The 54918-nt window shown below is 68.8% G+C and carries 54 protein-coding genes, 2 pseudogenes and 1 riboswitch; of the genes and pseudogenes, 31 read left to right on the forward strand and 25 right to left on the reverse strand.

The features are described from left to right. The 5 genes and pseudogenes from Q7J39_RS17030 to xth all read right to left on the reverse strand — a co-directional run. Positions 1 to 580: pseudogene (locus Q7J39_RS17030) on the reverse strand (hypothetical protein); the annotation flags it as partial. Positions 581 to 623: 43 nt separating this feature from the next. After that, entirely contained in the window at positions 624 to 1433 is an 810-nt protein-coding gene (locus Q7J39_RS17035) for a DUF2145 domain-containing protein (RefSeq protein WP_304827919.1), read from the reverse strand. Continuing rightward, positions 1430 to 1795: a hypothetical protein gene (locus tag Q7J39_RS17040; protein ID WP_304827922.1), complete on the reverse strand. Its 366-nt coding sequence runs from the start codon at positions 1793 to 1795 to the stop codon at positions 1430 to 1432. Before Q7J39_RS17040 ends, Q7J39_RS17035 begins: the two co-directional genes overlap by 4 nt. Before the next feature lie 95 nt (positions 1796 to 1890). Continuing rightward, the gene (locus Q7J39_RS17045; RefSeq protein WP_304827925.1) at positions 1891 to 2877 is read right to left on the reverse strand and encodes an NAD-dependent epimerase/dehydratase family protein; all 987 of its coding nucleotides are present in this window, start codon (positions 2875 to 2877) and stop codon (positions 1891 to 1893) included. A 3-nt stretch (positions 2878 to 2880) separates the two neighbouring features. Next, positions 2881 to 3660 carry an exodeoxyribonuclease III gene (gene xth / locus Q7J39_RS17050; protein WP_304827928.1) on the reverse strand — a complete coding sequence of 260 codons (780 nt, stop codon included), beginning with the start codon at positions 3658 to 3660 and terminating at the stop codon, positions 2881 to 2883. Positions 3661 to 3805: 145 nt separating this feature from the next. On the opposite strand from xth, the gene Q7J39_RS17055 reads away from it, so the two are divergent. The 3 genes from Q7J39_RS17055 to Q7J39_RS17065 all read left to right on the forward strand — a co-directional run bounded on the left by Q7J39_RS17055 (position 3806) and on the right by Q7J39_RS17065 (position 7434). Continuing rightward, positions 3806 to 4144 (forward strand): hypothetical protein, encoded by a 339-nt coding sequence (locus tag Q7J39_RS17055; RefSeq protein ID WP_304827932.1) that lies wholly within the window; start codon positions 3806 to 3808, stop codon positions 4142 to 4144. Between the two features lie 114 nt (positions 4145 to 4258). Further along, positions 4259 to 6388 (forward strand): TonB-dependent receptor, encoded by a 2130-nt coding sequence (locus Q7J39_RS17060; RefSeq protein ID WP_304827935.1) that lies wholly within the window; start codon positions 4259 to 4261, stop codon positions 6386 to 6388. After that, on the forward strand, positions 6388 to 7434 hold the full coding sequence (locus Q7J39_RS17065; RefSeq protein ID WP_304827937.1) for a PepSY domain-containing protein: 1047 nt from the start codon (positions 6388 to 6390) through the stop codon (positions 7432 to 7434). Before Q7J39_RS17060 ends, Q7J39_RS17065 begins: the two co-directional genes overlap by 1 nt. Before the next feature lie 170 nt (positions 7435 to 7604). On the opposite strand, the gene erpA is transcribed toward Q7J39_RS17065, so the two are convergent. After that, a complete protein-coding gene (gene erpA / locus Q7J39_RS17070; RefSeq protein ID WP_215339752.1) occupies positions 7605 to 7937 on the reverse strand; it encodes an iron-sulfur cluster insertion protein ErpA in 333 nt (110 codons plus the stop codon). Between the two features lie 80 nt (positions 7938 to 8017). Here erpA and Q7J39_RS17075 point away from each other — a divergent pair, with 80 nt between their 5' ends. The 12 genes from Q7J39_RS17075 to Q7J39_RS17130 all read left to right on the forward strand — a co-directional run bounded on the left by Q7J39_RS17075 (position 8018) and on the right by Q7J39_RS17130 (position 19118). Beyond that, positions 8018 to 9196, forward strand: a complete 1179-nt coding sequence (locus Q7J39_RS17075) for a deoxyguanosinetriphosphate triphosphohydrolase (RefSeq protein WP_304827941.1) — start codon at positions 8018 to 8020, stop codon at positions 9194 to 9196. Positions 9197 to 9295: 99 nt separating this feature from the next. Then, complete coding sequence (locus Q7J39_RS17080) at positions 9296 to 10078, forward strand: SPOR domain-containing protein (protein ID WP_304827944.1); 783 nt, start codon at positions 9296 to 9298, stop codon at positions 10076 to 10078. Then, on the forward strand, positions 10075 to 11097 hold the full coding sequence (gene nagZ, locus Q7J39_RS17085; protein ID WP_304827947.1) for a beta-N-acetylhexosaminidase: 1023 nt from the start codon (positions 10075 to 10077) through the stop codon (positions 11095 to 11097). Before Q7J39_RS17080 ends, nagZ begins: the two co-directional genes overlap by 4 nt. Continuing rightward, positions 11094 to 11903, forward strand: a complete 810-nt coding sequence (locus Q7J39_RS17090; protein ID WP_304827950.1) for a ScpA family protein — start codon at positions 11094 to 11096, stop codon at positions 11901 to 11903. The genes nagZ and Q7J39_RS17090 overlap by 4 nt, the downstream gene beginning before the upstream one ends. Then, positions 11900 to 12544, forward strand: a complete 645-nt coding sequence (gene scpB / locus Q7J39_RS17095) for an SMC-Scp complex subunit ScpB (RefSeq protein ID WP_304827953.1) — start codon at positions 11900 to 11902, stop codon at positions 12542 to 12544. The genes Q7J39_RS17090 and scpB overlap by 4 nt, the downstream gene beginning before the upstream one ends. A 119-nt stretch (positions 12545 to 12663) precedes the next feature. Beyond that, on the forward strand, positions 12664 to 12873 hold the full coding sequence (gene tatA / locus Q7J39_RS17100) for a twin-arginine translocase TatA/TatE family subunit (RefSeq protein WP_293495106.1): 210 nt from the start codon (positions 12664 to 12666) through the stop codon (positions 12871 to 12873). 73 nt (positions 12874 to 12946) lie between these two features. Then, complete coding sequence (gene tatB / locus Q7J39_RS20910) at positions 12947 to 13489, forward strand: Sec-independent protein translocase protein TatB (protein WP_370690097.1); 543 nt, start codon at positions 12947 to 12949, stop codon at positions 13487 to 13489. Beyond that, on the forward strand, positions 13486 to 14376 hold the full coding sequence (gene tatC, locus Q7J39_RS17110; protein ID WP_304827958.1) for a twin-arginine translocase subunit TatC: 891 nt from the start codon (positions 13486 to 13488) through the stop codon (positions 14374 to 14376). Before tatB ends, tatC begins: the two co-directional genes overlap by 4 nt. A gap of 58 nt (positions 14377 to 14434) precedes the next feature. After that, on the forward strand, positions 14435 to 15715 hold the full coding sequence (gene serS / locus Q7J39_RS17115) for a serine--tRNA ligase (RefSeq protein ID WP_304827961.1): 1281 nt from the start codon (positions 14435 to 14437) through the stop codon (positions 15713 to 15715). After that, positions 15712 to 16488 carry a 5'/3'-nucleotidase SurE gene (surE, locus tag Q7J39_RS17120; protein ID WP_304827964.1) on the forward strand — a complete coding sequence of 259 codons (777 nt, stop codon included), beginning with the start codon at positions 15712 to 15714 and terminating at the stop codon, positions 16486 to 16488. The genes serS and surE overlap by 4 nt, the downstream gene beginning before the upstream one ends. A 12-nt stretch (positions 16489 to 16500) precedes the next feature. Next, positions 16501 to 17160 carry a protein-L-isoaspartate(D-aspartate) O-methyltransferase gene (locus Q7J39_RS17125; protein ID WP_304827967.1) on the forward strand — a complete coding sequence of 220 codons (660 nt, stop codon included), beginning with the start codon at positions 16501 to 16503 and terminating at the stop codon, positions 17158 to 17160. Positions 17161 to 17264: 104 nt separating this feature from the next. Further along, the gene (locus tag Q7J39_RS17130) at positions 17265 to 19118 is read left to right on the forward strand and encodes a LysM peptidoglycan-binding domain-containing protein (RefSeq protein WP_304827970.1); all 1854 of its coding nucleotides are present in this window, start codon (positions 17265 to 17267) and stop codon (positions 19116 to 19118) included. Between the two features lie 41 nt (positions 19119 to 19159). Here Q7J39_RS17130 and Q7J39_RS17135 read toward each other — a convergent pair whose 3' ends face one another. Further along, on the reverse strand, positions 19160 to 19999 hold the full coding sequence (locus Q7J39_RS17135; protein ID WP_304827973.1) for an ATP-binding protein: 840 nt from the start codon (positions 19997 to 19999) through the stop codon (positions 19160 to 19162). A gap of 117 nt (positions 20000 to 20116) precedes the next feature. On the opposite strand from Q7J39_RS17135, the gene yajC reads away from it, so the two are divergent. The 6 genes from yajC (at position 20117) to Q7J39_RS17165 (ending at position 24914) form a co-directional block, all read left to right on the forward strand. Continuing rightward, positions 20117 to 20467, forward strand: a complete 351-nt coding sequence (gene yajC, locus Q7J39_RS17140; protein WP_304827976.1) for a preprotein translocase subunit YajC — start codon at positions 20117 to 20119, stop codon at positions 20465 to 20467. Positions 20468 to 20478: 11 nt separating this feature from the next. Then, positions 20479 to 22077, forward strand: coding sequence for a protein translocase subunit SecD (gene secD / locus Q7J39_RS17145; RefSeq protein WP_304827984.1), 1599 nt, complete (start codon positions 20479 to 20481; stop codon positions 22075 to 22077). Positions 22078 to 22089: 12 nt separating this feature from the next. Next, a complete protein-coding gene (secF, locus tag Q7J39_RS17150; protein WP_304827987.1) occupies positions 22090 to 23061 on the forward strand; it encodes a protein translocase subunit SecF in 972 nt (323 codons plus the stop codon). Between the two features lie 2 nt (positions 23062 to 23063). Continuing rightward, the gene (locus Q7J39_RS17155) at positions 23064 to 23423 is read left to right on the forward strand and encodes an Mth938-like domain-containing protein (RefSeq protein ID WP_304827991.1); all 360 of its coding nucleotides are present in this window, start codon (positions 23064 to 23066) and stop codon (positions 23421 to 23423) included. Between the two features lie 119 nt (positions 23424 to 23542). Beyond that, on the forward strand, positions 23543 to 24148 hold the full coding sequence (locus tag Q7J39_RS17160) for a urate hydroxylase PuuD (RefSeq protein ID WP_304827994.1): 606 nt from the start codon (positions 23543 to 23545) through the stop codon (positions 24146 to 24148). A 67-nt stretch (positions 24149 to 24215) separates the two neighbouring features. After that, on the forward strand, positions 24216 to 24914 hold the full coding sequence (locus Q7J39_RS17165) for a squalene/phytoene synthase family protein (RefSeq protein ID WP_304827997.1): 699 nt from the start codon (positions 24216 to 24218) through the stop codon (positions 24912 to 24914). A 3-nt stretch (positions 24915 to 24917) separates the two neighbouring features. On the opposite strand, the gene trmFO is transcribed toward Q7J39_RS17165, so the two are convergent. After that, positions 24918 to 26327, reverse strand: a complete 1410-nt coding sequence (trmFO, locus tag Q7J39_RS17170) for a methylenetetrahydrofolate--tRNA-(uracil(54)-C(5))-methyltransferase (FADH(2)-oxidizing) TrmFO (protein ID WP_304828000.1) — start codon at positions 26325 to 26327, stop codon at positions 24918 to 24920. Positions 26328 to 26460: 133 nt separating this feature from the next. On the opposite strand from trmFO, the gene Q7J39_RS17175 reads away from it, so the two are divergent. Further along, positions 26461 to 27303 carry a hypothetical protein gene (locus Q7J39_RS17175; protein WP_304828003.1) on the forward strand — a complete coding sequence of 281 codons (843 nt, stop codon included), beginning with the start codon at positions 26461 to 26463 and terminating at the stop codon, positions 27301 to 27303. Positions 27304 to 27322: 19 nt separating this feature from the next. On the opposite strand, the gene Q7J39_RS17180 is transcribed toward Q7J39_RS17175, so the two are convergent. The 6 genes from Q7J39_RS17180 to Q7J39_RS17205 form a co-directional block, all read right to left on the reverse strand. Then, positions 27323 to 27934, reverse strand: a complete 612-nt coding sequence (locus tag Q7J39_RS17180; RefSeq protein ID WP_304828006.1) for a glutathione S-transferase family protein — start codon at positions 27932 to 27934, stop codon at positions 27323 to 27325. A 104-nt stretch (positions 27935 to 28038) separates the two neighbouring features. After that, on the reverse strand, positions 28039 to 30939 hold the full coding sequence (gene uvrA, locus Q7J39_RS17185) for an excinuclease ABC subunit UvrA (RefSeq protein ID WP_304828009.1): 2901 nt from the start codon (positions 30937 to 30939) through the stop codon (positions 28039 to 28041). 186 nt (positions 30940 to 31125) lie between these two features. Further along, positions 31126 to 31935: an enoyl-CoA hydratase/isomerase family protein gene (locus Q7J39_RS17190; protein ID WP_304828013.1), complete on the reverse strand. Its 810-nt coding sequence runs from the start codon at positions 31933 to 31935 to the stop codon at positions 31126 to 31128. Further along, on the reverse strand, positions 31932 to 32705 hold the full coding sequence (locus Q7J39_RS17195; protein WP_304828016.1) for an SDR family NAD(P)-dependent oxidoreductase: 774 nt from the start codon (positions 32703 to 32705) through the stop codon (positions 31932 to 31934). The genes Q7J39_RS17190 and Q7J39_RS17195 overlap by 4 nt, the downstream gene beginning before the upstream one ends. Before the next feature lie 81 nt (positions 32706 to 32786). Further along, positions 32787 to 34001: a dipeptidase gene (locus Q7J39_RS17200; protein WP_304828021.1), complete on the reverse strand. Its 1215-nt coding sequence runs from the start codon at positions 33999 to 34001 to the stop codon at positions 32787 to 32789. Between the two features lie 58 nt (positions 34002 to 34059). After that, positions 34060 to 34734, reverse strand: coding sequence for a 2OG-Fe(II) oxygenase (locus Q7J39_RS17205; protein WP_304828024.1), 675 nt, complete (start codon positions 34732 to 34734; stop codon positions 34060 to 34062). Between the two features lie 176 nt (positions 34735 to 34910). Between Q7J39_RS17205 and Q7J39_RS17210 the strand changes: the two genes are divergently transcribed. Continuing rightward, positions 34911 to 36539 (forward strand): ABC-F family ATP-binding cassette domain-containing protein, encoded by a 1629-nt coding sequence (locus Q7J39_RS17210; protein ID WP_304828027.1) that lies wholly within the window; start codon positions 34911 to 34913, stop codon positions 36537 to 36539. Positions 36540 to 36592: 53 nt separating this feature from the next. Here the strand turns inward: Q7J39_RS17210 and Q7J39_RS17215 are convergent, their stop codons facing one another. Next, positions 36593 to 37741, reverse strand: coding sequence for an MFS transporter (locus Q7J39_RS17215; protein ID WP_304828030.1), 1149 nt, complete (start codon positions 37739 to 37741; stop codon positions 36593 to 36595). Between the two features lie 372 nt (positions 37742 to 38113). On the opposite strand from Q7J39_RS17215, the gene Q7J39_RS17220 reads away from it, so the two are divergent. Together Q7J39_RS17220 and Q7J39_RS17225 are read left to right on the forward strand one after the other, a co-directional pair. Beyond that, positions 38114 to 38443: a helix-turn-helix domain-containing protein gene (locus tag Q7J39_RS17220; protein WP_304828033.1), complete on the forward strand. Its 330-nt coding sequence runs from the start codon at positions 38114 to 38116 to the stop codon at positions 38441 to 38443. An 8-nt stretch (positions 38444 to 38451) separates the two neighbouring features. Beyond that, on the forward strand, positions 38452 to 38709 hold the full coding sequence (locus Q7J39_RS17225) for a hypothetical protein (protein ID WP_304828036.1): 258 nt from the start codon (positions 38452 to 38454) through the stop codon (positions 38707 to 38709). Between the two features lie 93 nt (positions 38710 to 38802). Here the strand turns inward: Q7J39_RS17225 and nhaA are convergent, their stop codons facing one another. The 3 genes and pseudogenes from nhaA to Q7J39_RS17240 form a co-directional block, all read right to left on the reverse strand. Further along, complete coding sequence (gene nhaA, locus Q7J39_RS17230; RefSeq protein ID WP_304828039.1) at positions 38803 to 39987, reverse strand: Na+/H+ antiporter NhaA; 1185 nt, start codon at positions 39985 to 39987, stop codon at positions 38803 to 38805. Between the two features lie 113 nt (positions 39988 to 40100). Then, positions 40101 to 40937 (reverse strand): hypothetical protein, encoded by an 837-nt coding sequence (locus Q7J39_RS17235; RefSeq protein WP_370690099.1) that lies wholly within the window; start codon positions 40935 to 40937, stop codon positions 40101 to 40103. A 10-nt stretch (positions 40938 to 40947) separates the two neighbouring features. Next, positions 40948 to 43512 (reverse strand): annotated as a pseudogene (locus Q7J39_RS17240) (TonB-dependent receptor); the annotation flags it as partial. Between the two features lie 241 nt (positions 43513 to 43753). Between Q7J39_RS17240 and yghU the strand changes: the two are divergent. Next, positions 43754 to 44629 (forward strand): glutathione-dependent disulfide-bond oxidoreductase, encoded by an 876-nt coding sequence (gene yghU, locus Q7J39_RS17245; RefSeq protein WP_304828042.1) that lies wholly within the window; start codon positions 43754 to 43756, stop codon positions 44627 to 44629. Between the two features lie 174 nt (positions 44630 to 44803). Here yghU and Q7J39_RS17250 read toward each other — a convergent pair whose 3' ends face one another. The 3 genes from Q7J39_RS17250 to Q7J39_RS17260 form a co-directional block, all read right to left on the reverse strand. Further along, positions 44804 to 45127, reverse strand: a complete 324-nt coding sequence (locus Q7J39_RS17250; RefSeq protein ID WP_304828045.1) for a GIY-YIG nuclease family protein — start codon at positions 45125 to 45127, stop codon at positions 44804 to 44806. 210 nt (positions 45128 to 45337) lie between these two features. Then, positions 45338 to 45748 carry a PaaI family thioesterase gene (locus tag Q7J39_RS17255; protein ID WP_304828048.1) on the reverse strand — a complete coding sequence of 137 codons (411 nt, stop codon included), beginning with the start codon at positions 45746 to 45748 and terminating at the stop codon, positions 45338 to 45340. Next, positions 45748 to 46245 (reverse strand): 6,7-dimethyl-8-ribityllumazine synthase, encoded by a 498-nt coding sequence (locus tag Q7J39_RS17260; RefSeq protein ID WP_304828053.1) that lies wholly within the window; start codon positions 46243 to 46245, stop codon positions 45748 to 45750. The genes Q7J39_RS17255 and Q7J39_RS17260 overlap by 1 nt, the downstream gene beginning before the upstream one ends. A 91-nt stretch (positions 46246 to 46336) precedes the next feature. After that, a riboswitch (FMN riboswitch) is annotated at positions 46337 to 46508 on the reverse strand. Positions 46509 to 46635: 127 nt separating this feature from the next. Here Q7J39_RS17260 and Q7J39_RS17265 point away from each other — a divergent pair. Continuing rightward, the gene (locus Q7J39_RS17265; protein WP_304828056.1) at positions 46636 to 47022 is read left to right on the forward strand and encodes a hypothetical protein; all 387 of its coding nucleotides are present in this window, start codon (positions 46636 to 46638) and stop codon (positions 47020 to 47022) included. Here Q7J39_RS17265 and Q7J39_RS17270 read toward each other — a convergent pair. From Q7J39_RS17270 to Q7J39_RS17280, 3 genes are read right to left on the reverse strand one after another with little or no spacing between them, the layout of a single operon-like run. Next, positions 47019 to 47462: a flagellar basal body protein gene (locus Q7J39_RS17270; RefSeq protein WP_304828059.1), complete on the reverse strand. Its 444-nt coding sequence runs from the start codon at positions 47460 to 47462 to the stop codon at positions 47019 to 47021. The genes Q7J39_RS17265 and Q7J39_RS17270 overlap by 4 nt on opposite strands. Positions 47463 to 47471: 9 nt before the next feature. Continuing rightward, entirely contained in the window at positions 47472 to 47780 is a 309-nt protein-coding gene (locus tag Q7J39_RS17275; RefSeq protein WP_304828062.1) for a rod-binding protein, read from the reverse strand. Further along, positions 47780 to 48886: a flagellar basal body P-ring protein FlgI gene (locus tag Q7J39_RS17280; RefSeq protein ID WP_304828065.1), complete on the reverse strand. Its 1107-nt coding sequence runs from the start codon at positions 48884 to 48886 to the stop codon at positions 47780 to 47782. Before Q7J39_RS17280 ends, Q7J39_RS17275 begins: the two co-directional genes overlap by 1 nt. Positions 48887 to 49105: 219 nt before the next feature. Here Q7J39_RS17280 and Q7J39_RS17285 point away from each other — a divergent pair, with 219 nt between their 5' ends. From Q7J39_RS17285 to Q7J39_RS17295, 3 genes are all read left to right on the forward strand, one after another. Beyond that, positions 49106 to 49537: a flagellar assembly protein FliX gene (locus tag Q7J39_RS17285; protein WP_304828068.1), complete on the forward strand. Its 432-nt coding sequence runs from the start codon at positions 49106 to 49108 to the stop codon at positions 49535 to 49537. 98 nt (positions 49538 to 49635) lie between these two features. Continuing rightward, complete coding sequence (gene dksA, locus Q7J39_RS17290; RefSeq protein ID WP_304828071.1) at positions 49636 to 50064, forward strand: RNA polymerase-binding protein DksA; 429 nt, start codon at positions 49636 to 49638, stop codon at positions 50062 to 50064. Between the two features lie 198 nt (positions 50065 to 50262). Beyond that, positions 50263 to 51891 (forward strand): ABC-F family ATP-binding cassette domain-containing protein, encoded by a 1629-nt coding sequence (locus Q7J39_RS17295; protein WP_304828074.1) that lies wholly within the window; start codon positions 50263 to 50265, stop codon positions 51889 to 51891. An 88-nt stretch (positions 51892 to 51979) separates the two neighbouring features. Here Q7J39_RS17295 and Q7J39_RS17300 read toward each other — a convergent pair whose 3' ends face one another. Then, positions 51980 to 53047 carry an aromatic ring-hydroxylating dioxygenase subunit alpha gene (locus tag Q7J39_RS17300; RefSeq protein WP_304828077.1) on the reverse strand — a complete coding sequence of 356 codons (1068 nt, stop codon included), beginning with the start codon at positions 53045 to 53047 and terminating at the stop codon, positions 51980 to 51982. Between the two features lie 111 nt (positions 53048 to 53158). On the opposite strand from Q7J39_RS17300, the gene Q7J39_RS17305 reads away from it, so the two are divergent. Then, positions 53159 to 54826: an NAD+ synthase gene (locus Q7J39_RS17305; protein ID WP_304828080.1), complete on the forward strand. Its 1668-nt coding sequence runs from the start codon at positions 53159 to 53161 to the stop codon at positions 54824 to 54826. Positions 54827 to 54918 lie beyond the last annotated feature (92 nt).

Consider the following 54918-nt stretch of genomic DNA (forward strand, 5'->3'; position numbering starts at 1 on the left):
GCGGCGCCAGGGGGGCGGTGACGGCGGTGGCGGCGGCTGCGGCGGGGGTGAGGGCGCGCGGCCGGCGCAGGATGGCCTCGGCGCGAGCCAGCCAGCGGTTGGCCTCCAGCACGGCGGCGCCGGGGGAGGCGGCGACGCGGCGGCTCTCGTCGCCGGTCAGCCAGAGGTCGAGCTCGAAGTCGGGGTGCTGCGGGTCGTCGAAGATCAGCCGCAGGGTGACGCGGGCGGCGTGGCTGACCCGCTGATCCAGGGCGCGGCGCGGCTCGTCGCGGTGGGCGCGGGCCACCACCTGGTCGTCGATGATCAGCTCGGCGCCCATCAGTTCGTCGATCCGGTAGACCAGGCACCAGGCCCCGGCGTCCCAGGCGACGGCGGCCAGGCCGGTGGCGAAATTGACGCCCACGCCGCGGCCTCGGCCGCGGGCCACCAGCACCGCCTCGGGTTCGCCCTTGAGCACGCGCCGAAGCGCCCGGCCGATCCGCCGGTCCTCATCGAAGAACCAGATGGCGAAGGAGCCCGCGAAGGTCACCGCGGTCCCGGCCAGGGCCAACATCAACAGGAGCCGGACGACGTCGTTCATGAGGCGACGCTAGCGGTGTTCGGCCCAGCCGAAAAGCGAACGATCAGCGCGCGTAGTTGATGGAATAGGTCGCTTCCAGCAGGTTGTTTTCGCGCATGAATTCCGCCATCGATTCATAGGTCGCGGTGCGGATCGGCCCGCTCTGGTCGTCGGTGCGCAGCCGCTGGTCGGCGATGGGGCCAAACAGCCGCAGGACGGCGTTAGCCTTCACCAGGGTCGGCTTGTAGTGGGCCTTCAGGTCGGCGGTGATCTGGTCGGGGTTGCTGGTCTGCCAGATCGCCGCGGCGATGACGTTGAGCATGAAGTTGTTGCAGTTCTGGTAGGTCCGCTTCCACGGATTGGCCACCAGGGAGTAGGCCGGGTTGTGAACGGCCTGGTAGGTCGGGCTGTCGATCACCGCGATGATCCGGCGCTGCATCTCCGGCGAGGGGATGATCACCGCCATGTCGTCGACGGTGGAGCCGCGGGTGAAGTCGAAGGGATAGTCCTGGACCAGCCGGCTCTCGATCTTCGACCAGGCTTTCCCGTCCCCGGCATAGAGGTTGTAGACAGCGTAGCCCTGCTGGGTCCTGCCGTCGGCGGTGCGGATCGTGCGGTGCACCCAGAAGCCGCCGTGGGTGTAGCTGATCCCCTCCGGCAGCTGGCTGCGCGGCCGGCCGGTGCGGAAGACGATGGCCAGCTTGGCGCCGCGCGCGGCGAGGTCGCGCTCCACCTGTTTCGAGAAGGCCGCGGCCTCCGGCGCCGTGAAGTGGGGCGCAACGGCGTTGGCCGAGGAGTCCTGGGCGGCGGCGGGCAGGCCCGCCGTGGTCAGGGCGCAGGCCGCGGCGGCGGCGAGCAGGGCGCGGCGGATCATTTCTTGGCCGGGGCGGGGGTGTTGTAAGGCACGGCGGGCGCCGGGTCGGCGGAGACCACGACCTTGTCGTCCACCACCAGCTTGCCGGACTCGGCCGCGGAGTCCGCCACCGAGGCGCCCGCGCCGACCGAGGCCGCGCCGCTGGCCATCACCGCCGAGCCGCCGGCCATGGAGCCGGCGCCCACGACGCTGGCGGGCACGGCGGAGACGCCGACGGCGGTCTTCACGCCCGACGACGCCAGCAGGCCCGCGGCCTCCGACGTCGCGGCCGAGGCGCCCGAGGCGTCGGTGGCGCTGTCCTGGGCGAATGCGGGGGCGGCCAGCAGGGCCAGGGCGAGGGTGGCGGGCAGGAGCGAACGCATAACGGGTCTTTCATGTTGAGGGCGGCGTCTTAACCACGCCGTTCCGATCCCGCCAGTTAAGCTTTCGCAAGCTGAACCGTTGCTGACAGGGGGCGCTACTTCGCCGGCGGGGTCTGGAACATCTGCGGCGGGTAGGCGGCCAGGCCCGGGAAGGCGCTGAGCCAGTCCTTGCCGTTGGCCTCCGCCACCAGAGCGGCGCACAGGGCGGGCGCGGCGGCGGCGTAGTCGGTGACGGGGCGGTAGCCGAGGGCGGCCGCGGCGCTCATGTCGGCCACCAGGGGCGCCTCGACGCTCCAGGGGGTGCGGCCCTTCCAGCCCTTGGGCGGGCCGGGGAAGGGGGCGAGGGTCGCCGTCGAGCCCATGGCGGTGAGGATCGCCTGCCCGATCTCGGCGACCGTCAGGGCCTGAGGGTCGGCGGCGTTGAGGACATGGACGCCGGGCTGTTCAAGGGCGACACGGGTGAGTTCGGCGAGGTTGGCGGTGGCCGTGGTGTGGAAGCGGCTCATCCCGTCGTAGGCCAGCGGAATGGCGCCCGCGCCGCGGAGAATTTGCGCCAGGAACCACCATTCGCGAGGCGCGCGGCTGCCCGGGCCGTGGACGGCGAAGGGGCGCAGGATCTTCAGGGGGATGTGTGCGCCCGCCAGCAGGACGTCCTCCATCGCCACCTTGTTGGTGGAATAGTCGGCCTCGCCGGGCAGGGCGCGGCGCTGGTTCTCGGTGAGGGGTATCGGGTATCGGGCGCCGTCGCCCAGGGTGCGGCCTTCGTCGTCCACATAGACGCTGCCCGTGGAGATCACCGCCAGCGCGCCAAGACGGTCCTGCAGGGCCAGCCATTGGCGCGCGTGGGCTGCGTTGTAGGCCACGGTGTCGATGACGGCGTCGAAGGGGTTGGCGAGCGCGTCGCGCAGGGCGCGGTCGTCCTCGCGATCCAGCACGGTGACCGTCACGCGGCCCTGGAGGTCGGCGGGCAGGCCGCCGTGCCGCTGGCCGACAGTGACGTCCCAGCCGGCGTCGAGCAGGTTGAGCGCCGCCGCCTGGCCGATCTGGCCGGAGCCTCCAAGGATGAAGGCGCGGCGGCTCATGGGTTAGAGGTCCAGTTCCGTCACCACCGGCACGTGGTCGGAGGGCTTGTCCCAGCCGCGCACGTCGCGGTGGATGACGCAGGCCAGCAGCTTGTCGGCGGCCTGGGGGGAGAGCAGGGCGTGGTCGATACGGATGCCGTTGTTCCGCTGCCAGGCGCCGGCCTGATAGTCCCAGAAGGTGTAGCTCTCGGGCGCTCCGTCGATGGCCAGGAAGGCCTCGGTGAGGCCCAGCCACTTCAGGGCGCGGAAGGCCTCGCGGCTCTGCGGCTGGAAGAGGGCGTCCTTGGTCCAGTTTTCGGGATGGGCGGCGTCGCGGGGCTCGGGGATGACGTTGAAGTCGCCGGTCAGCACCAGCGGCTCCTCATAGGCCAGCAGGTCGCGGGCGTGGGCGTTGAGGCGGGCCATCCAGGAGAGCTTGTAGGGAAATTTCTCGGTGTCGATGGGGTTGCCGTTGGGCAGGTAGATCGAGGCGACCCGGACCGGATTGGGGCCGGAGACCACGGCCTCGATGTAGCGGGCCTGCTCGTCGCCGTCGTCGCCCGGCAGGCCCTTGCGGACGTCCTCCAGGGGCGTCTTGGAGAGAAGCGCGACGCCATTGTAGGTCTTCTGGCCGTGGACGGCGACATTATAGCCAAGCTGTTCAAAGGCTTCGGCGGGAAACTTCTCGTCGATGCACTTGATCTCCTGCAGGCAGGCGACATCGGGGGAGGCCTCCTCGAACCAGCGCAGCACGGTCTCGAGGCGGGCGTTGACCGAGTTGACGTTCCAGGTGGCGATCTTCATGGGCGTCCTTCGGCGTGGGCAGGTGTCCCGGTCTAGCCTCTCGGGCGCGGTGCGAACAAGCGCCCGCTAGCCTCACACGCGACCTGTGACCGCCCGCCCGGCGATTCAGTTTGACGGGCGGGGGTCGGATGGGGACCTTGCGCCCATGTCCGGGGCTTCCAAGAACAGGCGACAGCTTTCACGTCGCGCGCGGATGATCTGGCTGGGCGTGGCGACGGGGCTCTGCCTGACCCTCGCCCCGTTCGGCGCGGTGGGCGCGCTGTTCTCGCCGCTGGTGTTCGACCACCAGGGCAACATCCTCAATCCGCTGGCCTGGATCGCCTTCCTGATGATGGTCCTGTTCTGGATCGTCTGCCTGATCGGGCCCTTCGGCGCCTGGGTGCTGTTCAAGCGCGATCAGGAATCCCTGGCCTGGGCCGCCATGGCCGCGCCCCTGGCCTGGCTGATGCTGCTGGTGGCGATCCTGCAGTTCATTCCGGGGTGACGGGCTTTCCCTCCCCTTCACGGGAGGGATGACGGCGGCAGGTCAGCGGTTGACCGGTCCGGCCGGCTCTGCCATTTGGCAGCGACTGAGACTTATTCGCAAATTGGAAGACCCATGAAACTCCAAGCCCTGTTCGGAGGGACGGCGCTCGCCCTCCTGGCCGCGATCGTTCCGGCCCAGGCCCAGGTCGGCATCCCCGAGGACAAGGCGGTGGACGAGCTGGTGATCACAGCCATGCGCTTCGACGCGCCGCGCGCCACCGTGCCCTCCACCATCCAGATCATCGGCGCGGGCGACCTGCGCATCCAGCAGTCGCTGGGAATGAGCGCGGTGGAGGCGGTCGCCGCCCTGGCGCCGTCCTTCTCGCCGACCCGGCAGAAGCTGTCGGGCGCCGGCGAGACCCTGCGCGGCCGCTCGCCCCTCTATCTCGTGGACGGCGTGCCGCAGTCGACGCCCCTGCGCGACGACAGCCGCGACGGCTTCACCATCGATCCCTTCTTCATCGACCGAGTCGAGGTGGTGTTCGGGTCCAACGCCATCCAGGGGGTCGGCGCCACCGGTGGGGTGATCAACTATGTCACCGCGCCGACGCCGAAGTCCGGCCAGGGCTGGACCGGCAAGGTCCTGGCCCAGACCAGCTTCGACGAAGGGAACCTGGACGACAGCTTTAGCTACAAGGCCGCCGGCCTGGTGGGCCGCGACTTCGGCGCCTGGGACTTCGTGGCCGGCGCATCCTACGAAGAGCGCGGCGGCTATTTCGACGCCGACGGCCGCCGCATCGGCATCGACGCGACCCAGGGCGAACTCCAGAACTCCGACAGCTGGTCCCTGTTCGGCAAGGCCGGGGTGGACCTGGGCGGAGAGCGCCGCCTGGAGGCCATGGTCAACCACTTCGCGCTGGAGGGCGGCGCCGGCTACGTGCTGGTCAACGGCGCCCGCGCCACCGGCCGACCGGCCAGCGCCGTGAAGGGCGTACAGCCCGGCAAGGCGCCGGCCAACGAAGTCACCTCCGCGGCGATCACCTACAAGGATGGCGCCCTGTTCGGCGGCGCCCTGACGGCCCAGGCCTTCGCCCACGACTATCACGGCGTGTTCGGCGGCTCGATCACCGGGACCTTCCAGGATGTGCGGATCGCCCCGATCAACACCCTGTTCGACCAGTCGGCCAACAACTCCCAGAAGCAGGGCTTCAAGCTGGACTACGAGCGCGGCTTTGCAGCCCTGCCGGGGTTCAAGGTCCTGGTCGGCCTCGATGGCCTGAAGGACAAGACCTATCAGGAACTGCTGCTCACCAACCGGATCTGGGTGCCCAAGACCACCTACAAGAGTCTGTCGCCATTCCTGCAGGTCCACCAGGCCCTGTGGGACGACCGCATTCACCTGTCGGCCGGCGTGCGCCAGGAAAACGCCACCCTGGAGGTCGGTGACTTCACCACGCTCGCCTCGTCGGGCGCCACCCGGGTCAGCGGCGGCGAGCCGAGCTTCACCGAGGTGCTCAGCAATGTGGGCGCCACCTTCCGGGTCATGGACGGCGTGACCACCTACGCCTCCTACGCCCAGGGCTTCACCATGCCGGACGTCGGCCGGGTGCTGCGGGCCATCAACACACCGGGCCGCGACATCGACACCTATCTGGACGTCAATCCGGTGGTCTCCGACAACATCGAGCTGGGGGTGGAGTTCACCCGCGGGCCGGTGAACGGATCGCTGGCCTGGTTCACCTCGTCCTCGGACAAGGGCGCGCTGCTGGTGCTCAACGCCGGCGGAACCTTCGACGTGCAGCGCCAGCGCACCGAGATCGAGGGGATCGAGGCCACCGTGAAGTGGGCGGCCAACACCTGGCTGACCCTGGGGGCGGCCTATTCGCATCTGGACGGCCGCACCGACACCAATGGCGACGGCGCCGTGGACGCCGACCTGGACGGCGCCAACATCTCGCCGGACCGCCTGACCCTGACCGCCGACGCCACCTATGGCGCCTTTGACTTCCGTCTGCAGGGCCAGGTCTTTGAGGCCCGCAGCTTCCAGGGCCAGCCGGTGGCCAACAATTTCGAGGGCTATGAGCTGCTGGACGCCGTGGCCGCCTGGAATGGGCCCTTCGGCGTGGTCAGCCTGGGGGTCCGCAACCTGCTGGACGCGCAGTACATCACCTACAACAGCGACACGACCAACCCGACCGACAACAGCCGCTACTTCGCCGGCCAGGGCCGTGCGGTCACCCTCGGGATCGTGAAGAGCTTCTGATGGGTCTGATCCGCACCCTGCACGCCTGGGCCGGCGCGATCCTGGCGCTGATCCTGGTGCTGCTCGGCCTCACCGGCTCCCTGCTGGTGCTGCGCGAGGACTGGGTGAAGCTGACCGTGCCGGAGGCGCGGATGGGGGTGACGCCGTCCGCCGCGGTGCTGGGGGCGGCGGCCGAGGCGGTGGAGGCGCAGGGGCGTCCGCGCAGCATGATGTTCGCTGGGCCGCACATCGGCGTCCACCGGCTGACTTACCCCGAGGACGGCATGGCCTATGCCGCCGCCGACGGCGCCATCCTGGCCCGCTGGACCGACACCGAGCGGGTCGAGCAATGGGTCTTCCAGTTGCACCACCGCCTGCTGGCCGGAGAGAGCGGCGAGATCGTGGTGGGGGTCGCGGGCCTGGCGGGCGCAGTGCTGTGCCTGACCGGGGTGATCGTCTGGTTCCCGGCCTGGCGCAGCTTTGCGGGCAAGGTCTGGCCCAGGTCGATGGCGCGGCGGGACCTGGTGTCGTCGCACCGGGACATGGGGATTCTCATGGCCGTCCCGGTCTTCGTCCTGTGCCTGACCGGCGGAATGATCATCTTCAACGACACCAGCAAGGCCCTGGTGACCCGGTTGGCGCCCGGCGGCATCGAGACGCCCAAGCCGCCCAAAGGTGGGCAGGGCGATATCGACTGGCCCCTGGCGCTGGCGGGCGCTCAGGCCGCCTTCCCGCAGGCGACCCTGCGGCTGGCCAGCTGGCCAGCCAAGCCGGGCGCGCCGGCCGTCATCCGCCTGAAACAGCCCGCCGAATGGCATCCCAACGGCCGCACCCTGGTCTATATCGACCCGGCGACGTCGCAGGTGGTCGGCACGGTGGACGCCCAGGCCTTTGGCCCCGGAGCGCGGTTCCAGAACGCGGTCTACCCGATCCACGCCGCCTCTCCGGGCGGCCGGCTCTACGACCTGGTGGTGTTCTTTGGGGGACTGGCCCTGGCGGCCCTGGGCGGGCTCGGCCTCTGGTCGTTCCTGATCCAGCAGCGCCGGACCTGGGCGCGGGGGCGGTGACCTTCCGAGCCCACCTCGTCATCCCGGCCGCAGCGAAGCGAAGAGCCGGGACCTAGGGGCGCAGCGCTCGGCCCCTGGGTCCCGGGTCTCCCCAGCGGGTCGCCCGGGATGACGGAGGTTGTCGGTCTGAGGGTAGAGCGCGACCCGACAAGCGGAGAAGGGCTTCGATGCTAGATCGAGAAGCTCACGCCGCAGCCGCAGCTGGACTTGGCGTTGGGGTTGCGGATGCGGAACTCCGCGCCGGCCAGTTCGTCGACATAGTCGATCACCGAGCCCTTGAGCAGGATCAGGCTCATCTCGTCCACCAGGGCCGCGGCCCCGTCCAGTTCGACCCGCAGGTCGTCGGACTGCGGCTCGCTGACCAGGTCGAACTGGTACTGGAAGCCCGAGCAGCCGCCGCCCTCCACGGCCACGCGCAGCATGACCGGATGACCCTCGGCCTTGCTGAGGTCATGCAGCCTCTGGGCCGCGGTCGGGGAGAGGGTTAGGTCGGATGTGGTCATGATGCGTAAAAGCCTCGTCTGGACTATATGAGGGTCCCAGGGCGTCTCACCAAGAGGCCTATCGTGATTTGCGAGCATACATGGCTTTGACGGTTCCGCCCCGCGCGCCCTACGCCGAAGACCCCGCCCTGTCTTTGGGCCGCAAGGTCGCCGAGCCCGAGAGCCGGAACCGCACCCCCTTCGCCCGCGACCGCGACCGTATCATCCACGCCACGGCCTTCCGGCGGCTGAAGGAGAAGACTCAGGTCTTCGTGGCCCACGAGGGCGACCACTTCCGCACCCGACTGACCCACTCGCTGGAGGTGGCCCAGGTGGCGCGTTCCCTGGCCAGCGCCCTCGGGCTGGACGCCGACCTCGCCGAGACCATCGCGCTGGCCCACGATCTCGGCCATCCGCCCTTCGGCCATGCCGGAGAGGACGAGCTGCAGGTGCAGATGGAGCCGTTCGGCGGCTTCGACCACAATGTGCAGACCTTCCGGGTGGTCACCAAGCTGGAGCGCCGCTATCCGCGCTGGGACGGACTGAACCTGACCTGGGAGACCCTGGAGGGGGTGATCAAGCACAATGGCCCGGTGACGGCCAAGCTCAGCCAGCCCTCCTGGAAGGCGATCTCCGAGTTCGACGCCGAGTACGACCTGGGCCTCGACACCTGGGCCTCGGCGGAGGCGCAGTGCGCGGCGCTGGCCGACGACATCGCCTACAACAACCACGACGTGGACGACGGGGTTCAGGCGGGCCTGTTCCACCTGAAGGAGCTGCTGGACGTGCCGCTGATCGGGCCGATCCTGGCGGGCGTCTACAAGGAATACCCCGACCTCGACCCCGGCATCATCCGCCTGGAGGCCGTGCGCCGGATGATCGGGGCGATGATCGACGACGTGCTGGCCGAGACCAACCGCCGCGCGAGCGCCTCCAAGGTCGCCTCGGCCGACGACGTCCGCCACCTGGACCACGCCCTGGTGGCCTTCTCCCGCGACATGCTCGAGGATCTGGGCCAGCTGCGGGAATTCCTGATGAACCGCATGTACCGGCACTGGAAGGTGAACCGCACCCGTTCCCAGGCCCGCCGTATTCTGGCCGAGATGTTCCAGTTGTTCATGAGCGAGCCCGATGTCCTGCCGACGGAGTGGTTCGCCCGGTCGCAGAACCGCGACGACGCCGGCCGCGCCCGGGTGGTGTGTGACTACATCGCCGGCATGACCGACCGCTTCGCCATTGAAGAGCACCGCAGGCTTTTCCACCTCGACGTCTGGAATTAGGCGTTCCGGGCGGTTCGAAGCCCGCCGCCCTTCGGTACACTGAGCCCGACGCCGCGCGATTCGTTTCGCGCGCGCTTTCGATTCCCTTGGGAGCCTTTGATGACCAACCCCGACCGCGGAGCCTATACGCCGCCCACCGACGCGCCGCTGTCCTTCGACGCGCGCCAGCCGGTGCGGGGAACCCGGCCCGCGCCGATGATGCTGATCATCAGCGCCCTGGTCCTGGTCGGCCTGGTGGTGGCGATCGTGATCTTCTACCGCTCGGGCGTGCGCCAGGCCGGCGCCGCGCCGCAGGCGGTGGGAACCCCCGTGGGGGCCATCAAGGGCCCGGCGCCCGAAGAGGCCCAGCCTGTGGACCCGGCCGCGGGCCTGCAGATCTATCAGTCGTCGGAGGGCGCAGCCGCCCCGGCGGCCCCCAACTTCACCGCGCCGCCGGAGCAGCCCGCTGCGCGTGATGCGGCGCCCGCGGTCGTCGTGACCCCGGCCGCCAAGCCCGCGCCGATCGCCCCGCCGATCGCGACCAAGTCGCAGCAGACCGGACCGGTCGCCGCCCTGCCGATCGCACCTGAGCCCAAGCCGGTTCCGGCCCTGAAGCCCAACCTGCCGGCCGCCACCCCGCCCAAGCCGGTGGCCAGCGCCGGCGGCGCGGCTTCCGTGCAGATCGGCGCCTTCTCCTCGTCCGCCTTGGCCGACAAGGGCTGGAACGACGCCGCCCGGATCGCGCCGGGCGCCACGGCCGGTAAGGGCAAGCGGGTCGAGGCCATCCAGAAGGACGGCGCCACCCTCTATCGGACGGCCGTGACCGGCTTCGCCAGCCGCGCCGACGCGACCGCCTTCTGCGATCAGCTCAAGGCCGCGGGCAAGAGCTGCTTCGTGAAGTGAGCATCAGCGCCTCCATCCTCGGCTGCGCAGGCCTGACCCTTTCCCAGGAGGAGCAGGCCTTCTTCCGTGACGTGCGTCCCTGGGGGTTCATCCTCTTCAAGCGCAACGTCGAGAGCCCCGACCAGGTGCGCGCGCTGACCCAGGCCCTGCGCGCCTGCGTCGACCGGCCCGAGGCGCCGATCCTGATCGACCAGGAGGGGGGGCGGGTCGCCCGCCTGGGCCCGCCGCACTGGCGGCGCTATCCGCCGGGCCGCGCCTATGGCGAACTGCCGGCCAACGACCCCCTGCTGCGCCGGGAGATCACCCGTCTGGGGGGGCGCCTGCTGGCCCATGACCTCTCGGCCCTGGGCATCAATGTCGACTGCGTCCCGGTTCTGGACGTACCCAGCGAAGGCGCCCACGACATCATCGGCGACCGCGCCTATGCCAGGACCCCCGAGGGCGTGGCCCAGCTGGGCCGCGCGGCCTGCGAGGGGCTGATCGCCGGCGGGGTGCTGCCGGTGATCAAACACATCCCCGGTCACGGTCGGGCCCTGGCCGACAGCCACCACGACCTGCCGGTGGTGGACGCCGCCTATGAGGACCTCGACACCCACGACTTCGCGCCCTTCCGGGTCCTGTCGGACATGCCGATGGCGATGAGCGCCCACGTCGTCTACACGGCCGTCGATCCACGGGGGCCGGCGACGACCTCCAAGCGGGTGATCAGCACGGTGATCCGCAAGGCCATCGGGTTCGACGGCCTGCTGATGACCGACGACCTGTCGATGAAGGCGCTGGGCGGCGACTTCAGCTCCCGCGCCAAGACCGCTCTGTCGGCGGGCTGCGACGTGATCCTGCACTGCAATGGCGACATGGCCGAGATGAAGGCGGTGATCGCCGGGACCCGGGCGCTCACCGGCCGCGCCGCCCAGCGGGCCCGCGCGGCCCTGGGTCGCATCGCCCGCGTCCCCGAGCCCTTCGATGCTGAGGAAGCCCGCGCCCGATTCGATGCGGCCTTCGAGGGACGCTGGTCTTGAGCAACACCTTCCAGCCCAATCTGGATTTCGAGGCGGCGACCACGGCGGCCGAGGATGGCGAGGCCCTGATCATCGATCTGGACGGCTATGAGGGTCCGCTGCACGTCCTGCTGGCCCTGGCGCGCAGCCAGAAGGTCGACCTGATGAAGCTGTCGATCACCAAGCTGGCCGACCAGTACCTGGCCTTCGTGCAGCAGGCCCGGCGCATCCGGTTTTCGCTGGCCGCCGACTATCTGGTGATGGCCGCCTGGCTGACCTATCTGAAGTCCCGCCTGCTGCTGCCCAAGCCCGAGCGGCCCAAGGCCGAGGAGCCTCCGGCCGAGGAGATGGCCGCCCAGCTGGCCTTCCGGCTGGCCAAGCTGGACGCCATGCGCAAGTCCGCCGAGACCCTGCGCGACGGGCCGCAGCTGGGCCGCGAGGTCTTCCTGCGCGGTGACCCGCAGGCCATCCAGATCATCCCGTCCAACCGTCTCGAGGGCGACCTCTACGGCCTGATGAGCGCCTATATCGCCCAGCGGAAGAAGGAGCAGGGCCGCCACTACACCCCGCGTACGCCCCAGGCCTATCCGCTGGAGGAGGCCCGCGACCGGCTGCGCGAGATGCTGCCCGACCTGTCGCGCTGGACCTCCCTGCAGGGCATCGCTCCCATGCGCCCCAGCGCCGAGGCCGGGCCGAGCCGCGCCTCCTATGTGGCCTCGACCCTCTCGGCCAGCCTGGAGCTGGTGAAGGAAGGCGCCATGGAGGCCCGCCAACTCGAGGCCTTCGCTGACATCTTCCTGCGCGCGCGCCGGGGAGCCGCGGCGTGACCCCTCCCGCCGAGCGTCAGGTCGAGGCCCTGCTGTTCGCCGCCGCGGGCCCGCTGAGCCTGGACGACATCGCCAAGCGGCTGCCGGCCAATTCCGATGTCGAGGCGGCCATCGCCGCCCTGCAGAAGGCCTATGAGGGCAGGGGGGTGGAGCTGGTCTGCGTCGCCGACCGCTGGCGGTTCCAGACCTCGCCGGACCTCGCCTTCCTGATGACCGAGGAGCGGGAGGAGCCCCGCAGGCTCTCCAAGGCCGCCCAGGAGACCCTGGCCATCATCGCCTACCACCAGCCGGTGACCCGCGCGGAGATCGAGTCCGTGCGCGGGGTGCAGGCCAGCCGCGGCACCCTGGATGTGCTTCTGGAGTTGGGTCTGGTGCGGATGCGCGGCCGCAGGCGCACGCCGGGCCGCCCGGTCACCTACGGCACCACCGACGCCTTCCTTGAGCACTATGGCCTGGCGGGCCTGGCGGATCTGCCCGGCATGGCGGAGATGAAGGCCGCGGGCCTGCTCAGCCTCGACCTGCCGCCGGACTTCGCCATTCCCAATCCGGGCGGTGGCCTGGACGCCGACGAGGACCCGCTGGAGGACGACGCGGCGCCCGAATTCCACACAGACTTCCTCGGCGAGGACGATACGCCATAGTTCTTTGCCCGCAACGCAGGGCAGGGATGGAAGGCGTCTGTACGACAGACTATATTGGGCTTGAGCAACGGGCGGGCGCGCGGCCGGTTTGGCCGCCGACGTGAAGGAGTTTTGTCGCCATGGGCGCAATGAGTTGGGTTCACTGGGTCATCGTTCTGGCGGTGGTCGCGCTGCTGTTCGGCGGCCGTGGCAAGTTGTCGTCCATCATGGGCGACGCCGCCAAGGGCATCCGCGCTTTCAAGGACGGCCTGAAGGGCGAGGACGAAGTCGCCACCGAGGCGACCACGGCCAAGCCGTTGCCGCGCGAAAAAGACGAAGCCCGCAGCTAGTCGGCTGCCGTTCCCGCAATTCCCCCCACGCCGGTCCTGATCGGCGTGGGTTTTCATCGTTTAGGCGTGAGCAATGCTTCCTGAAGTCGGCGGGATGGAACTGCTGGTCATCGCCGCGGTCGCCTTGATCGTGGTGGGGCCGAAGGATCTGCCCATGCTCCTGCGCAAGCTGGGGCAGTTCGTGGCGCGCCTGCGCTCCATGGCCGACGACTTCCGCGCCAGCTTCGACGAGATGGCCCGCCAGTCGGAACTTGACGACCTGCGCAAGGAGGTCGAGGCCATGCGCAAGGGCCAGGCCGCCGACCACGCCGCCGCCGAGGCCGCCAATGTGGAGATCAATCAGGTCTTCAACGAGATCGGCGACAGCCTGCAGGGCGCCGGCATCCAGTTCCATCCGCCGATGAGCCACCAGTACGGTGAGGCCGATGTGGCCGAGGCCGTGGCGCCGGCTCCGGTCGCAAAACCCAGGGCGCCGCGCGCGCCCAAGGCCGCGGCCGCCAAAAGGACCGTCAAGGCCGCGACCAAGCCGAAGGCCAGCCCCGTGAAGGTCGCGACCGCCAAGCCGGCGCCGAAGAAGCCGCCCGCCGCACGGCCCGCCAAGGGAACGGTCTCTTGAGCGACGCCCCTGACGACGAGATCGAGGCGTCCCGCGCGCCGCTGCTGAGCCATCTGGTCGAGCTTCGCTCCCGGCTGATCATCTGCGTCGCGGCCCTGGCCATCGGCTTCGCCATCTGCTTCGGCTTCGCCACCCAGATCTATATCGCCCTGCTGCACCCCTTCGAGGTCGCCGCCCAGCTGATGGCGGCCCAGAAGGCCAGCGGCGGCCACAGCGGCCCCTTCGACCTGCTGCTGGCGCTCACCGGCCTGAAGGAGGTCCCCAGCGTCGCGGGCGCGGGCCTCAAGTTCGTGTTCACCGCGCCGCTGGAATTCTTCTTCACCAAGCTGAAACTGGCCGGCTTCGGGGCGGTGATCCTCACCTTCCCGGTCCTGGCCTGGCAGATCTACGGCTTCGTGGCGCCGGGCCTCTACAAGAAGGAGCGGCACGCCTTCCTGCCGTTCCTGGTGGCCGCGCCGGCCCTGTTCAGCCTGGGTGCGGCCCTGGTCTATTTCATGATCCTGCCCTTCGTCCTGTGGTTCTCGCTGAGCCAGCAGATCACCGGGGTGGGGTCGATCTCGGTGGAGCTGCTGCCCAAGGTCTCCGACTACCTGACCCTGGTGACCACCCTGCTGCTGGCCTTTGGCCTGTGCTTCCAGCTCCCGGTGGTCCTGACCCTGCTGGGCACGGCGGGGATCCTCGACGCCAAGCAGCTGCGGGCCGGCCGCCGCTACGCCATCGTCGGCATCTTCGTGGTGGCGGCCATCGTCACCCCGCCTGATCCCATCAGCCAGACCATGTTGGCCGCGCCGATCATCCTGCTCTACGAAATCTCCATCTGGTGCGTGGCGGCCATCGACCGCCGCCGCAGGCGCGAGGATGAGAGCACGGCCGTGGCGCTGGTCTAGGGCTTGGCCCCGGAGGCGGCGCGCTCTAGAGAAAGCCGCTTACCTCACGGCGGACCCCATGCACGACATCCGAGCCATTCGCGAAACCCCTGAGCTTTACGAGAAAGCCTGGGCTGCGAAGGGCCGCTCCGGGGCGGCGGACCAGGCGATCGCGCTGGACGCCAAGGTCCGCGCGGCGAAGACCGCCGCCGAGACCGCCCAGGCCAAGCGCAACGAGCTGTCCAAGCTGATCGGCCAGGCCAAGGCCCAGAAGAACGAGCCCGAGGCTCAGCGCCTGCTGGCCGAGGTCGAGAGCCTGAAGGGCGCCGGCGCGGCCCAGGCCGAGGCCGAGAGGGCCGCCAGCGCTGAGCTCTTCGACCTGCTGGCCGCCCTGCCGAACCTGCCCATGGCCGACGTGCCGGCCGGCGCGGACGAGAACGACAATGTCGAGCTGCGCCGCTGGGGCGAGCCGAACCACATCTCCTCGCCCAAGGACCACGTGGACCTGGGCGGGGCGCTCGGCCTGATGGACTTCGAGGCCGCCTCGAAGATGAGCGGGGCCCGGTTCGTGGTGCTGAAGGGCCAACTGGCCCGGCTGGAGCGGGCGCTCGGCCAGTTCATGCTGGACGTCCAGACCCAGGAGCACGGCTATACCGAGGTCTCGCCGCCGCTGCTGGTGCGCGACGAGGCGGTGTTCGGCACCAACCAACTTCCGAAGTTCGCCGAGGACCTGTTCCACACCACCGACGGCCGCTGGCTGATCCCCACCGCCGAGGTGTCGCTGACCAACCTGGTGCGCGAGCAGATCACCCCGGAGGAGGAACTGCCGCTGCGGCTCACGGCGCTGACGCCCTGCTTCCGTTCGGAGGCCGGCGCCTCGGGGCGCGACACCCGCGGCATGATCCGCCAGCACCAGTTCTACAAGGTCGAGATGGTGTCGATCACCACCCCCGATCAGTCGGCCGACGAGCACGAGCGGATGGTCGGCTGCGCAGAGGCGATCCTGAAGGCCCTGAACCTGCCGTTCCGCACCATGCTGCTCTGCGCCGGCGACATGGGCTTTGGCGCCCGCAAGAGCGTCGACCTGGAGGTCTGGATCCCCTCGGAGGGCCGCTATCGTGAGATCAGCTCGATCTCCAACTGCGGCGACTTCCAGGCCCGCCGCATGGACGCCCGCACCAAGGCGGCCGGCGAGAAGGGTACGCGCTTCGTCCACACCCTTAACGGCTCGGGCCTGGCCGTGGGCCGGACCCTGGTGGCGGTGATGGAGAACTATCAGGACGAGAACGGCCGCATCGCCATTCCCCAGGCCCTGCATCCCTACCTGCCGGGCCTGACCCACATCGGTGGTGAGGCGTGAGAATCCTGCTGACCAACGACGACGGCATCCATGCCGAAGGCCTGGTCGCCCTGGAAAACATCGCCAAGGTCCTCACCGACGATATCTGGATCTGCGCCCCGGAATACGAGCAGTCGGGCGCCAGCCGGGCCCTGACCCTGTCGGATCCCGTGCGCGTGCGGAAGCTGGACGCGCGGCGCTTCGCCACCAGCGGCACGCCCACCGATTGCGTGATGCTGGCCATCTCCGAGCTGATGGAGGGCGCCAAGCCCGACCTGGTGCTGTCAGGCGTCAATCGCGGGGCCAACCTGGCCGAGGACGTGACGCTGTCGGGCACCGTGGCCGGGGCCATCGAGGGCATGGCGATGGGCATCCCCTCCATCGCCCTGTCCCAGACCGGCTGGCCGACCGGAACCGACGACATCTTCGCGCCCGCCGAGCGGTTCGCGCCCGGCATCATCCGCAAGCTGGTGGAGACCGGCTGGCCCAAGGACGTGATCATCAACGTCAACTTCCCGTCCCGCCCCGTGGAGCAGATCACCGAGGTCGAGGTCACCCGCCAGACCTTCCGCGACATCAATGTGCGCCATGCCGAGAAGCGCACGGACCTGCGGAACCGGGAATATTACTGGATGGGTTTCCGGCAGGAGCTGTCCTCGCCCGCCGCCGGAACCGACCTGAAGGCGATTTACGACGGAAAGATTTCAGTCACGCCCTTGCACATCGACCTGACTCACCTTGAGACCGTTCATCGTCTCAAGGGTGTGCTCGGCGGCGTGCCGCCCAAGGCTTAGGTGACAGGAACAATGGCCAAACCGGAGAAGGACTCGCCCGAAACGCGGCTGGCGCGCCTGATCCTGGGTCTGCGTTCGCAGGGCGTCAGCGACGCCGGCGTGCTGAACGCCATCGAGAGCACGCCCCGCGACCTTTTCACGCCCGACCTGTTCCAGGAGCGCGCCTGGGAGGATTCGGCCCTGCCGATCGCCTGCGGCCAGACCATCAGCCAGCCCTTCATCGTCGGCCTGATGACCCAGGCCCTGGGATTGGAGCCCCGGGCTCGCGTCCTCGAAATCGGCACCGGCTCGGGCTACCAGACCACCGTGCTCTCCAAGCTCTCGCGGCTGGTCTACACGGTGGAGCGCTACCGGACCCTCATGGGGGAGGCCGAGGCCCGCTTCAAGCGACTGGGTCTCACCAATGTGATCACCCGGTTTGGCGATGGGGGGCTCGGCTGGCCCGAGCAGGCGCCTTTCGACCGCATTCTGGTCACAGCCGCGGCGCCGGATGAGCCCAAGGCTTTGCTTTCCCAGTTGAAACCAACGGGGGTGTTGGTGGCGCCGATCGGCAAGGGGCCGGTCCAGAGCCTGAAACGCTATACCGGCGACGGTAAGGGCGGCTTCACGGTGGAGGTTCTGACCGATGTCCGGTTCGTGCCTCTGCTGGACGGCGTGGCCAGAGAGCTTTAGCCGTCCACTTTCCTACGAGTTTGTGGGTTGGCGATGGCGGGCTCCTTAACCCATCATTAACTCCGACGCCTCGACTGATTCCGAACCCATAGAGCGGAGCGGCGATGACGCTTTCTTATTCCCGGACGGCCTTGATCCTGTTGGCGGCGACGTCCCTCAGCGCCTGCACGACCTATACGCCGTTCGGCGAGGACGCCCAGGTCGCGCGTCCCAACTATCCGACGCGCCTGCCGCCGCCCGGCGCCGAGACCGCGCCGGCACCCCAGGAGACGCAGGAGCAGGGACCGATGCGGCCTGGCCCCTCGACGGGTCCGGTGGAGAGCCGCCCGCTCGACCCCGTGCCCAACGGCCCGGCCTATGTGACGCCTTCGACGCCACCCTATACGCCGCCGCCGGCCTATCAGCCGCCCCCCGTCTACACCCCGCCGGTGATGCAGACCGTCACCCGGCAGACCGTGACCGGCAAGGTGGTGGAGGCCGCCGGCCCGCCCAAGAGCCATACGGTCAAGAGCGGCGACAATCTCGACGCCATCGCCCGTTCCATGGGGACGACGCGCAAGCAACTGGCCGACGACAACGACCTGAAGGAACCCTACGTCCTGCGTCCCGGCAAGGTCCTGAAGGGGCCCTCCAGCGACGCCAAGGCCTATGTGGTCGGCTCCGGCGACACCCTCTACGCGATCGCGCGCCGCTTCTCGGTATCGGGCCCGGCCCTGGCCGACGCCAACGACATGAGCGTCGACGATCCGCTCGCCGTGGGCAAGAAGCTGATCCTGCCCGACGGCTTCAAGGACAACGGGCCGACCACCATCACCACCCGGGTCCAGGTTCCCGGCACGGGGGTGCAGGCCCCGGCCCAGGCGCCGTTCCAGCCGCAGGCTCCCACGCAGCAGCGTCCGCCGGCCTACACCCCGCCGCCCGTCGCTCAGCCGGAACCTGAGCCCGAGCCGCCCCGCACCACGACGACCAGCACCACCAAGACCTCCGTCACCGGCAAGGTGGTGGAGGTGGCCGGTCCGCCGCAGATCTACACCGTCAAGAGCGGCCAGGCCCTGGACGCCATCGCGCGCGCCATGGACACCACCCGCAAGCAGCTGGCCGACGACAACAAGCTGAAGGAACCCTACGTCCTTCACGCCGGCGACAAGTTGAAGGGTCCCAAGACCACGGTGAAGGCCTATGTGGCCGGCTCCGGCGACACGCTGGCCCTGATCGCCAAGCGCTTCAGCGTGACGCCCAAGGCCCTGGCCGCCGAGAACGGCATGAAGATCGGCGACGCCATCAAGTCCGGCCGCAAGATCACCCTGCCGGACGGCTACAAGGACAAGGGCCCGGTCAAGGAGACCGTCAGGACGACGGTCACCCTGCCGTCCGAACCGCGCCGCGATCCGACCCCGCCGCCCAGTCGGCCCGCCACCCCGCCGCCGGTCTCCCAGCCGGTGACGCCGCCGCCTTCCACCAGCAACTACAGCCGGCCGACGACCCCGACGCCCAGCCGGCCGACGCCGCCGCCGAGCGTCAGCTCCAGCCCGCTCTCCGACAGCCAGGTCACCGCCCAGGGACGCGGCCGGTTCAACTGGCCGCTGCGGGGCGACATCATCTCGGAGTTCGGTCCGAAGGGGACGGGCCAGCGCAACGACGGCCTGAACATCCGCGCCACCGCCGGCGAAGCCGTGCGCGCCGCCGCCAGCGGCGATGTGGTCTATGCCGGCGACCAGGTCCCCGGCTTCGGCAACCTGGTGCTGATCAAGCATGCCGACGGCTGGGTGACGGCCTATGGGCACCTCGCCCGGGTCGACGTGAAGATGCAGCAGAAGGTGGTCCAGGGTCAGCAGATCGGCCAGGCCGGCGCCAGCGGGGGCGTTGCCGAATCCCAGCTGCACTTCGAGGTCCGCTACGCCTCGGCGCCGAGCGAACGCGCCCGGCCCATCGATCCGAAGCTGGTCCTGGGACGGTGATTCACCTCCTCTCCCCGTTCAGGGGGAGAGGAAAAGGACGCCTACATCGGCAGGCTCTTGCCCAGTTCGCCGGCCAGATCCCGGATGAACTGCCAGGCGACGCGGCCCGAGCGGCCGCCGCGTAGCTGCGCCCATTGCAGGGCGCGGCGTTCCAGATCGGCGATGATCAGGCCGTGGGCGCGGGCGTAGCTGGTGACGGCTTCAAGATAGGTCGCCTGGTCCATCGGGGGGAAACCGACCCAGAGGCCGAAGCGGTCGGAGACGCTGACCTCCTCCTCGGCGTCCTCGGCGGTGGCGATCAGGCCGCGGTCCTCGGCGTGACCGCGGGGCATCAGGTGCCGCCGGTTCGAGGTGGCGACGAACAGGACGTTGGCGGGCGGACCCGAAACCCCGCCCTCGAGGGCCGATTTCAGCGCCTTGGCCGCTGCCGCCCCCTCCTCGAAGGAGAGGTCGTCGCACAGCACCAGGAATCGCTCGCGACGTTCGCGCAGGGTGTCGAACAGGGCGGGCAGGGCGGTCACTTCATCGCGATCCACCTCCACCAGCTTCAGATCGGCGGCGTCCTGGGCGACCGCCATGAAGGCCGCCTTGGTGAGCGAGCTCTTGCCGGTGCCGCGCACCCCCCAGAGCAGGACGTGGTTGGCCGGCAGGCCCGCCTTGAACCGCTGCAGGTTCTCCAGGAAGCGGGCTTTCTGCTGGTCCACACCGATCAGGGCCGCCAGCGGCAGGGCGTAGTCCGGCGCCGGATGGAAGCTGTGGGTGGCCGGATCGTGCCGGAAAAGCCGCGCGCCGTCGAAGACCGGCGGGACGCGGGCCGGGGGCGCCAGACGCTCCAGGGCGGCGGCGATGCGTTCGAGAACGGGTTTCAGGTCTGAATCCATGGCGTTGGTGCTTAGCGGGCCTGCCGTTCCATTGCAAAACCGAGGGCGAACGCATAGCTTCCGCCGACTTGAAAACGGGCGGCGTTCGCCGGCCCGACGACGGACTTCGGAGAGACCATGTTCGCCACCCCCGCCTTCGCCCAGACCGCAGGCGCCGCCGCCGGCGGCGGCCCGACGGAAATGCTGATGCAGTTCCTGCCGCTCATCGGTCTGGTCGTGCTGTTCTACTTCCTGATGATCCGCCCGCAGCAGCAGCGGATGAAAGCGCATCAGGCGATGATCTCCAACGTGAAGCGCAACGACACCGTGGTGCTCAACTCCGGCATCATCGGCAAGATCGTGCGCGTCGAGGACAAGGAAGTCGGCGTCGAGATCGCCCAGGGCGTCAACGTCAAGGTGGTCAAGTCGATGATCTCCGACGTCCGGGTCAAGGGCGAGCCCGCCCCGGCCAACGATTCCAAGGCCTGAGAGCCTCATAGATGATCGCTCCGTCGCGCTGGAGGACGATCGCCGTCCTGTTGTCGGTGATCTTCGGTCTCCTGTTCAGCCTGCCGAACGTGCTTCCCCAGAAGACGCTCGACAGCCTGCCGGGCTTTGTCCCGAAGCAGAAACTGAACCTGGGTCTGGATCTCCAGGGGGGGTCGCACCTGCTGCTGGAGGTCGACACCAAGGCCCTACGCGCCGAGAAGCTGACCAACCTCGTCGAGGACGTCCGCACCACCCTGCGCGAAGACAAGATCGCGTTCACCGACCTGGGTCAGGTGGAGGGCGCGGTCTCCGTGCGGATCACCGATCCGGCGCAGCTGACCGCCGCCACCAACCTCCTGCGCCGGACCGTGGGGGCGCCCCTGGCCGCCGCCGCCAGCGGCCGCGACGTGACCATCAGCTCCGCCGACGACCAGCGCATCCGCGTCGTCTTCTCCGAGCAGGCCCTGGTCGCCGAGGCCGGCAAGGCGGTGGATCAGTCCATCGAGATCATCCGCCGCCGCATCGACGAACTGGGCACCAAGGAGCCTGACATCCGCCGCCAGGGCGTCGACCGGATCGTCGTCCAGGCGCCGGGCGAGAGCGACCCGGAAAAGCTCAAGAACATCATCGGCCAGACCGCCAAGCTCACCTTCCAGATGGTGGACGACAGCGTCTCGCCGGAGGAGGCCGCGGCGGGCCGCATTCCGCCGGGTTCCCAGCTCCTGCCCAACGAGGAGGGCGGCGCGATCCTCATCAAGAAGCGCGCCCTGGTGACCGGCGAGATGCTCACCGACGCCCACCAGGGCTTCGACGGCCAGAGCGGCGAGGCGGTGGTCAATTTCCGCTTCAACGGTCAGGGCTCGCGGCGCTTCGGCGACGCCACGGCCCAGAACCTGGGCAAGCGCTTCGCCATCGTCCTGGACAACAAGGTCATCTCCGCGCCGGTCATCCAGAGCGCCATCACCGGAGGCTCCGGCCAGATCAGCGGAAACTTCACCGTCGAGAGCGCCAACAACCTGGCCATCCTGCTGCGGGCCGGCGCCTTGCCGGCGCCGCTCAATGTCGAGCAGCAGCAGACCGTCGGGGCCGAACTGGGGGCCGATGCGGTGCAGGCCGGCAAGATTTCCACCGCGGTGGGCTTCATCGCCATCCTGGTCTTCATGCTGCTGTCCTATGGCTGGCTGTTTGGCGGGATCTCCGTCATCGCCCTGCTGGTCAACGGCCTGCTCATTGTCGCCACCCTGTCGGTAACCCAGGCGACCCTCACCCTGCCTGGCATCGCGGGCCTGATCCTGACCCTTGCCGTCGCGGTCGACGCCAACGTGCTGATCTATGAACGCATGCGCGACGAGGTGCGGGCAGGACGTCAGGTCCTCTCGGCCATGGACGCAGGCTTCTCGCGCGCCATGACCACCATCATCGACGCCAACGTGACCACGATCCTGGCGGCGCTGATCATGTTCCAGTTCGGTTCCGGACCCGTCCGCGGCTTCGCCTGGACCCTATCCATCGGCGTCCTGACCTCGGTCTTCACCGCTGTGGTGGTGACGCAATTCCTGCTGTCGATCTGGTTCCGCCGGGTGCGGCCCAAGACCCTGCCGATCGTTTAGGGAGACGCCGACATGTCCAAGTACTGGCCTCTCATCAAGGTGCTCCCGATCAAGACGAACTTCCGGTTCGTCGCCTTCTCCCGTCTCGCGGCGATCGTCTCGGCGGTCGCGGTCGTGGTGTCCCTCGGCTTCACGCTGTTCCCCTTCGAGCCACCCTGCGCGGGCTTGTCCTGCGGGATCGACTTCAAGGGCGGGACCCTGCTGGAAATCTCCACGGCCCCCAAGGCGGTGGACCTTGGCCTGGCGCGCGCCACCCTGGAGGCGCAGAATCTCGGCGACGTCCAGGTCCAGGCCTTCGGCGAGCCGACCACCGCCATGATCCGCTTCCAGACGCCTGACGGTCTCCAGCCCGCGGTGGCGGTGGACAAGGTCAAGGCGGCCCTCGTCGAGGCCCTCGGCCCCGTCACCTTCCAGCGCGCCGACGTCGTGGGTCCCAAGGTCTCCGGCGAGCTCTTCCAGAGCGGCCTCCTCGCCCTGGGTCTCGCGATCGGCCTGATGCTGCTCTACATCTGGTTCCGCTTCGAGCTGCAGTTCGGGGTCGGCGCGGTCGTGGGCCTGTTTCACGACGTGATCCTGACCTTTGGACTGATCGCCATCTTCAAGCTGGAGTTCAGCCTCACCACCATCGCCGCCATCCTGACCATCATCGGCTACTCGATGAACGACACCGTGGTGGTCTTCGACCGGCTGCGGGAGAACCTGCGCAAGTACAAGTCCATGCCCCTGGGCGAGGTGATCGACCTGTCGATCAACGAGACGCTCTCGCGTACCGTCATCACCGGTCTCACCGCCGTCCTGGCGTTGGGCGGGCTGGCCATATTCGGCGGGCCGACCCTGTTGGCCTTCTCCCTGATCATGATCTTCGGCATCGTCGTCGGCACCTATTCGTCCATCTACGTGGCCGCGCCGGTGATCCTGCTGTGGGGCGTGAAGCGCGGTGACGAGCTGGCCGAGCCCCTGAAGTCGGCCAACGCGCGGCCTTAAATATGGCCCGCGACGCCCCCTCCATCGACGCCTATGGCGACGGCGGGTTCCGGCTGTCGGGGGTGCGCCATGAAGGCTCGGTGCTCATCGTTCAGGATCAGGCCCATCCCTGGCCGGTGACCCGCGTCGCCGATCTGACACCTGAGAGCCTGTCGGCGGTTCTGGGCGCCGGCGCCCGGGAGGTGGAGTTCGTGCTGTTGGGCATGGGGGCCGCCAACGCCCTCCCGCCAAGGGCGCTGCGCGAGGCGCTCTCCAAGGCCGCCATCGGCCTGGAGTTCATGGACACGCCCACCGCGGCGCGGATGTACAACGTGCTCACCGCCGAAGGCCGCCGCCTGGCCGCGGCCTTGATCGCCATCTAGCGACCGGCTCAGACTCCCCGTCGGAGAGGCTCCAGAGAGGCTCAGTCCCCGGCGGCTTCCCGCCTCGGCGGAAACCCCCTATAGCTGACGGTCAGGGCAGGAATCGTAGAGGCATACCCATGGCTGGACTACTCGCAAATCTTCGCAACACCATCCTCGTGAGCAGCGTGCTCGCATTGATCATCATCGCTGGCTATTTCAGCCATTACGGCTCAGCCGACGCCATCTTCTTCCAGGGGCTGTTCCGCTTCATCCACGTTCTCTGCGGCATCATGTGGATCGGCCTGCTGTACTACTTCAACTTCGTCCAGATCCCGCAGATGGCCAAGATTCCGGCCGAGCTGAAGCCCGCGGTCTCCAAGTTTATCGCCCCCGAGGCGCTGTTCTGGTTCCGTTGGGCCGCGCTGCTCACCTGGGTGGCGGGCGTGATCCTGGCCTTCAACCGCGGCTATCTGGTGGAAGCCTTCACCCTCGGCGCGACCGAGGGCTTCTCCAATGTCGGCCACATCTTCATCGGCATGGGCATGTGGCTCGCCACGGTGATGTTCATCAACGTCTGGGCCTTCATCTGGCCCAACCAGAAGATCGCGCTGGGCATCGTGGAAGCCGACGCCGACGCCAAGGCCAAGGCCGGCCGCACGGCGATGCTGTTCTCGCGGACCAACACGCTGCTGTCGATCCCGATGCTGGTCACCATGACCATGAGCCAGACCATCTTCGGCTAGGGCTTCGGCTCCATTACAGTCGGAAGGCCCGCCCCAACCGGCGGGCCTTTTGCATTTTACGGTCATCATGTCTGAAGACGACGCCCACGATCCGAACGACCTCGACGCCCTGGTGGGCCGCGTCGATCCCGACCGCTGGCTGTCCAGCCGGTTCATCGGCGATGCGGAGGCCCGCGCCGACGTCATCGCCCTCTACGCCTTCGATCATGAGCTGGCGCGCGCGCCCCGCGTCGCGTCCACCCCGCTGATGGGCGAGATCCGCCTGACCTGGTGGAACGAGGTGCTGGACGAGGTGTTCGAGGGCCGCCCGGTGCGCAAGCATCCCACGGCCCTGGCGCTGGCCGCGGCCATCGGCCGCCACGGCCTGGCGCGGCCTCGCCTGGAGGCGATGATCGACGCCCGCTACCGCGAGCTCAGCGCCGAGCCGATGAAGCTGGGGGAGGCGTTGGAGTGGGCCGATGGCACGGCAGGCAACGCCGCGATCCTGGCCGCCCGGATGCTCGATCCCGCGGCCGATGAGGCCAAGGCCCTGGCCGGCGGCCGCGCCTGGGCCATCGGACGGCTGATCGGCACGGCGGGCTTGGCCGGGCCCGATGTCGGTCCGATCCTCGACCGTGCGCTCCGGGACGCCGCAGGCCTATCGGTGGCGGCGTTCCCGGCGGTCGCCCACGCCACCCTGGCCCGTATCCGCGCCAAGGGCCGCAAGCCTTCCGAACTGGAGGCCCGCCTGCGCCTCTTCCTAGCCGTGGCGCGGGGCAAGGTCTGACCCCTACTCGGCGGCGATCTTTGCGCCACCTGTGACCCAGGCCTCCAGGTCGGCCAGAGCGCGCTCGCCCACCGCCAGCTTCTTGCCGCGGGTCTTTTCCTTGGCGCCCAGGCGGCGTCCGGCCTCGTCGCGCTTGGCGATGCCTTCGACGGGGGGCAGCAGGCCGTAGTTGATGTTCATCGGCTGGAAGCTGCCCTTGCCGCCCTCCAGGTGGCCGCCGGTGATGTGGCCCACCAGGGCCCCGAGCGCCGTCGTGGCCGGTGGGGCCTCGATGGGCGCGCCCAGGCGCTCGGCGGCGGCCAGGCGACCGGCCAGCAGGCCCATGGCCGCGCTCTCCACATAACCCTCGACCCCGGTCACCTGACCAGCGAACCGCAGGCGCGGCTGAAGCTTCAGACGCAGCTGGTCGTCCAGCAGCTTGGGGCTGTTGAGGAAGGTGTTGCGGTGCAGGCCGCCGAGCCGCGCGAACACCGCCTTCTCCAGGCCGGGGATGGTGCGGAAGATATCGCTCTGCGCGCCGTGCTTCAGCTTGGTCTGGAAGCCCACCATGTTCCAGAGTGTGCCCAGAGCGTTGTCCTGGCGCAGCTGGACGATGGCGTAGGCCTTCTCCTGGGGATTGTGCTCGTTGGTCAGGCCCACCGGCTTCATGGGGCCGTGGCGCAGGGTCTCGCGGCCCCGCTCGGCCATCACCTCGATGGGCAGGCAGCCGTCGAAATAGGGGACGTTCTCCCACTCCTTGAACTCGCTCTTCGGCCCCTCCAGCAGGGCGTCGATGAAGGCCTCGTACTGGGCCTTGTCCAACGGGCAGTTGATGTAGGCCGCGGCGTCGCCGCCGGGGCCTTCCTTGTCGTAGCGCGACTGGCGCCAGGCCACGCCCATGTCGATGGAGTCGAAGTTCACGATGGGGGCGATGGCGTCGAAGAACGACAGCTCCCCCTCGCCGGTCAGGGACAGGATCGCTTCGGACAGCGCCGGGGAGGTGAGGGGGCCGGTGGCGACGATCACGCTGTCCCACTCAGGCGGAGGCAGGCCGGCGACTTCCTCGCGCGCGATGCTGACGTTGGGATGGGCCTCAAGCCTGGCGGTGACCGCCTGGGAGAAACCGTCGCGGTCGACGGCCAGGGCGCCGCCGGCGGGCACCTGGTGGGCGTCGCCGCAGGACATGATGATGGAGTCCAGGCGGCGCATCTCGGCGTGCAGCAGGCCCACGGCGTTGGCGGTCCAGTCGTCGGCCCGGAAGGAGTTGGAACAGACCAGCTCGGCCAGGCCGTCGGTGTGGTGCGCGTCGGTGCCGCGCACTGGGCGCATCTCGTGCAGGATCACCGGCACGCCGGCCTGGGCGATCTGCCAGGTGGCTTCCGAACCGGCGAGGCCGCCGCCGATCACGTGGACTGGGTCAATCTGGGTGCTCATGCGTGGCTAAGTAGCAACGATTGGCGCGGATCGCGAGCGAGGCCTTGCGGCCCGGGAGCCGCAACCGCAAAGATCGCAGCCAAAGGGGCGGCTGACTCGTTTGGTCTATCAGACGGACGGCCAGAGGACAGACATGACCAAGTTTTCGCCGAGCGAGTCGGCGCTGGAAGGCTTCAGAATCACGCGCGAACGGCCAGGCACGATCCTGGCCTGGAGCCTGGTCTACTTCCTGGGGATCATGGTGATCGCGGTGATCATGGTCGTGGCCCTGGGCCCGGACTTCATCACCTTCCTCAAGAGCGGCAACCAGGGCGCCGGCGATGCGGCCGCCTATGGCGCGATGTTCAAGCAGCACCTGCCGGCCTTCCTGCTGGTCATGGTGATGGCCGTCGTCCTGACCTCGATTCTGATGGGCGGCATCTACCGGCTTGCGCTGCGGCCGTCCGAGAAGGGCTTCGCGCATCTGCGCCTGGGGCCAGACGAGCTGCGGCTGACCCTGGTCAATCTGATTCTGTTCTCCCTGGGGCTCGCCTTCCTGCTCGTGGGGCTTACCGCGGCCACCGTGGGTGGGCCGCTGGGGATCCTGGTCAGTCTGGGTGTGACGGGCGGGATGATCTGGGCGGGGGTTCGCCTGTTGCTGGCCACGCCGATGACCTTCGCTGAACACCGCATCGCCATCACCGACTCCTGGCGTCTGACCAAGGGCCACTTCTGGAGCCTGTTTGGCATGACCATCCTGGCCATCATCTTCTATGTGATGGTCTGGCTGCTGTTCTCCATCATCAGCGCCGCCACCGTGGCCCTGGCCGGCGGCAACGAGGCCATCGCCAATCCGGGCAATCTCGCGCCGCTGGCCATCGTGGCCTTCATCGCCACTCTGATGGTGCAGCTGCTGCTGCCGATCCTGCAGGTGGTGATGATCTATTCGCCGCTGGCCGAGGCCTATCGCGAACTGACGGGCGCTCCGCGGGGCTGAGCCCCACGGAGCGATCGCATCAGGCGGCTGCGCTGGGACGCGCCGTGACCCGGTCATGCCAGGCCTTGAGGTGCGTAAACTCCGGATCCATCGGCAGGCCGATCCATTCGGCGAAGTCGACGGTGGAGAGCAGGCAGATGTCGGCCATGGTGTAGGTGTCGCCCACCACGAACTGGTGACCGGCCAGCTCGCGATCCAGATACTTCTGCGCGCCTTTGTAGGTCTCGGCGTTGGACTCGCCGAAATCCTTGAACTGGGTCAGCAAGGCCGCGGTGCGCGGGTGAGCGTGGCGCCAGTACATGCCGACCGGCGTCATGACGGCGAATTCGACGCGGCGGACCCACTGGTCGACTAGGGCCTTCTCGACCGCCGTGGTGCCGAACAGCGGCGGCTCGGGGTTGGTTTCTTCCAGATAGCGGCAGATGGCGACGGTCTCGGAGATCGTCGTGCCGTCGTCCAGCTCCAGCGCGGGGAGCTGGCCCATGGAGTTCTTGGCGCGGAATTCCGGGCTCTTGTGCTCGCGCTTCATCATGTTGACCGGAGTCTCGGGCAGGTCGATGCCCTTCTCGGCCAGGAAGATGCGCACGCGGCGGGGATTGGGGGCCGGGTTGGGCGCGCCGTACAGCTTCATAGGGTCGACTCCAATGCTCAAAACAATGGAGCCGACGCTATTTCAAACGACTGTTTGAGGGAAGCGCTTCTACGCCCTCCCCATGAAGGCGAGGGAGGATTTCGCTACGCGTTCACCAGCTTCTTTACACGGGCCTTGCGGCGATCCTCGTGGCGCTTGAGGATTTCGGCGAGGTAGCGGCCGGTCCAACTCTTGGAATTGGCGGCCACCTGTTCCGGGGTGCCCTGGGCCACGATCTCGCCGCCGCCGTCGCCGCCCTCGGGACCGAAGTCGACGATCCAGTCGGCGGTCTTCACCACGTCGAGATTGTGCTCGATGACCACCATGGTGTTGCCCTGGTCGGCCAGCTCGTGAAGCACCTCCAGCAGCTTCTTCACGTCCTCGAAGTGCAGGCCCGTGGTGGGCTCATCGAGAATGTAGAGGGTCTTGCCGGTGGCCTTGCGCGACAGCTCCTTGGACAGCTTGACCCGCTGGGCCTCGCCGCCGGAGAGGGTGGTGGCCGACTGGCCGACCTGGACATAGCCCAGGCCCACCTTCTTCAGGGTCTCCATCTTGTCGCGCACGGGCGGCACCGCCTTGAAGAAGTCGGCGGCCTCCTCGACGGTCATGTCCAGGACGTCGGAGATCGACTTGCCCTTGAACAGCACCTCCAGGGTTTCGCGGTTGTAGCGCTTGCCGTGGCAGACATCGCAGGTGACGTAGACGTCGGGCAGGAAGTGCATCTCGATCTTGATCAGCCCGTCGCCCTGGCAGGCCTCGCAGCGGCCGCCCTTGACGTTGAAGCTGAACCGGCCCGGCCCGTAGCCGCGGGCCTTGGACTCCGGCAGGCCGGCGAACCAGTCGCGGATCGGCTGGAAGGCGCCGGTATAGGTGGCCGGGTTGGAACGCGGCGTGCGGCCGATCGGGCTCTGGTCGATGTCGATGACCTTGTCGAACATCTCCAGCCCCTCGATGCGATCGTGGGGGGCGGGCGCGTCCGAGGCGTTGTGCAGCCGGCGGGCCGCGGCCTTGTACAGGGTCTCGATGGTGAAGGTGGACTTGCCGCCCCCCGACACCCCGGTGATGCAGGTGAAGGTCCCGGCCGGGATCTCGGCCGTCACGTTCTTCAGATTGTTGCCGGTGGCGCCCACGACCCGCAGCACCTTCTTCTTGGAGATCGGGCGGCGGTCCTGGGGCACCTCGATCTCGCGGGCGCCCGACAGGTACTGGCCGGTGATGCTCTTGGGGTTGGCCATCACCTGGGCGGCGGTGCCCTCGGCGATGATCTCGCCGCCGTGGATTCCGGCGGCCGGGCCCATGTCGATGACGTAGTCGGCGGTCATGATCGCCTCCTCGTCATGCTCCACCACCAGCACCGAGTTGCCGAGGTCGCGCAGGCCCTTGAGGCTGGTGAGCAGGCGGGTGTTGTCGCGCTGGTGCAGGCCGATGCTGGGCTCGTCCAGCACGTAGAGCACACCGGTCAGCCCTGAGCCGATCTGGCTGGCCAGGCGGATGCGCTGGCTCTCGCCGCCCGACAGCGTGCCCGAGGCGCGGCTGAGGTTCAGATAGTCCAGGCCGACGTTCACCAGGAACCGCAGGCGATCATTGATCTCCTTCAGGATCCGCCGCGCGATCTCCATCTGCTTGTCGGTGAGGCTGGTCTCCAGGCCGGTGAACCATTCCTCGGCATGGCGGATCGACAGCCGTGAGACCTGGCCGACATGCTGGCCGGCGATCTTCACCGCCAGGCTCTCCGGCTTCAGACGATAGCCTTCGCAGGCCTCGCAGGGCGTCTCGGACTGATAGCGGCCCAACTCCTCACGCACCCAGGATGAGTCGGTCTCCCGCCAGCGGCGCTCCAGATTGGGCAGCACGCCCTCGAAGGTCTTGTTGACCTCGTATTTCCGGGCGTTGTCGTCATAGACGAACTTGATCTTGTCGGTCCCCGATCCGTAGAGGACCACCTTCTTGGCCTGGTCGGGCAGCTTGTAGAACGGCTCGTCCATCGAGAAGCCATAGTGCCGCGACAGGGCCTGCAGGGTCTGGGTGTAGAGGGGCGAGGGGCCCTTGGACCACGGCGCGATGGCCCCCTTGTGCAGGGACTTGTCCTTGTCGGGCACGATGGTGTCGGCGTCGAAGGCCAGCTTCATCCCCAGGCCGTCGCAGACCGGGCAGGCGCCGTAGGGGTTGTTGAAGGAGAACAGCCGCGGCTCGATCTCGCTGATGGTGAAGCCGGAGACCGGGCAGGCGAACTTCTCGGAGAACAGCAGGCGCCGCGGCTCGGTCTCGCCCTCGGCCTTGTCGGCCCATTCGGCCACGGCGATGCCCTCGGCCAGCTTCAGGGCGGTCTCGAGGCTGTCGGCGTAGCGGCCCTCGAGGCCGGCCTTGGTCACCAGCCGGTCCACCACGATGTCGATGTCGTGCTTGAACTTCTTGTCCAGGACGGGCGCGTCCTCGATGGGGAAGAACTCGCCGTCGATCTTCAGCCGCTGGAAGCCGGCCCTCTGCCACTCGGCGATCTCCTTGCGGTACTCGCCCTTGCGGCCGCGCACCACCGGCGCCAGCAGATAGAGCCGCTCGCCCTCGGGCAGGGCGGTTAGCTTGTCGACCATCATGGAGACGGTCTGGCTCTCGATCGGCAGGCCGGTGGCCGGTGAATAGGGCACGCCGACGCGCGCCCACAGCAGGCGCATGTAGTCGTGGATCTCGGTGACCGTGCCGACCGTCGAGCGCGGATTGCGGCTGGTGGTCTTCTGCTCGATGGAGATGGCCGGCGACAGGCCCTCGATCAGGTCCACGTCCGGCTTGGACATCAGCTCCAGAAACTGGCGCGCATAGGCCGACAGGCTCTCGACATAACGGCGCTGGCCCTCGGCGTAGATGGTGTCGAAGGCGAGCGAACTCTTGCCCGACCCCGACAGGCCGGTCAGCACGACAAGCTCGCCCCGCGGAATGTCCACGTTGACGTTCTTCAGATTGTGCTCACGCGCGCCGCGCACGCGGATGAAGTTCAGCTGTTCGGCCATGTTGTCCTGAAACGCTCTTCACCCGCCGAGGGTCTCGACGGGACCGCTTAATGTAGTGAACGGACTCACGGATAACATGGGAACAATGCGGGAACAAATGTCGCATGGACACCTGTTCCCACCTCCCGCCCGCCGTGGTCGCGCGCGGACTCTAACGCGCCAACTGCCAGAATCTGTCAGCAGGGATCAGGCTTCGCGTTTCTCGTAGACCGGCGGGCGTTTTTCCAGGAAGGCACGGACGCCCTCGCCGAAGTCGTCGTCCTGGGCGCAGAGGATCTGGTTGCGGTCCTCCATGGCGATCACCGCCTCCAGGCCATTGGCGTCGATGGCGTGGTTCAGCGCCTCCTTGGTGAGCCGCAGGCCCAGCGGCGTGGCGTTGAGCATGTCGGCGGCGAAGGCCGCGCCTTCGGCTTCCAGGGCCTCGGGCGCGACGACGCGGCTGATCAGGCCCAGCTGATAGGCCCGCTCGGCCTCGATGAAGCGGCCGGTCAGCATGTACTCGGCGGCCACCGAGCTGCCGACCATGCGGGGCAGGAAATAGCTGACCCCGATATCGCAGGCCGACAGCCCGATGCGGATGAAGGCGGCGTTCATGCGCGTCCGCGGGGTCGCCAGCCGCACATCGGAGGCTAGCGCCAGGGCGAAGCCGCCGCCGCTGGCCGCGCCGTCGACACAGGCGATGATCGGTTGTGGGCAGCGGCGCATGGCGATGACGATCTCACTGATCTGCCGCTGGCCGGTGAGGCTCGCCCCCACCGAGCGTTTGCCGCCCTCGTTGGAGCCGGCGCGCTCCTTCAGGTCCAGCCCCGCGCAGAAGGCCCCGCCCGCGCCGGCCAGCACCACGACGCGGACATCCCGCCGCCAGTAGAGGCCGACGAAGAAGTCGCGCAGTTCCTCCACCAGCTTGCGGTTCAAGGCGTTCAGCCGCTCGGGCCGGTTCATGGTGGCCCAGATGACATCGCCCTCGACGCGGAGGTCCAGGTGTTCGTAGGTCATCGGGTCTGACCCCCGTCCACCGGCACCACGGCGCCATGCACGAAGCTGGCCTGGGGGCTGAGCAGGAAGGCGGCCGCCGCGCCGATCTCCTCGGGCCTGCCGAACCGCTTCATCGGCACCTCGCGCTCCAGCCAGCGGGTCCAGGCCGCGGCGCGGGGGCCGTTGGCGCGCTGTTCCCAGTCGCCGCCGGGGAAGACGATGTTGCCGGGCGCGATGGCGTTGACCCGCACCCCGGTGGCGCCGGTGATGTGGGCCAGTTCCTTGGTCAGGTGGTTCATCGCCGCCTTGGCGGTGCCGTAGGTCAGCGGCGTGCCCAACGCGCCCAGGCCCGCGATGGAGCTGATGAACAGGATCGCGCCCTCGCCGCGCGGCGCCATCATCCGGTAGGCGCCCCGCGCCAGCCGCCAGGCCGAGCCCAGGTTCTGCGAGAAGCCGGCGTCCCAGGTGTCGTCGTCCACCTCAGTCCCGGGCGGGCAAGGGTGCAGGCCCACATTGGCCACCGCGCCAAAGATGGGCCCGAGCGCCGCCTCCGCCCCGGCCAGGGCCTTCTCGATGACAGCGGTGTCGCGCATGTCGCCGGACATGGCCCAGAGCTTGTCCTCGCCGTACTGGGCCGCGAGCCGGGCGCGGGTCTCTTCCAGCGCCTCGGCGCCGCGGGCGGTGATCGCCACCTTGGCGCCCTCCGCCAGACAGGCCTCCACGATCCCCAGTCCGATGCCGCGGCTGGCGCCGGCCACGAAGATGGTCTTGTCCTTGAGGCCGAGGTCCATGCGCGTCTCCCTTTGCGGCCGATCCAACGCCGGCCTGTGAGGGCAATCTGGACGCCTGGTCCCCGCGTCAGGCAAGCCCCGCTATTTGGCGGTGCGGGCGTCGGCGGCCGCCTTCAGGACCCGCAGGGCGTTGCCGCCCCAGACCTTGGCGACGTCGTCCTTGGAATAGCCGGCGGCGATCAGGCGTTCGGTGATCTTCGGGTAGTCGGTGACGTCCTCCAGGCCGGCGATGCCGCCACCGCCGTCGAAGTCGCCGGAGACCCCGACATGGTCGATGCCGGCCACCTGAATGGCGTGCAGCATGTGCTTCATGAAGTCGTCGAGATTGGCGCGGGGCACGGGCCACTTGGCGTCGATGGCCTTGCGGCCGTCGAGGAAGGCCTTGCGCTGGGCCGGCGTCATGTCGCGGCCGCCGACGCCGATGGACTTCATCAGCTCGGCCATGGCGGCGTCGCGCTCGGGGATCTTGGGCGAGGCGACCATGTAGTTGGAGAAGGCGTTGATCTGGATCACCCCGCCCTTGGCGGCCAGCGCCTTCAGCCGGTTGTCATCGATGTTGCGGGGGTGGTCGAAGATGGCGTCCAGGCCTGAGTGGGACAGGATCAGCGGGGTGGTGGAGAGCGCCAGCATCTGGTCCAGGACCTCGTCCGACGCATGGCTGGCGTCCAGCACCACCCCCAGCCGGTTGGCCTCGGCGACGAAGGCTTTTCCCTTGGGGCTCAGGCCGTTCCACTCCTTGCCCTTGGGGTCGGTGGAGGAGTCGCCCAGGTCGTTGTTGAGGAAGTGGATGGGCCCCATCATGCGGACGCCGAGCACATAAAACGTCTGCATCAGGGTGAGGTCGGCCTCCACCGGCTGGCTGTTCTCCATGCTGATAAAGACCACCTTCTTGCCCGCCGCGAGGATGGGGGCGGCCTCTTCGGCCTTGGTGGCCAGCGCGAATTTCGCGCCGTGCTTGGCCACCATTTCGTGGATCTCGACGGCCCGCAGCAGGGCCGCGTCGCGGGCCTTGGCGTCCCCCTCGGGGGTGCGGGCGCCCTGCGGGGTGAAGATGGCGAAGAAGCCGCCGTCGACCCCGCCGTCCACCATGCGCGGATAGTCCACCTGGCTGCCGTCGGCCTCCACCGAGTGGCGGTCCAGCATGTCCCAGCCGGGGCGGTGGAAGTTGGCCGGGGTGTCGAAGTGGGTGTCCAGGACGATGGCCGCCTTGTGGGCCTCGGCGGCGGGGGTGGCCGACAGCGCGGGCAGGGCGCAGGAGGCCCACAGGATCGCGAGCGAAACGGTCAAACGGTGCAAGGCGGAACTCCCCAACTGAAGGCCTGAGCCTTGGCCGTTCCGAGCCTCAAGGCAAGGCTCAAGCCGCGTCGTGGAAGATGATCCCCAGCGTATGGCGCTGACCGCTGCGCAGGCGGCTGACGCCGTGGCGCATGCTCACGCGATAGGCGCCGCGGGTCCCCTGGACCGGGCGATGGTGGACGGCGAAGGCCACGGCGTCGCCTTGGCGCAGGGGCACGACCTCGGCGCGGGACTGCATGCGAGGCCGTTGTTCCGTCAGGACAAATTCGCCGCCGGTGAAGTCCTCGCCGGGCTCCGACAGCAGGACGGCCACCTGCAGGGGGAAGACGTGCTCGCCATAGAGGTCCTGGTGCAGGCAGTTGTAATCGCCCGGCCCATACTGGAGCAGCAGCGGGGTGGGGCGAACCTGGCCGGCGGCGTGGCAGCGGGAGAGGTATGCCTTGTGCTGCAAGGGGTAGCGGACGTCGACGCCCATCGTCTCGTTCCAGCGGTTGGCGATCTCCACCAGCTGGGGATAGAGGGCCTCGCGAAGGGCCTGGACCGGGCCTGGCAGGGGGTAGCTGAAGTAGCGGTACTCGCCCTGGCCGAAGCCGTGGCGGCCCATGACCACCCGGCTACGGAAGCCCTGCTCGGCGGCGTAGAGGGTGGCCAGGTCGCGGCAGGCGGCCGGGGTCAGGAGGCCGGGGAGGACGGCGCAGCCGTAGCGGTCGAGGTCGGACATGTCGGTGGTCATGGAGGGAGGAGTCGGGCCATTCCGCCGCCCGCTCAAGGGGGCGCGGGGATGCCGGGTCCGGATTGCGCGAGGTGGGCCTGCGGCCTATCCTGGTGGCCTCAGAAGGAGCCTGACGACCATGCGCACGCCGACGGAACGCCGCCTCGTCCCGAACGCCCATGCCCCCAAGGTCGCCCATGCCCGCCCATCTGACCCTCGAGCGTCTCTCGTACGCAACGCCTGACCGCGTAAGCCTTTTCGACAATCTGAACCTCGCCTTCGGGGCCGAACGCACCGGCCTCGTCGGGCGCAATGGCGTGGGCAAGACCACGCTGTTGCGGCTGATCACCGGCGAGCTGGCGCCGGTGTCAGGGTCCGTGGTGGTCCGAGGGCGGATCGGGGTGCTGCGCCAGGCGATGAGCCCGCCGGCGGGCGCCACGGTCGCTGACCTGCTTGGCGTCAGGGCCGACATTGACCGACAGGTGCGCATCGAGGCGTCGCGCGGTTCGGAGGACGACTTCGACAACGCCTTGTGGGACCTGGATTCCCGCATCGCGCAGGCCCTGGCGGCGGTGGGCCTGGCCGGCCAACATGTGGACCGCGACGCCGCCACCCTGAGCGGCGGGGAGGCGACGCGACTGGCGCTGGCCGCCCTGCTGATCGCCGAACCTGACCTGATCGCGCTGGACGAACCCACCAACAACCTCGACGCCGAGGCCCGGGCGATGGTGGCCCGCGTGCTGCGCGGCTGGAAGGGCGGCGCCATCGTGGTCAGCCACGACCGCGCCCTGCTGCGGGAGATGGACCGCATCGTCGAACTGTCGAGCCTGGGCGCCAGGGTCTATGGCGGCGATTACGACCTCTATCTGGAGCGCAAGGCGCAGGAGGAAGCCGCCGCCGATCAGGACCTGGCCAGCGCCGAGCGAACGGTAGCCCGCGTCGCTCGCGAGGCGCAGGGGGCGCGGGAGAAGAAGGCGCGGCGCGACGCGGCCGGCAAGCGCTTCGCCGCCTCGGGCAGCGCCCCGAAGATCCTGCTGGGGGCCATGGCCGAGCGGGCGGAAAACTCCGGGGCCCGCGAGGGGCGGCTGGCGGAGAAGCTGGCCGAGCAGGCCGGCGCCGAGCTGGCGCAGGCGCAGGGCAGGGTGGAGCGGCTGCGGCGGCTGGCCTTTGACCTGCCGCCCTCGGGGCTGGCGGCGGGCAAGGGGGTGCTGGCCTTCGAGGACGTGAGCTTCGCCCATCCCGGCGGGCCCAGGCTGGCCTTCGATTTGCGGATGACCGGGCCTGAGCGGGTGGCGGTGACCGGGCCCAACGGGGCGGGCAAGACGACGCTGATCCGGCTGGCGGTGGGCGAGCTTGAGCCGGCCTCGGGGCGGGTGACGCTCGGGGTGCGGGCGGCGCTGCTGGACCAGAAGACGGCGATGCTGCGGGACGACGAGACCCTGGTGGCGGCCTTCCGGCGGCTCAATCCCACCGCGGGCGACAATGCCGCTCGCGCCGCCCTGGCGCGGTTCCTGTTCCGCAATGTGGCCGGCGACAAGCGCGTCGGGAGCCTGAGCGGCGGCGAGCGGCTGCGAGCGGCCCTGGCCTGCGTGCTGTGCGCGGAGGCCTCGCCGCAGCTGCTGATCCTGGACGAGCCCAGCAACCACCTGGACCTCGACTCGCTGGCGGCAATAGAGGCCGCGCTGCGGGGCTATGACGGGGCGATCCTGGTGGTGAGCCACGACCGGGATTTCCTCGAGGCGATCGGGATGGAGCGGGAGGTGGTGCTTCAGATTCCGCCGTCATCCCGGGCGACCGCAGGGAGACCCGGGACCCGGGGGGATTGATCTCGGCCCCTGGGTCCGGGCTCTCCGCTTCGCTGCGGCCGGGATGACGATTGTTATGAGGCCACTCTCAACCCTCCAAAATACCGCCACAGCAGGGCGAATCCCGCCGCCACGGCGGGCAGGGCCAGCAGGATGGGGACGCTCATCGGGGTCCCCAGGCTGATCAGGGCCGCGGCGGTCACGCAGGCTCCGGCGCAGCCGATATCCCAGCCGCCCTCGGTGGCCATGTGGAAGCGGAAGGGGCAGGGCGAAGCCTTGGCGAGGGTGTAGGCTGCGGCGCCCAGGGGCGGCAGCAGCAGGGGCATGAGCACTGCGCCCAGCGCGTGGGCCGCCACCGCCAGCCACGGGGTCGGCAGGCTGCCGGCGCGGGCGATCACCAGGGCCGCGGCCACGGAATAGGCGATCAGCACGGCGCGCCGTCCGCCGCCGCCGTCCACATGGCGGCCGACCCAGAGGCCGAAGCAGGCCCCAACCAGGCCGGCCAGGGCCATAGCCCCACCATAGGCGGCGATGCTTTCGCCCAGCGACAGGAACAGGGCGATCTCCCAGACGAAGAAGTAGCAGGCGTCGAACCAGCCATCGATGGCGATCAGGGCGAAGGCCAGCCGCGAGGCGCGCAGGGCGCCGGGCGCGTGGGGGATCACCGCCATGTTGGGCAGGGCCAGCAGCGGCAGGACGGCAAGCGCCTGGATCACCGCGATGCCGGCGAAGGCCCAGCGCGGTCCCAGCGTCAGCAGGGCCCAGGTCCCCAGCAGCGGGGAGGCGATGCTGAGCACGGCGATGAAGGCCTCGCGGGCCGCCACCTGGTGGCCGCGGTGCTCGTCGTCGCCGAGCATGGCGAAATAGGTGTTGTAGGCCAGCCAATAGCTGAGCTCCGCCACCGCCGTGACCGCCAGCAGGGCGATGAGAGCCGCGTCGATCCCGCGCACCTCCGCCAGCAGGGGGAAGCGCAGGGCCATCATCAAGGCGCCCCCGATCAGCAGCGGCTTGAGCCCGAACCGCTTGGCCAGCGGCAGCATGAGGGGCCGCAGGACGAAGCGGCCGGTGACGATGGCCGCCTGGGCCAGCAGGGCGTGGGGGACCGAGACGCCGGCCTTCAGCATCAGGACGAAGAAGAAGATGCTCCCCGCGCCCTGGGCCAAGGCCTGGACGCCGGAATGCAGGTTGACGCGATTGATCGCGTCATTGCGCAAAAATGCCATGGGTTACCGTAGGGGCGAGATCTGTGAGTACGGGCCGCGCGGTGTGGCGCGGCGTGTGCGGTGGGGCGTTCAGCCCGCGATGCAGCCGGTACTCATATCTCGAGGTCTTCCCTTTGGTGGGGGGCAAGGTGGCTGAGCGAACGCCGGTTGGCAAGGACCGTTTACCTTCTCCCCTTGCGGGAGAAGGTGGCCCTGCGGAGCAGGGTCGGATGAGGGGTCGATAGGCCTATCGGACTAGGGCGGTTGGGAAATGCGCTGAGAGGGGAGCGCGACCCCTCATCCGACCGGTCGCTGACCGGCCACCTTCTCCCGCAAGGGGAGAAGGTTCTTTGAGCGCTTGACTCCCTGACATGCGTCAGATAATTCTTACACATGAAATCGACGCCACCCCCTGCCGGAGACCTGCTGCTGACCCAGCTGTCGGCGCTGGCCAATCCGCATCGGTTGCGCATTGTCGCGGCCCTGCACGGGGGCGGGCGGCAGTATGTGAGCCGGCTGGCCCGGGAGATCGGCATCAGCCGGCCGCTGCTGCACCTGCACCTGGCCAAGCTGGAGGAGGCCGGCCTGGTCAACAGCCAGCTGGAGCTGTCGGCCGACGGCAAGGCGCTGAACTATTTCGAGGCGTCTGATTTCGCTCTGACCCTGACCCCGGCGGCCATCGCCATCGCGGCGGCCAGCCTGACCCCTAAATCCGAGACCTGAGAGAAGCCATGGAAACCCCCGTCTATTTCGCCAGCCTCGGCCTGATCTTCGCCACCATCCTGGCGGTGTTCGCGATGCGCTATTTCGCCAGCGTCGCCCAGGCCCGCGCCCGGCTGACCGAGGACAACGCCTATCGGCTGATCGCCGAGCGCGCGGTCTCGACCCAGGCTGAGACCGCCACGGCGCTGGACTCGATGTCGGCCACCCTGCTGGACGTCCGCACCCGTCTGGCCTCGGTGGAGAAGATGCTCAAGGACGTCGGCTGATGCGGCTGGCCGACCTGCTGGTCCACCTGGCGCTGGGCGGGCAGGTGTGGGTGAGCGCTGACGCCCCCTGGCTGCGCGGGCTGGTGGACCTGGCTATGGCGCTTCGCTGCCCCTGCTGAGGGCAGGCGCCTTGCGCAGGATGGCCCAGCCCAGGCCCGCCGACAGCAGCGACCCGGCCAGGACCCCCAGCTTGGTGGCCTCCTGCAGCTCCGGGCTCTTGAAGGCCAGCAGGCCGATGAACAGGCTCATGGTGAAGCCGATGCCGCACAGCACCGCCACGCCATAGACCTGCCGCCAGGTGGCCCGCGCCGGCCGCTCGGCAAGGCCCAGGCGCACCAGCAGCCAGACCGAGCCGAAGACGCCCACCTGCTTGCCCAGGAACAGGCCCGCCGCCACGCCGAGCGGCACGGGCGCCAGCAGGGCGCTGAAGCTGAGGCCCGCGAAGGAGACCCCGGCGTTGGCGAAGCCGAAGATCGGCACCACCAGGAAGGCGACCCAGGGCTGGATGGCGTGTTCCAGCCGGTGCAGGGGGGAATGGGCGTCGTCCGGCACGGCCAGGCTGCGCCGCAGCGGAATGGTCAGGGCCAGCGCCACCCCGGCCAGGGTGGCGTGGACGCCCGACTGCAGGGTCAGCCACCAGAGGACGGCGCCGACCACCAGATAGGGGGTGAGCGCCGTAACCTTCAGGCGGTTCATGGCGACCAGGGCGGCCAGGGCCACGCCGGCCCCGGCCAGGGCCCACATCGCCAGGTCGGAGGTGTAGAAGAAGGCGATGATCAGCACGGCGCCCAGGTCATCGATGATCGCCAGGGCGGTGAGGAACACCTTCAGCGAGACCGGCACCCGCTTGCCCAGCAGGGACAGGATGCCCAGCGCAAAGGCGATGTCGGTGGCCGCCGGGATGGCCCAGCCGTGCATCGTCACCGGATCGCCGCCCTGGAAGGCCAGATAGACCACGGCCGGGACCAGCATGCCGCCGGCCGCCGCGACGCCGGGCAGGATGCGCCGCGGCCAGGTGGAGAGCTCGCCGTCCACCACCTCGCGCTTGATCTCCAGGCCCACCAGCAGGAAGAACACCGCCATCAGGCCGTCATTGATCCAGTGCAGCACGTCCAGCCCGGCAACCGCGGTGTGCAGGGTGGCGAAATAGGCCTCGGCCAGCGGCGAATTGGCCACCACCAGGGCCAGGGCCGCGACCCCCATCAGGATCAGTCCCCCGGCCGCCTCGCTCTTGAAGAAGGCGCGCAGGACGGAGGGGGGGCGGCGGCTCGAGGTCATGGCGGATTCGCGATGTGGATGTCGCGGCTTGAATAGCAGGCTGGGCGGGCGTGCGCGCGGGCAAGCGGCGCGGGGCGGTGAACACCTCGTGAGGGGGCCTCGAACCTCGCGGCCTACTTCCCCACCACCCGCATCGCCAGGATCTCGCGGGTGCGCCGCGTGATGCCGTAGAGCATGCCGGGCTGGCTTTCGTCCCAGTCGATGGCCTGGCCCTCGGCGTCCATGCCGATCGTGGCGGTGTGGTCCAGGACCCCGCCGCCGGCCGGCAGGGCCATGACATAGAGTTCGGGGTGGTCGTGGCCGCTCAGATAGAGGCGGCCGTCGGGGCCCCAGCCGCCGCCGGAGACGCTCATCGGGGCGACCCGGGCCAGGACGGTGGCGGGTAGGGCCCAGGCCTCAAGCCTGCGCCACTGGTCGTCGAACTTCACCAGGGTGGTGTGGCGGTGGTCGCGCGGCGGCTCGCCGCCCCGGCCGTCATAGTTGGCGAACATCGCCCACCAGGCGCCGTCGTGGCGGTCGATCCAGGTGATGGAGCCCGTGCCGAGGCCCAGCGAGACGCTGCGGCGGTGGGCCAGGGTCTGGGGATCGAAGATCTCCACCGTGCTGACCTGGGGCGTGGCCGGGAAGTTGGAGCTGGCGCAGACCAGGTCCCGGGCGATCACCGCGCACGAATTGATGTGCGGGAAGCGGGCCTTGTCGCCGGTCCATGCCGCGCGTTGTTCACCGGTGGCCTTGTCGTAGCGGACCAGGCGGAAGTTGCTGACCGCGTAGATGTCCCGGGGCCCCACCGCCGCGCCCTGGGTGGCGGTGCTGGCGTAGCGCCGCACGGTCGGGGCCTGGGAGGCGAAGGCCGGGGCGGGCGCCTCGGCCGCCTGCGGAGCCGCCGCCGCCGCTGGATCGGCGAGGGCGGCGGCCAGGGAGGCCAGGCCGGCGAACAGAGCGGTCAGCATCAGGCGTATCCTAGAAGTTCATCGCCGCGCCGATCCAGTAGGTGCGGCCGTAGTTGGCCCACTCCTGCAGGTACTTGCGGCCCGGGCCGGTGACTTCCTGGCGGCCGGTGTTGGAGAGGTTCTGGCCCTCGGCGAAGAGGGTCAGGTTGTCATTGAAGCGCCAGGAGATGCTGGCGTCGAAGACGTGGCGGCCCTTCCAGTACTGGTCGGAATTGGGGTTGGCGTCGTTGATCGTCTCCAGCTGGCCGCCGATATAGTTGTGCGACACCCGGGCCTCAAAGGGACCGCGCTGGTAGTAGACGCTCTCGTTGGTGGTGATCTCCGGCTGCTGGAACAGGCCCGTCGTGCGGGGGCCGGCCGAGGTCAGGAAGGTGAACTCGGTGTCCAGCCAGGTCAGGTTGCCATTGAAGCCGAAGCCGTCGAAGGGCGCCGGCAGGAAGGTGAAGGCCTGCTGCACCGCGAACTCCACGCCCTTGATCTTGGCCGTCTCGGCGTTGCGCGGGGTGGCGACGATGACGTTCTCCGGGCCCCGGCCGACATCCAGGGTCTCGGTGGAGGTGAGGGTGAAGATCTCGTTCTTGATGTCCTTGGAAAACACCGCCAGCGAGATCAGGCCGTCCTGCGGGTAGTACTCCACCGACAGGTCGAAGCCCTGGCTTTCGCGGGCCTTCAGGTTGGGATTGCCGCGCGACAGGGTGGGGGTGGCGCCGGTGAAATCCAGGCCCTCGGTGGCGGCGAGCGAGCTGTAGTCCGGGCGGCCGATGGTGTTGGTCCAGGCGGCGCGGACGATCAGGTTCTCGGTCGCGTTCCACTGCAGGTGGGCGCTGGGGAGCCAGTCGCCGTAGTCGCCCGAGTTGCTGACCGGGGTGAGCACGCCGGCGGTGTTGCGGACCGCGTCGGATTCGACCTTGGTGCGCTCATAGCGCAGGCCGCCCAGCAGGGTCAGGTCGCCGATCTTGTAGCTGGCCTGGCCGTAGCCGGCATAGACGTCTTCCTTGACCTCATAGTCGCCGGTGGGGGCGGCCACGGTGGTGGTGAAGCGGCCGCGATTGGCCTGGAAGAACGCCATGGCCTCGTCGGCGCCGATGCGCGGGGTGACCCGGTAGCGGTCGGCGATGATCTCGCTGGGGCCGGCGGTGTCGACCTCGGCCAGGGTGTAGATGAAGCCGGCGCCGGCCCGGTAGTTGGTCTGGCTGGAGGTGAACTCCCGCTGGGTGGAGCGCAGGACCGCGCCGAACTTGGCCTTCAGGCTGCGGTCTTCGGCCCCGTCGTCGAAGCTGAGGTTGAGGCGGGCCTGGCTGGTCTTCTCGTCGGTCTTGTCCTGGGCGTCGCGGTGCTGTTGCAGCACGTAGTTGGCGGGGTTGCGCAGATTGGCCTCGGTCACCGGCGTGAAGACCGGGAACAGCGGGTTGGTGGTGTCATAGGTGAAGGCGTAGTTCGCCGCCGCCGTGTCGACGGTGCGGAACTCCACTGAGTGGTTGGGGACCTCCAGGCCGGCCACGGAATAGACCAGATCGCCGTCGGCCTTCCATTGCGGGGCGAAGTCCCAGGCAAAGCCGGTGCGGAGCAGGCCGATCTCGCGCCGGGTGATCGGCTGGTTCAACTGGATGACGCCGCGGCCGCGGGCGAAGGCGCCGCTGGTGGGGGTCTGGGCCGACACATTGCCCAGGGGCTCGATGCGGTACTCGATCCGCTCCTCATCGTCCTCCATGCGGGCGAACAGGCCCGAGGCGTCCCAGCGGAAGTCGTCGGTGGGGCGGTACTCGATCTTGGCGTTCACGCCGCTGCGCTGCTTGGTGTTGTTGTACCAGAACAGTCGGCTGAAGGTGGGCACCTGGATGCCGTTACCGGTGGGGGCGCCCGAGAGGACCGGAGCGCCGGCGGCGGTGTATTCCCGCACCGAGGGGGCCTGGGATTCCACCTGCGGGATGTCGTAGTCCAGCTGCTCGTGGGAGGCGCCGACGACCACGCCCCACTGATCCTCGGCGCCGAAGGTGGCGCCCGCCGCGAAGGCCAGGCGGTAGGAGGGCTTGTCGTTGCGCACGCCGCCGCTGCGCTCATAGTCGCCGTAGGAGGCCATGCCGTTGAAGAACGGCCGGCCGGCGTCGAAGGCCGAGCGGGTGGTGACGTTGATGACGCCGCCGATGGCGTTGCCGTCCTCCTCGGGGGTGACGGTCTTGATCACCTCCAGGCGTCCGGCCATCACCGAGGGGACGATGTCCATGGGCACGGTGCGGCCGGTCTCGTCCACCGAGGCCAGCAGGGCCCCGTCGACGGTGGTGCGGTTATAGGTGGAGCGCAGGCCGCGGATCACCGGGAAGCGCGGCTCGCCCTGGTCTTCCATCACCGAGATGCCGGGGATGCGGCGCAGGGCGGCGGCGGTGTTGTGGTCGGGCAGCTTGCCGATGTCGTCGGCGGAGACCACGTCGGCGACGACGAACTCCGAGCGCTTCACGGCGATGGCGGCGCGCTGGGCCTCGCGCTGGCCGGTGACCACGATCTCCTCGACGTCCGTCTGCGCGAGCGCCGCGGCGGGCGCGCAGAGCGCGGAGGTGGCCAGAAGCGCGGCCATCAGGTTCGGCATGGATTGGAATTTGGACATCTGCGCCCCCGGTTGCAGTTATGCGACGGCGCTTAGGGACGCTCCGTGACGGCGGCGTCACCGTGATGTTGGGGTTCAGCGTCAGTGACGCGACGGGTCGGTGACAATTGATCCGGAGACGGACGGAGCGCCGCGCGCGGCCTTCCCATTGGACTTGGCGCACCCCACATCGCACTCTTACGCCAAGCCGCGATCCGCCTGGGAGGGCACGACCATGACCAATTTCCCCGAGAGCTACGTTCCGCCCAAGGTGTGGACCTGGGACAAGGAGAGCGGCGGACGGTTCGCGGCGATCAATCGGCCGATCGCGGGCCCCACGGCCGAGAAGGCGCTGCCGGTGGGGCGCCATCCGCTGCAGCTCTATTCGCTGGGCACCCCCAACGGGGTGAAGGTGACCATCATGCTGGAGGAGCTGCTGGCGCTCGGACACACCGGCGCCGAGTACGACGCCTGGCTGATCAATATCGGCACCGGGGACCAGTTCGGCTCCGACTTCGTGGCGATCAATCCCAATTCCAAGATCCCGGCCCTGCTGGACCGCTCGGGGCCTGAGCCGATCCGGGTGTTCGAGAGCGGCGCGATCCTGATCCACCTGGCCGAGAAGTTCGGCGACGCCTTCCTGCCCACCGAGCCGGCGGCTCGCGCGGAATGCATGTCCTGGCTGATGTGGCTGATGGGCTCGGCGCCGTTCCTGGGCGGCGGGTTCGGGCACTTCTACGCCTATGCGCCGATGAAGATCGAATACGCCATCAACCGCTACGCCATGGAGGTGAAGCGGCAGATGGACGTACTGGACCGCCGGCTCGCCGAGGCCGAGTACGTGGGCGGGGCCGACTACACCATCGCCGACATGGCCATCTGGCCCTGGTACGGCGGCATGGCCAAGGGCGTGCTCTACGAGGCCGGGGAGTTCCTGGACGTGGCGTCCTACAAGAACGTCAATCGCTGGGCCGACCAGATCGCCGAGCGGCCGGCGGTCAAGCGCGGCCGCATGGTCAACCGCACCTTCGGCGAGCCCTCGTCGCAGTTGCGCGAACGCCACGAGGCCAGCGACTTCGAAACCAAGACGCAGGACAAGCTGGAGGGGTAGTTCCCCACCTAGAATCCCCCCTGACCCGTCATCCCCGGGCTTGTCCCGGGGACCCATGATCTCTGTCTTTCCGTAGAGCGCGCGGCGGCGCCCTGCCAGCTTGCTGAACAACGGAGATCATGGGTGGCCGGCACAAGGCCGGCCATGACGGTTGGGAAGGGGGTAGCGCAGTGGCTACGGCGTCAACGGGCCCCTGGGTTCCGCAAACAGGCTCTCATAGAGGTCCTCCCAGTTGGGGTTCGCCTCCTCGACCAGGTTGATCTTCCAGTCGCGGCGGTACTTCTTCAGCGACTTCTCGCGCCGGATGGCCTCGATGATGCCGTCGAAGCGCTCGTACCAGACCAGTCGTTTGACGCCGTAGGTCTCGGTGAAGCCAGGGCGCAGGCCTTCCCGGTGCTGGCTGACGCGCTGGATGAGGTTGCTGGTGACGCCGATGTAGAGCGTGCCGTGCTTGCGGCTCGCCAGGATGTAGACGGCGTTGGCGCCCTCGGTGTGCATGGTGGAGCTTTGCAAGCGCGACGAAAATTACAATCCCTCTGACCGTCATGGCCGGGCTTGTCCCGGCCACCCATGATCTCCGAGCTGCAGCAGATGGCTGGGCGTTGGCCGTGCTGTCTGCGGAGAGGCGGAGATCCTGGGTCCCCGGGACAAGCCCGGGGATGACGGTTGTTGGGGTTGTGGTCGGGATTGGGGTTGAGCAAGGTCCCGTCAGTTCACCTTCCGCACCACCTTGAACACCGCATTCGCCCGCGCGCACGGCTCGCCATCCGCCGTGACGAAGGCTTGCGCGAAGCAGAGGCTGCCGCCGGGTTTGACGAAGATGGTGTCGAACTCCAGCCACTGGCCGACCTGGGCCGAGGCCAGGAAGTCCAGGGTGAGGTTCACCGTCACCAGGCGGGCGCCGTCGCCGAGGCGATGGCCGCAGGACAGGCCCATGGCGTTGTCGGCGAGCGCGCTGATCAGGCCGCCATGGACGAAGCCGCGGCTGTTGGTGTGGGCCTCCGTGACCTCCAGGCCCAGCACCACGGCGCCGTCCGTCTTGCGGCTGTAGAGCGGCTCCCAGGGATCGGTCAGGGGGCTCTTGCGATAGTGGGGTTCGAACCCCGTGGGCGCCTCCATCACGCCGCCGCCGTGACGCGTTGGAGGCCTTCCAGCGTCTTGGCGCAGGCGATGGCCGCCTCGGCGCCCTTCTGGACGAAGTGCTCGGCGAAGAAGGCCTGGTGGATGTCGTGCTCATGGAAGTGGTGCGGGGTGAGGATCACCGAGAACATCGGCACCTCGGTCTTCAACTGCACCTGCATCAGGGCCGAGACCACGGTCTCGGCGACGAACTCGTGGCGGTAGATGCCGCCGTCCACCACCAGGGCGCAGCCGACGACGGCGGCGTACTTGGTGGTCTTGGCGAGCGTCTGGGCGTGGAGCGGGATCTCGAAGGCGCCCGGCGTCTCGAACACATCGATCATGTGCTCGGCGAAGCCCAGCTTGGCCATCTCCGCCAGGAAGCCCTTGCGGGCCTGGTCGACGATGTTGTGGTGCCAGGAGGACTGGACGAAGGCGATGCGCGCGGGGCGATAGGCGCCGTTGGCGGTGGGCAGCTCGTAGGTAACTTGGGTCATGGTCGGTTCCCTAAGGTGGTTCAACCACGACTCAGGGGCACACCGACGACGGATCGAGAGTCCACGCATAGACGCGTGGCGACCCATCAGCAGTGGTTCTCATAACCGGACTCTAACCGTCGGCCCCGGGATCACACCGGTGTCTGCTGTCCCTGGCAGGCCGAAGCCCGACAGGCGCCCGCGGGCTCGTCCGATTTCGCCTCGCAAGGAGGCTGGTCGGCATTACCGCCGGTGGGGACTTTCACCCCGCCCTGAGAACGCGTCCGCCGGAACGGCCCGGCGATGGGATCAGGCTAGACCCAAGGGCGGGGTTCAAACAAGTGTTTTGATCCGTGCCGGTGGACGGGCGCGCCGACCCGCCGCTAGGGTCGCGGCGAACGGGAGGCGACCATGAGCGACGACGAGGGCGGCTATGACGTCGACGACTGGGGTCGGCTGAAGGCCTTCACCTCGGGCGTCGCGACCCTGGAGGACGTCCAGGCGAGGGCGGCGATCTTCGCTCTCGCCGACACCCAGAACGCTCGGGTTCTCGAAATGCCCCTGCCGCAGCCGCTGATCTGGTGGAGCGAGGACGGGGAGCAGGCGGCCGTGGCGGTCCAGGCCGAGTTCCATGACACGCAGGACGGCGAGTCCATGGAGGTGCTGGGCCTCGTTTTCCCCGACGGCGGCGGCGGCGTGGCCCTGCTGGACGACGTCGACCTGGTGGACGACACCGACCCCACCTGGCGCCAGCTGGTGGCCGACGCCATTGGGGATGAGAGCGGCGACGAAGCCTAGGCCCGCTTGTTCAGCGTGATGCTGGTGGCCGAGGCGGCGGCCGAGGGGGCGCCCTTGAGGCCGTAGCCCGAGCCGGTGGTGCGCTGGGCGGCGACCTCGTTGGCGATGGTCTTGACCAGGCCCTCGGTGACCGTGCGGGCGGCGTCCAGCGCCCGGCCCTGGCGGGCCAGCACGCTGTCGAAGGCCTCGGTGGCGCGGATCAGGCGGGTGCGCTGGGCGACCGGGGCGGCGGCCACCATGGCCGGGTTGGCGCGGACGCGGGCCGACTCGTGGCGGTAGATATTGGCCAGCCGCGAGGTTTCCTCGATGTGGGCCATCGCCTCCTGCGGGCGCTGCTGCTCGAAGGCCTGGGCCTCCAGGGCCACCAGCTCGGTCAGACGCTCGGTGAGGATGATCAGCTGTTCGACGCGGTCGGCGGCGTCCAGGGCGGAGAGGGCCATGGTGATTTCCTAACTCAAACCTTGAAGCTTCAGCATTTCCTTGGCGACGTCGTCGGCGATGCCGACCCCGCCGGACTTCACGACCTGCTTGGCCATGGCCTCGTTCATGAAGGACTTGAACATGTCTTCGCCCTCGCCACCGCCGAAGGGTTCGGAGACCTTCACGTCCTTCATCATCTGACCGAGCATGACGGTGAGGAACGAGCCTTCGAAGTCCTTGGCCGTCTGGGCGATCTGGCCGCGCTTGGCCAGTTCGGCGGCGCTCATGGGAACCGGCGCGGGGGCCAGGTTGACGGCGGGGGCGGCGATGTCGGCCATCACATCACCTCGATGTCGGCTTGCAGGGCGCCCGCGGCCTTGATGGCCTGCAGGATGGAGATCATGTCGCGCGGCGTGACCCCCAGGGCATTGAGACCGGCCACCAGGGTCGAGAGCGAGGCGCCCTCGCGCAGGGTGATCAGCTTCTTGCCCTTCTCCTCGTCCACCGAGACCGCCGACTGGGGCACGGTGGTCGTCTGGCCCTGGCTGAAGGGGGCGGGCTGGCTGACCGCCGGGCTTTCCTGGACGCTGATGGTCAGGTTGCCCTGGGCGATGGCGACGGTGGAGATGCGGACATTGTCGCCCATCACCACCACGCCGGCCACTTCGTCGATCACCACCTTGGCGGCGTCGTCGGGCTCGACGGTGAGGTTCTCGATCTGGGCGATGAAGCCGACCATGTTGGCGCCGGCGTTCGGCTGAATGGTGACGATGGTGGGGTTGTCGGCCCGCGCGCAGCCGGGGAACTTCGCATTGATCACGTCGGCGATGCGCTTGGCGGTGGTGAAGTCGGGGTTGCGCAGGGTCATGCGCATCTGGGCCATGCTGGCCAGCTGGAAGCCGATCTCCCGCTCGACGATGGCGCCTGAGGCGATGCGTCCGGCGGTGGGCACGCCCTTGGAGATCGAGGAACCCGAGGCGCCGCCGGCCGAGACCGAGCCGGTCTGCACCGTGCCCTGGCCCACGGCGTAGGCCTGGCCATCGGCGCCCAGCAGCGGGGTGACCAGCAGGGTGCCGCCCTGCAGGCTCTTGGCGTCGCCCAGCGCCGAGACGCTGGCGTCGATGGGCGAGCCGGTGGCCACGAAGGCCGGCAGCTTGGCGGTGACCATAACGGCCGCCACGTTCTTGGTGTTGAGGTTGGCGTCGCGGGTGTTGACCCCCAGACGCTCCAGCATGGCTTCCAGGCTCTGCTTGGTGAAGGGGGCGTTGCGCAGGCTGTCGCCCGTGCCGTTCAGGCCCACCACCAGGCCGTAGCCCACCAGCATGTTCTCGCGGACACCCTCGAACTCCACGATGTCCTTGATGCGGGACTTGGCGAAGGACGGGCCGGCGGCGAGCGCGGCGGCCATCAGGACGGCGCTGAAGAGGTGAAGCGATCGACGCATGAAACCCCGGGGGCGAACGAACAGGAAGAAGTCGTTCTTGCCTATGCGACGGACGTGCCAGCCGGGATCTGGAAAAACCCCAGCGATTCCAGGGGTTGGCGATTCGCCGCGGGCGGCAGGGCGCGCCGTGGCGGCAGAAGTTGCCCGGCATTAACCATACCCTAAGCATGCCGGCGCGATGAGTAGGGCGAAACGTCAGGTCAAGAGTTCGACTCACCCATGAAGGTCAACGGAACAAACGGCGTGGGATCGGTGAACGGGGCCACAAAGCCCCGCGGCGCCGATGGGCAGGGCTTCAGCCTGCCGACCGCCGGCGCCGCCCCGGCCCCGGCCCGGGTGGCCCGCGCCACCGGCCTCTCCGGGGTCATGAATGTGGACGCCATCCTAGCGTTGCAAGAGATGGGCGGGCCGCTGGAACGCCGCCGCCGCGCGGTGCGCCGCGCCGGCCGTCTGCTGGACGTTCTCGACGACGTGAAGCTGGGCCTGCTGTCGGGCGAGATGTCCGAGAGCAAGCTCGACGCCCTGCGCATCGCGATCCGCGACGAGCGTGAGGGCACCGAGGATGCTCGCCTGGAAGGGGTTCTTGACGAGATCGAAACCCGGGCCGCCGTAGAGTTGGCCAAGCTGGAATGCGCTAGACGTGCGGCCTGATGGTCCGTGCGACGCGAGCTTCGTTGAATCGTTATTTCGTTTTGGTATAAGCGCCCGGCGTGTCTAAAGGGGCGGTACTCCAGGGGCGTGAGGCGTAAATGACCACAGCCGCAGTCATGGCTAGTAAGGCGGGCTATCTTCCTTCCGAGGACGAGCCCTTCATGAACGAGCGTCAGCTTGAGTACTTCAAGCAGAAGCTCCAGGCATGGAAAGACGACATCCTGCGGGAATCCCGCGAGACTCTCGTCCACCTGCAGAGCGAAACCGAGAACCATCCGGATCTGGCGGACAGGGCGACGTCGGAAACCGACCGATCCCTGGAACTGCGGACCCGCGATCGCCAGCGTAAGTTGATCTCCAAGATCGACGAAGCCCTGCGCCGCATCGCCGATGGCTCCTACGGCTATTGCGAAGACACCGGCGAGCCGATCGGCATCGCCCGTCTCGACGCGCGGCCCACGGCGACGCTCAGCCTCGAGGCGCAGGAACGCCACGAGCGCCGGGAACGCGTTCACCGCGACGACTAGGCGGTGGGTTCACGGCCGCTGAGGCGCTCTCCCTAGGGGCGGCGCTTGCGAGGCTGTAAGCGCAGCAGACCCAACTGTCGTGGGGGAAGATCGCTCGCTGGCCGGGACAGGCGGACACCCGGGCCAATCGCCGCGCCCGGAATTTGGGACGGCTCTGAGGCTGGCCTTCTCCGCCGGCCCGGGCTAGCAGACCGCCCCATGATCCGCCTCGACAATATCTCCAAGCAAAACGGCCACCAGATCCTGTTCATCGAGGCCTCGATGGGGGTCCAGAAGGGCGAAAAGGTCGGACTGGTCGGTCCGAACGGCGCCGGCAAGACGACGTTGTTCCGCATGATCACCGGTCAGGAGCAACCGGACGACGGACTGGTGGCGATCGATCCCGGAATGACGATCGGCTATTTCAGCCAGGATGTCGGCGAGATGTCAGGCCAGAGCGCGGTCGCCGCGGTGATGGATGGCGTCGGGCCCGTCAGCGCCCTGGCGGCGGAAATGTCCAGGCTCGAGGCGGCCATGGTCGATCCCGACCAGGCGGGCGACCTGGAAGCGACCATCGAACGCTATGGCGAGGTGCAGGAGCGCTTCGAGGAACTGGACGGCTATGCGCTGGACGCCCGCGCACGCGAGGTTCTGGCGGGCCTGAGCTTCAGCCAGGAACGCATGGACGGCGATGTCGGTCTGCTGTCCGGCGGCTGGAAGATGCGCGTGGCCCTGGCCCGCATCCTGCTGATGCGGCCTGACGGCATGCTGCTGGACGAACCCAGCAACCACCTCGACCTGGAAAGCCTGATCTGGCTCGAGGCCTTCCTGAAGGATTATGACGGCGCCCTGTTGATGACTTCGCACGACCGCGCCTTCATGAACCGCATCATCGGCAAGGTGGTGGAAATCGACGCCGGTTCGCTCATCACCTATGCGGGCGATCTGGATTTCTACGACCAGCAACGCGCGATGGGCGAGCAGCAACGCCAGGCGCGCTACGAGCGCCAGCAGGCCATGCTGGCCAAGGAAATCAAGTTCATCGAGAAGTTCAAGGCGCGCGCCAGCCACGCCGCCCAGGTCCAGAGCCGGGTGAAGAAGCTCGACAAGATCGAACGGGTCGAGGCGCCGCGCCGTCGCCAGACGGTCCAGTTCGAGTTCAGGAGCCCGCCACGGTCGGGTGACGACGTGATCAGCCTGCGCAATGTCCATAAGGGCTACGGCGCCCAGCCGATCTATGAAGGCCTCGATCTCCTGGTGCGCCGCAAGGAACGCTGGTGCGTGCTTGGCGCGAACGGCGCCGGCAAATCGACGCTGTTGAAACTCGTCGCCGGCGCCACCGCGCCCGACAAGGGCACGGTCAGCACGGGCGCCAGCGTCAGGATGGGCTATTTCGCCCAGCACTCCATGGACCTGCTGGACGGCGAAGAGACCGTCTTCGAGGCTCTGGACGGCGCGTTCCCGCAGGCCGGCCAGGGGGCGTTGCGCACGCTGGCGGGGTGTTTCGGCTTCTCCGGCGACGATGTCGAAAAACCTTGCCGCGTCTTGTCCGGCGGCGAGAAGGCACGGCTGGTCATGGCCAAGATGCTGTTCGATCCGCCGAACCTGCTGGTTCTCGACGAGCCGACCAACCACCTCGACATGGCGACCAAGGAGATGCTGGTCGCGGCCCTGGCGGACTTTGATGGCACGATGCTCTTCGTCAGCCACGACCGCCACTTCCTGGCGGCGCTGTCGAACCGGGTGCTGGAACTGACCCCGGAGGGGGTCCATCGCTACGACGGCGGCTATAGCGAATACGTGTCACGCACAGGCCAGGAAGCGCCCGGCCTACACCCGGGGGCGTAGCGGGCCTCGGGACGATCAGGATGCGGGGCACGCAAGACCCCCCGATCATCTCGGATTTCGCCGGGACGAGCGGTGTTAATTCAGCGCTTTACGCCTCGAAGCTCATCTTGAGGAACCGGTGCAGCCGCCAGACGCTGGCCTCCAGGTGGCTGAGCGGGCCAGGTATGTACAGCGGGCTGGTCACGCCTTTCTGGGCGCCTTCGCAGACGGGGATGTCCTCGTCGTGGATGGCCAGGGCCTGGGCGCGGAAGCCGGCGACGAATTCGGGGATGGCGGCGAGGTCCGGGCTGGCCAGCAGGTGGATGTTGAGGCGGAACCGGCCGTGCTCGATGGAGTCCAGCTCGTACCAGGTCCCGAGCGGCGTCCCCTCCGAGAAGAACAGCAGGGTGGTGGGGAAGATGGCCGCCACCACGAAGCCGTGGTGGTCGCCCTCGGCGGGCGGGTTCTCCAGGATCGTGAACAGGTCGGCGCCGTCGCTCTCATAGGTCCCGAGACCGGGGTTGGACTGCTGCAGGCTGCCGATATGGGGGCCGATATGGTGGTAGGACTCCATGAAGTTCTCCACCATCAGCTTCCAGTTCCAGGGCGACTCCAGGCTGATGGTGTCGACCGTGACCATGGCCTGCGGGGCGAAGGCCGCCACGCGCGCCGTCAGGGGCGCGATCTGCGGCTCCAGGGGCGGCGCCTTGCCGTCGATATTGGCGAAGATCCATCCGTTCCAGCGGGCGGTGGCGATGGCCGGCAGGTCGCAATCCTCGCGATCGAAGACCTCGGAGCGCTCCATGGCCGGGGCGGCGGCGAGCTTGCCGTCCAGGCCGTAGCGCCACAGGTGGTAGGGGCAGGTGAGCGCCTTGGCGACGCCCGAGCCTTCCACCACCGGCATCCCCCGGTGGCGGCAGATGCGCGACAGGACATGGATTTCGCCGGCGGCGTCGCGGGTGACCACCAGGGGCGCGCCACCGATGTCGACGCTGCGATAGGCGCCGGCCTCGGCGAGGTCGCTCTCGCGGGCCACCGGGATCCAGCCGGCGCGGAACACCCCGGCCTGTTCGGCGGCGAAGACCTGCGGGTCGGCGAAGGCTGCGCGGGGCAGGGCGGTGGCCCCGGCCAGGGTGTCCGACACGGCCGCATAGGCCACTCTGGCGTGGTCGCTCATCTCGCCTTCCCCGGCTGTTGATCGGTTTGACGATCCCATGCCTGACGTTGGGTTCGTCCAGTCCGGTTTCCGGGGTGGCGACGGGCGGGCGGCGCAGCTACATGACAGGGCATGACCAATCGCCTCGTCATCGCCGCCATCCAGGCCAATCCCACCGTCGGCGCCATCGCCGCCAACGAGCAGCTCGCCCGTGAGCGCATGGCCCAGGCCCATGTGGCCGGCGCCGACATCGCGCTGTTCTCCGAGCTGTTCCTCACCGGCTATCCGCCGGAGGACCTGGCCCTGAAGCCGGCCCTGTGGGCCGCTGGCAAAGCCGCGGTCGAGCGGCTGGCGCGCGACACCAAGGACAGCTGCGCGGCCTTGGTGGGGCTGATCTGGCCCGCCGAAGCTCCCGGCCGTAAGCCCCGGAACGCGTTGGCCTTCCTGGCCGATGGCGAGATCAAGGGCGTGGCCTTCAAATGCGACCTGCCCAACTACGGCGTCTTCGACGAGAAGCGGGTGTTCGAGCCGGGGCTGGGCCCGTCGGTGTTCGAGTGGAAGGGCGTCAAGCTGGGGGTCCCGGTCTGCGAGGACATCTGGGCGCCGGCCGTCTGCGCCGACCTGAAGGCCCAGGGCGCGGAAATCCTGCTGGTGCCGAACGGTTCGCCGTTCCGCCGCCTCGCCGACACCGAGCGGATGGGGGTGGCCACGGCCCGCGTGGCCGAGACCGGCCTGCCGATGCTCTATGTCAACGAGGTGGGCGGCCAGGACGAACTGGTGTTCGACGGCGGCTCCTTCGCGCTCTCGGCCCGCGGCGAGGTGGTGATGCGCCTGCCGATGTTTGAGGAGGCCGTGGCGCTGACGGTCTGGGAGAAGGCGGACGATGGAGTCTGGGTCTGCGTCGAGGCGCCGATGGCCGATTGGGTCTCGGGGCCGGAGGAGGTCTACCGGGCCATGGTGCTGGGCCTCCGGGACTATGTGAACAAGTCGGGGTTCCCCGGTGTTTTGCTTGGCCTTTCCGGCGGGGTCGATTCGGCCATCGTCGCGGTGGTGGCCGCCGACGCTCTGGGTCCCGACCGAGTGCGCTGCTTCATGCTGCCCTCGCGCTACACCAGCCAGGACAGCCTGGACGACGCCGCGGGCTGTGCTGCGCGGCTGGGGGTGCGCCTGGATGAGATCGCCATCAGCCCGGCGGTGGACGCCTTCGCCGAAATGCTGACGCCCCTCTACGAGAACCGGGCGCCGGACCTGACCGAGGAGAACATCCAGGCGCGCACCCGGGGCCTGGCTCTCATGGCGCTCTCCAACAAGCTGGGCTCCATGCTGCTGACCACCGGTAACAAGAGCGAAATGGCGGTCGGCTACGCCACCCTCTACGGCGACATGTGCGGCGGCTACAACGTGCTGAAGGACGTCTACAAGACCCAGGTCTACGAGGTCTGCGAATGGCGTAACGCCCACGACCCCTACGGTGTGGCGGTCTCGCCGATCCCCGAGCGGATTCTCACCAAGGCCCCCTCGGCGGAACTGCGTCCCGACCAGAAGGACCAGGACAGCCTGCCCGAATACGCCGAGCTGGACGCCATCCTGCATGGTCTGGTGGAGGAGGAGGCGACCCTGGACGAGATCGTCTCACGCGGCCACGCGGCCGAGACCGTCGAGCGGGTGCAACGCCTGCTCTACAATTCCGAATACAAGCGCCGCCAGGCCGCCCCGGGCGTGAAGATCGGCCCCCGGGCGTTTGGCCGCGACCGCCGCTATCCCATCGTCAACGGCTTCCGCGACGCGGTGACGAAGTAGGGCATTCTAATTCCTCCCCCTTCGGGGGAGGGGGACCGCGCAGCGGTGGAGGGGGGTCGGCCCTTGCCGCGTCCACGGCCCCAGCCCCCTCC

Source organism: Phenylobacterium sp. (assembly GCF_030651185.1).
Taxonomy (GTDB): Bacteria; Pseudomonadota; Alphaproteobacteria; order Caulobacterales; family Caulobacteraceae; genus Phenylobacterium.

Bases quoted from the DNA above. Each gene is read 5' to 3' on its own strand.
- Q7J39_RS17035 (WP_304827919.1), bottom strand. From the start codon at position 1,433: ATGATCCGCCGCGCCCTGCTCGCCGCCGCCGCGGCCTGCGCCCTGACC.
- Q7J39_RS17040 (WP_304827922.1), bottom strand. From the start codon at position 1,795: ATGCGTTCGCTCCTGCCCGCCACCCTCGCCCTGGCCCTGCTGGCCGCC.
- Q7J39_RS17045 (WP_304827925.1), bottom strand. From the start codon at position 2,877: ATGAGCCGCCGCGCCTTCATCCTTGGAGGCTCCGGCCAGATCGGCCAG.
- xth (WP_304827928.1), bottom strand. From the start codon at position 3,660: ATGAAGATCGCCACCTGGAACGTCAACTCGGTCAACGCCCGCCTCGAG.
- Q7J39_RS17055 (WP_304827932.1), top strand. From the start codon at position 3,806: ATGTCCGGGGCTTCCAAGAACAGGCGACAGCTTTCACGTCGCGCGCGG.
- Q7J39_RS17060 (WP_304827935.1), top strand. From the start codon at position 4,259: ATGAAACTCCAAGCCCTGTTCGGAGGGACGGCGCTCGCCCTCCTGGCC.
- Q7J39_RS17065 (WP_304827937.1), top strand. From the start codon at position 6,388: ATGGGTCTGATCCGCACCCTGCACGCCTGGGCCGGCGCGATCCTGGCG.
- erpA (WP_215339752.1), bottom strand. From the start codon at position 7,937: ATGACCACATCCGACCTAACCCTCTCCCCGACCGCGGCCCAGAGGCTG.
- Q7J39_RS17075 (WP_304827941.1), top strand. From the start codon at position 8,018: ATGGCTTTGACGGTTCCGCCCCGCGCGCCCTACGCCGAAGACCCCGCC.
- Q7J39_RS17080 (WP_304827944.1), top strand. From the start codon at position 9,296: ATGACCAACCCCGACCGCGGAGCCTATACGCCGCCCACCGACGCGCCG.
- tatA (WP_293495106.1), top strand. From the start codon at position 12,664: ATGGGCGCAATGAGTTGGGTTCACTGGGTCATCGTTCTGGCGGTGGTC.
- tatB (WP_370690097.1), top strand. From the start codon at position 12,947: ATGCTTCCTGAAGTCGGCGGGATGGAACTGCTGGTCATCGCCGCGGTC.
- serS (WP_304827961.1), top strand. From the start codon at position 14,435: ATGCACGACATCCGAGCCATTCGCGAAACCCCTGAGCTTTACGAGAAA.
- Q7J39_RS17125 (WP_304827967.1), top strand. From the start codon at position 16,501: ATGGCCAAACCGGAGAAGGACTCGCCCGAAACGCGGCTGGCGCGCCTG.
- Q7J39_RS17130 (WP_304827970.1), top strand. From the start codon at position 17,265: ATGACGCTTTCTTATTCCCGGACGGCCTTGATCCTGTTGGCGGCGACG.
- Q7J39_RS17135 (WP_304827973.1), bottom strand. From the start codon at position 19,999: ATGGATTCAGACCTGAAACCCGTTCTCGAACGCATCGCCGCCGCCCTG.
- yajC (WP_304827976.1), top strand. From the start codon at position 20,117: ATGTTCGCCACCCCCGCCTTCGCCCAGACCGCAGGCGCCGCCGCCGGC.
- secD (WP_304827984.1), top strand. From the start codon at position 20,479: ATGATCGCTCCGTCGCGCTGGAGGACGATCGCCGTCCTGTTGTCGGTG.
- secF (WP_304827987.1), top strand. From the start codon at position 22,090: ATGTCCAAGTACTGGCCTCTCATCAAGGTGCTCCCGATCAAGACGAAC.
- Q7J39_RS17155 (WP_304827991.1), top strand. From the start codon at position 23,064: ATGGCCCGCGACGCCCCCTCCATCGACGCCTATGGCGACGGCGGGTTC.
- Q7J39_RS17160 (WP_304827994.1), top strand. From the start codon at position 23,543: ATGGCTGGACTACTCGCAAATCTTCGCAACACCATCCTCGTGAGCAGC.
- Q7J39_RS17165 (WP_304827997.1), top strand. From the start codon at position 24,216: ATGTCTGAAGACGACGCCCACGATCCGAACGACCTCGACGCCCTGGTG.
- trmFO (WP_304828000.1), bottom strand. From the start codon at position 26,327: ATGAGCACCCAGATTGACCCAGTCCACGTGATCGGCGGCGGCCTCGCC.
- Q7J39_RS17175 (WP_304828003.1), top strand. From the start codon at position 26,461: ATGACCAAGTTTTCGCCGAGCGAGTCGGCGCTGGAAGGCTTCAGAATC.
- Q7J39_RS17180 (WP_304828006.1), bottom strand. From the start codon at position 27,934: ATGAAGCTGTACGGCGCGCCCAACCCGGCCCCCAATCCCCGCCGCGTG.
- uvrA (WP_304828009.1), bottom strand. From the start codon at position 30,939: ATGGCCGAACAGCTGAACTTCATCCGCGTGCGCGGCGCGCGTGAGCAC.
- Q7J39_RS17190 (WP_304828013.1), bottom strand. From the start codon at position 31,935: ATGACCTACGAACACCTGGACCTCCGCGTCGAGGGCGATGTCATCTGG.
- Q7J39_RS17195 (WP_304828016.1), bottom strand. From the start codon at position 32,705: ATGGACCTCGGCCTCAAGGACAAGACCATCTTCGTGGCCGGCGCCAGC.
- Q7J39_RS17205 (WP_304828024.1), bottom strand. From the start codon at position 34,734: ATGACCACCGACATGTCCGACCTCGACCGCTACGGCTGCGCCGTCCTC.
- Q7J39_RS17210 (WP_304828027.1), top strand. From the start codon at position 34,911: ATGCCCGCCCATCTGACCCTCGAGCGTCTCTCGTACGCAACGCCTGAC.
- Q7J39_RS17215 (WP_304828030.1), bottom strand. From the start codon at position 37,741: ATGGCATTTTTGCGCAATGACGCGATCAATCGCGTCAACCTGCATTCC.
- Q7J39_RS17220 (WP_304828033.1), top strand. From the start codon at position 38,114: ATGAAATCGACGCCACCCCCTGCCGGAGACCTGCTGCTGACCCAGCTG.
- Q7J39_RS17225 (WP_304828036.1), top strand. From the start codon at position 38,452: ATGGAAACCCCCGTCTATTTCGCCAGCCTCGGCCTGATCTTCGCCACC.
- nhaA (WP_304828039.1), bottom strand. From the start codon at position 39,987: ATGACCTCGAGCCGCCGCCCCCCCTCCGTCCTGCGCGCCTTCTTCAAG.
- Q7J39_RS17235 (WP_370690099.1), bottom strand. From the start codon at position 40,937: ATGCTGACCGCTCTGTTCGCCGGCCTGGCCTCCCTGGCCGCCGCCCTC.
- yghU (WP_304828042.1), top strand. From the start codon at position 43,754: ATGACCAATTTCCCCGAGAGCTACGTTCCGCCCAAGGTGTGGACCTGG.
- Q7J39_RS17250 (WP_304828045.1), bottom strand. From the start codon at position 45,127: ATGCACACCGAGGGCGCCAACGCCGTCTACATCCTGGCGAGCCGCAAG.
- Q7J39_RS17255 (WP_304828048.1), bottom strand. From the start codon at position 45,748: ATGGAGGCGCCCACGGGGTTCGAACCCCACTATCGCAAGAGCCCCCTG.
- Q7J39_RS17260 (WP_304828053.1), bottom strand. From the start codon at position 46,245: ATGACCCAAGTTACCTACGAGCTGCCCACCGCCAACGGCGCCTATCGC.
- Q7J39_RS17265 (WP_304828056.1), top strand. From the start codon at position 46,636: ATGAGCGACGACGAGGGCGGCTATGACGTCGACGACTGGGGTCGGCTG.
- Q7J39_RS17270 (WP_304828059.1), bottom strand. From the start codon at position 47,462: ATGGCCCTCTCCGCCCTGGACGCCGCCGACCGCGTCGAACAGCTGATC.
- Q7J39_RS17275 (WP_304828062.1), bottom strand. From the start codon at position 47,780: ATGGCCGACATCGCCGCCCCCGCCGTCAACCTGGCCCCCGCGCCGGTT.
- Q7J39_RS17280 (WP_304828065.1), bottom strand. From the start codon at position 48,886: ATGCGTCGATCGCTTCACCTCTTCAGCGCCGTCCTGATGGCCGCCGCG.
- Q7J39_RS17285 (WP_304828068.1), top strand. From the start codon at position 49,106: ATGAAGGTCAACGGAACAAACGGCGTGGGATCGGTGAACGGGGCCACA.
- dksA (WP_304828071.1), top strand. From the start codon at position 49,636: ATGACCACAGCCGCAGTCATGGCTAGTAAGGCGGGCTATCTTCCTTCC.
- Q7J39_RS17295 (WP_304828074.1), top strand. From the start codon at position 50,263: ATGATCCGCCTCGACAATATCTCCAAGCAAAACGGCCACCAGATCCTG.
- Q7J39_RS17300 (WP_304828077.1), bottom strand. From the start codon at position 53,047: ATGAGCGACCACGCCAGAGTGGCCTATGCGGCCGTGTCGGACACCCTG.
- Q7J39_RS17305 (WP_304828080.1), top strand. From the start codon at position 53,159: ATGACCAATCGCCTCGTCATCGCCGCCATCCAGGCCAATCCCACCGTC.